We start from the raw sequence: 54,744 nt of genomic DNA, 5'->3' as shown, positions 1-54,744 counted from the left end.
ATTTGATCCGGTCTATCACCTGCATTTCAAGTGCAACCGACGGCGTTTGATCGATTACCCGAACCTCTGGGCTTACACCCGCGAACTGTACCAATGGCCCGGTGTCGCGGGGACCGTGAACCTGAACCACATCGTGCGCCACTATCATTACAGCCACGACAGCATTAATCCCAACCGGATCATCCCGACAAATCCCGTGCTGGATTATCTTGAACCGCACGGACGCGGTCAGCGACCAGCTGCATAGTGTTCAACCATCGCCGCCAGATCTTCTGGCGGCGTACCGCTTTGCACATAGGCGCAGGCATTGGGACTGTGGGCAAAGATGGATCCATCCGAGAAAAACGTGGTGTTGGTGACAAAGATCACCCGCGCCTCGGGCCTGCGATAGCTGGCAAAATCCGCAACAGCCAACGCACTGCCGGTTTCCAAGACCAGATCCAGCACAATGATGTCAAAGGCCGTGCCGTAAAGCGCAAGGATAGCAGCCTCCTGCCCGGCAACCAGAGTGACCTCGGTGCCTTGCCTTTCCAGATGCCTTCGCCATACCCGACCGAGGTCGGGATTACTCTCAACAATCAGAACTTTCATTTGCAACAACCTCGGCACTTGGTATGGTGAGTGGTGCCGATCCCCGTGCTCCGTGATCCCGTGATTTCCTTAACAAAGTGTTAACGCCCACCCCGCCGACGCCCGATCGCGCGGATTTGCTTGTGTAACCGGCATAAATCCGCTTGAACCGGGCCAAGAATGGCGAATCCGGCTGAGGGGCCAATGGCTGATCCTACCAAAAACCTGAATCCACGTGCTGCGCGTGACCACGGGGGTGGACTGGATTGCGCCGTCAGGTCTTACGGCGGGAATCGCGCTGACTGGATTGATCTTTCAACGGGCATCAATCCTCACGCCTTCAAGGTGTCGGGCCTGCAAAGTGCAGACTGGTGCGACCTGCCTGACCACGGCGCATTCGGGCGTTTGTCGGATGCGGCGCGGCGGTTCTGGAATGTGCCCGATGGGGCCGCGATCTTGCCCGCGCCCGGCGCATCGGCGGTGATCGCGCGCCTGCCCGCGCTGGCAGCGACAGGCCGGGTTCAGATCACCACGCCCACCTATAACGAACACGCCGCTGCCTTTGCCGCGCAGGGTTGGCGGGTGCAGGAAACCGGCCCGGCCGAGGCGCGGGTGATCGTGCACCCCAATAATCCCGATGGACGTCTGTGGGGCGAAGCCGATGTCGATGCCCCGCTGACCGTAATTGACGAGAGCTTTTGTGACGTGGTGCCCGAAGCCTCGCTGATCCATCTGGCCGCGCGGCCCGGTGTGATCGTGCTGAAAAGCTTTGGCAAGTTCTGGGGGCTGGCCGGTCTGCGGCTGGGTTTCGCCATCGGTGAGCCGGACCTGATTGCGCGGCTGAACGATCTGACAGGGCCCTGGGCGGTTTCCGGCCCTGCCCTTCGGATCGGCACGCAAGCGTTGCAGGATACGGATTGGGCGGTGGCAACCCGTAGCCGTCTGGCAGACGAGGCCGCGCGGCTGGACCAGCTTGTCACGGCCAAGGGCGCGCGGCTGGTCGGTGGGACCAGCCTATTCCGGCTCTATGAGGTTGATGACGCGGCTGCGTGGCAGGCCCGGCTGGGCCGCGCGCATATCTGGAGCCGTATCTTCCCCTATTCCCGAACCTATCTGCGCCTCGGGATCCCTCCGGCGGACGGTTGGGCGCGGTTGGAGGCGGCGCTGTGAGCACAGCGTTTGTTCTGGTCTGCGCGCTTTGTCTGGACGCTGCGTTGGGTGAGCCTGACTGGTTGTGGTCCCGGATACGCCACCCGGCGGTGATGATCGGCACTGTCATCGCGTGGCTCGACAAGCGCCTGAACCACGGGCAGCAGCGACGGATCAAGGGGATTGGTGTTGTACTGCTGCTGGTTCTGGCGGCTTACCTGCTGGGCCGAGGGTTATCCTTGCTGGGTCCGGTGGCCGAGATCGTGATCTGCGCGATCCTGCTGGCGCAGAGGTCACTGGTCGATCATGTGCGGGCCGTTGGCGATGGCCTGAATGCCTCGCTGAGCGAGGGGCGGGCGCAGGTTGCGATGATCGTCTCGCGCGATACGCGCGACATGACAGAGGCGCAGGTTGCACGCTCTGCCATCGAAAGCGCCGCTGAAAACCTCAGCGACGGGGTGATTGCCCCGGCCTTCTGGTTCCTGGTCGCGGGTTTGCCGGGGTTGCTGATCTACAAGGCGGTCAACACCGCCGACAGCATGATCGGCTATCGCAACGATAAATACCGTGCCTTTGGCTGGGCCGCCGCGCGGCTGGACGATGTGCTGAACCTGATCCCCGCCCGCCTGACCTTTGTGATGATCGTGGCGCTGTCCGGCCAATGGGCCCGCTGGGGTGAGATGGTGCGGGATGCAAGCCGCCATATCTCACCCAACGCGGGCTGGCCCGAAGCGGCAATGGCGCGCGCGCTGAACGTCGCCCTGGCCGGGCCGCGCAGCTATGACGGACAGATGCGGGACCTCGCCTGGGTCAACGGCGATGCGCCGCGCGACATCGGCGCGGCGGAGGTTTTCCGCGCATGCGACATGCTGTGGCGCATCTGGGGGCTTGCGCTTGGGCTGGTCTCGGTGTGGGTTGGGCTGAACTTTATCTTCTGACGGACCTGTTTCATGCGTTTCTTCTCTGCCCTTGTGGCTGCCACCCTGCTGACCTCACCCGCCTTGGCCCAATGTGGCGGCGGGTTCAACGATTTCGTCAACGGCCTGAAATCCGAAGCGGCACAGCGCGGGTTTGACAGCACAACGGTGAACGGGTTTTTCAATGGCGTGCAGCAGGACGGTGCGGTGCTGAGGGCCGACCGGGCGCAGGGCGTGTTTCAGAAACCCTTCATCGATTTCTCGCGCCGCCTGATCTCGCAAAACCGGATCGACCGGGGCAAGGCGATGTCGGTCCAGTATGACGCGGTCTTTGATCGGATCGAGCGGGAATACGGTGTTTCGCGCGGGGTGCTGCTGGCCTTCTGGGCCTTTGAGACCGATTATGGCGCGGTTCAGGGCGACTTTAACACCCGCAACGCATTGGTCACGCTGGCCCATGATTGCCGTCGGCCCGAGCTGTTCCGGCCGCAGATCTTCGCGGCAATCGAGCTGTACCGCCAGGGCAATTTCGATCCCGCCCGCACCACGGGCGCGTGGGCCGGAGAGATCGGCATGGTGCAGATGCTGCCGCAGGACATTCTGGACAACGGCGTGGACGGCGATGGCAATGGTCAGGTGTCACTGAAAACCTCTGCACCTGACGCGCTGATGTCGGGGGCCAAGATGCTGTCGCATCTGGGCTGGCAACCGGGTCAGCCGTGGCTGCAGGAGGTGACGGTACCCGCGCAGATGGACTGGTCCCTGTCCGGTCCCGGCAAACCGCGCCCTGTTTCCGACTGGCAGGCGATGGGGGTTCAGGCCCGCAGCGGGTCGCTGGCCAACCTTCCTGCCTCTCTGATCCTGCCGCAAGGGCACAAAGGGCCCGCCTTTCTGGCTTATCCGAATTTCGACGTTTATTTCGAATGGAACCAGAGCTTTGTTTATGTCCTGACCGCCGCTTATTTCGGCACCCGGCTAGAGGGTGGGCAGATTTACAACGCGGGCAATCCGGCACCGGGGCTGAACGGGGCGCAGATGAAGCAGTTGCAGACCAAACTGCAGGCGCGTGGTCATGACGTGGGCAAGATCGACGGTATTCTGGGGGCCGGAACGCGGGCGGCAGTGCAGGCCGAACAAGCGCGGCTGGGCATGCCTGCGGATGCGTGGCCGACGGTGGAGTTGTTAGGGCGGTTGTAACGCTATGTCTGGTTAGAGTCGATGTTTAATGATGGCGCTGATCTCTCGAAAGACTGCATCGACGACGCGCGAACTAGGCATAGAAATTCCATTTTTTTGAAACCGCTTGCCGTCTCCACGCTTTGCTGAGAATACGCACCCGTGCGCGCAGATCTTTCAACTAAGTCAGCTGCTCGGCAGCAAAAAGATCTTGGCGTTGATGAACAAACCTAGCGGAGCCCCACTATGACTTTCGAGTATTATCGCCATGCCCTTCCAGATTGTAGAAACGTACATGATTCGCGCCTATTGATCGCCAAGGAAGGAGCACTCGAAGTTCGCTATGCGCCTTTCGATCATGTAAACCACGATGCCAAACTCGTAATCCTCGGCATAACTCCAGGTGAACAACAGGCTGACGCTGCAATTCTCGAAGTAGGTCGTGCTTTGCGCTCGGGTGAGAGCGATGCCGTTGCACTCTCTCGCGCCAAAGCGCACGCTTCCTTTGCCGGCCCCATGCGCACTAACCTCGTGGCTATGCTAGATGCGATCGGATTGAACAAAGCGTTCGGAATTGCTTCTTGCGCATCGCTCTGGGGCGCAAACGTTGATCTTGTGCACTTCGCCTCAGCATTGCGATATCCAGTGTTCAAAGACGGAAAGAACTATACCGGCTCATCTCCAAAGATGACTACCTCTACACTCCTACGCCAACAGTTGCTAAGCTACACGACCCCAGAACTCGCATCGATTCCTAATGCTCTAATCCTGCCGCTTGGTCCGTCTGTGATAGAAGCGTGTCGTTATCTCGTACGGGAGGACCAGCTGGACCCTCTTCGCATTATCGAAGGCGTGCCGCACCCATCCGGCGCTAACGGTGAGCGCATTTCATTTTTTCTGGGGCGGAAAGAAAGAAATGCGCTCTCAAGGCAAACTGATCCAGTCAAGATCGAGGCTGGACGCGAGGCTGCACTCCAAACCGTCGCGAAGTGGCGCGCAATGGTGTAGCCTTGCGCTATTCCAAATTTGGTTTCGTGGCAGAGCCTGATTAAGAGCTAGGGTAGCGGCAAACGGAGAGTTTCCCGTCAATTAGGCCGCTTATTTTTGGTCCGCACAACCGACATTGGTCCAAAGACATCAAAGTCCGCGTTGCGGTCGTCGGAATAAGTGATTGAGGGCTTGTGTCCGCCTCACTCCGGCCGCACCGGATAGCGGTGCCCGTTTTCATCGATCAGGATCAATCGCTCGCCGCTGCGGACGTACAGGTCACATCGGCCGAAGCCGTTGCGATAGGCGATGCAGACGCTGCCGTCTTCGGCGATCGTGTAGGTGCCGAAGGCGGATTCTCCGCTGGCGTAGGTGTAGGAATAGGCACCTCCGGCTGAGTATCTGGACTGGCCATCGTCGTAGAAGGTCAGCGTTTGACCCGCCAGCGCGTCAAGTTCTTGCGGGCTGAGGGGGACGTCTCCGGGTTTTGTGGCCCAGTCGGTGGCCAAGGCGGGGGTTGCAACGAAGCTCAGGATCAGGACGGTATATCTCATCCGGGCAGTGTATCCCGGCATCGCAAAAGGTGGCATAACGATCCGGTGAGGGATCAGGCGACCATCTGCTCGGCCTTTTTGAGGTCGACCGAGACCAGTTGGCTGACGCCCTGTTCCTGCATGGTCACGCCAAACAGCCGGTCCATCCGCGCCATCGTCACCGCGTGGTGGGTGATGATCAGGAACCGCGTATCGGTCTGGCGGCACATCTCGTCCAGCAGGTCGCAGAACCGGGTGACGTTGGCGTCGTCGAGCGGCGCATCAACCTCGTCCAGCACACAGATCGGGGCCGGGTTGGCGAGGAAGACCCCAAAGATCAGCGCGGTTGCGGTCAGGGTCTGTTCGCCGCCCGACAGCAGGCTGAGGGTCGAAAGTTTCTTGCCCGGCGGTTGGCACATGATCTCAAGCCCCGCGTCCAGCGGATCGTCGCTTTCGACCATGACGAGATTAGCCTCACCGCCGCCAAACAGATGCTTGAACAACATGGCGAAGTTTGAATTCACCTGTTCAAACGCGGTCAGCAAGCGCTCGCGCCCTTCACGGTTGAGGCTGGCGATACCGCTGCGCAGGGCCTTGATCGCCTCTTCCAGATCGGACTTTTCGCTGTTCAGCGTGTCGAACTCGTCCTGAACCTCTTTGCTGTCTTCTTCGGCACGCAGGTTCACCGCACCCATGGCGTCGCGTTGGCGTTTGTGGCGGTTAACCTCAGCCTCCAGCGCGTCCGCTTGCGGCATCTGGTCGGGGTCGGTGTCCAACTGGTTCAGCAGTTGGTTCGGGGTCAGCTGCTGGTCTTCGGCAATCCGTTCGGCCGCGGCGACCACGCTTTCCTTGGCCGCGTCACAGCGCGCCTCAGCCGCTGCGCGGCTTTCGCGGGCTTCCGAGGCCAGACGTTCCGCCTCGCGTTCGGCCATCACGCATTCGCGCTGTTGCGTTTCAGCTTGCGCCAATGTGTCAGCGGCTTCGGCGCGGCGGGCTTCGGCGGTTTCGATCAGTTCGTTTAGTTCCTCGCGGGCCTCGGCGATTTCGCCGGGGGCGGCCATCGCCTCGGTCAACTCCTCCTCGGAGCTTTCCTTGCGTTCGGCCAGTTCGGAAATCCGTTTTTCCGCCGTCTCGAGCCGGTGCCGCCAGCCGCTGAGGTCTTTCGCGACCTCCTGGCCGCGGCGGGTGCGGGCCTCGCCCTCGCGGCGTAACTCGTCATGGGTCGAGCGGTGCGTCAGCATGGTGATACGGGCCGCCTCGACGGTCTGCTTGATGTCCTCGACCTGTGCGCGGGCGCTGTCGAGATCACCGAGGTCGGTCAGGGCCCCTTCGGCCTCGCGCAGTTGAGCGCGGGCGGACATCGCGTCTTCCTTGTGGCGGTCCACGGCCAGCGACAGGGTTTCCAGCTTGCCCTGTGCCAGATTGCGGTCTGCCTCGGCCCGGCTGAGCTGACGTGCGGTTTCAGCCATGCGCTGATCAGCGGCGCGACGGGCCTCACGCGCGCGGCGGTCAGCCTCGGTCACGTCAGAGAGTTGCTTCGAGAGCGTCTCATGCGCGGCACGGGCACCCTCGGCCTGCGCCTCGGTGCGGGCGAGTTCCTGCTTGAGGGCTTCCAGCTTGTTCAGTTGCTCCAACCGCAGGGCCGCAGCGCTTGGGGCATCCTCGGCCCAAGCGCGGAATCCGTCCCAGCGCCACAGATCACCCGAGCGCGACACTAGGCGCTGACCGGGTTTCAGTGCAGCCTGCAGGCGCGCACCCTGATCCGCATCCACGAGGCCGATTTGCGCGATCCGTCGGCTGAGCCGATCGGGACCGGAGACATGCAACGCCAGCGGCTCGGCACCGTCGGGCAGCGGCTGATCGCTGTCATAACCCGCGACCTGCACCCAACCGGAGGGGCCGTCGCCTTCGACCAACGGCGCACGCAGGTCATCGGCCAGCGCCGCGCCCAGCGCCTTTTCATAGCCCGAGGCAACGCGGAGCAAGTCCAGAACCTGCCCGCCCTCAGCGGTGTCGCGTTCGACCAGTTTGGCCAAAGCGGTGGTTTCTGCACGGATTGCGCCCAGTTCGCCTTCGGCCTCTGACCGCTGTGCGCGGGCTTCGGCTTCGCGCGCCTGCGTTTCGGTGCGCAGCTCATCTGCCGCGGCCAAAGCGTCCTCGGCGGCCTCGGCGGCTTCGCGGGCCTCTTCCTCGCCCACCTGCGCTGCCTCGAACGCCTCGCTTGCGCGGGTCAGTGCGGATTTGGCTTCTTCCACGGCGGCGCGGGCTTTTTCTTCTTCGCTTTCGGACCGGGCCAGCGTCTTGCGGCTGTCTTCGACCAGCCGCTGAGCGGATTGGTGACGCGCCACCAGCCGGGCCATGTCCTCGGTATCCTGCGCCAGACGATCCTCGCGCTGTTGCAGGACCGCAGCAGCCTCACGGGCGATCTCGGCGGCCTCGGCGAGCTTTTCATCATAGCCCTCGGCGGCCTTGGCAAGTTCGCGGGCTTCCCATTCCAACCGTTCGATCATCTCACCGGCATCACGGTTCAGACCGGATTCGCGTTCGATATCATTGCCAAGCTGCTGGATGCGACCGGTCAGTGTCTCGATCGTCTGCCGCGCGCGGGCTTCCTGATCGGAGAGTTGATCGCGCTGCACCAACTGGCGTTGCAGAACGGCGGCGGCGATGGCCTCTTCTTCGCGCAGCGGTGGCAGGGTCTCTTCGATCTCGGCACGCTTGGACGCGGCGTCGCGGGCCTCGGCCTCGGCGCGGGAGGCTTCGGTGATGCGAGTGCGCAGTTTTTCCTCGGCCTGCTGGCGGGCCAAATCGGCCTCTTTCCAGCGACGGTAAAGCAACATGCCCTCGGCCTGACGCAGCTGCTCGCCGATCTCGCGATAGCGTGCCGCCTGACGGGCCTGACGGGCGAGTTGCGCCAGTTGCCCACCCAGTTGCTCCAGCACGTCATCGACGCGAGTCAGGTTGGCTTCGGTGCCTTTCAGCTTCAACTCGGCCTCGTGCCGCCGTTGGTAAAGGCCGGAGATCCCGGCGGCTTCTTCCAGAATGCGGCGGCGGGCGCGGGGTTTGGCGTTAATCAGTTCGGCAATGCGGTTCTGCCCCACCAGCGCGGGCGAATGCGCCCCGGTCGAGGCATCGGCGAACAGCATCTGCACATCGCGGGCGCGGACATCCTTGCCGTTGGTCTTGTAGGCACTGCCCACATCGCGGGTGATGCGGCGGATAATCTCAAGCTGGTCGCTGTCATTGAAGCCGGACGGGGCGAGGCGTTCCGAGTTGTCCAGCGTCAGGACAACCTCGGCAAAGTTGCGGGCCGGGCGTGTGGCGGCCCCGGCAAAGATCACATCCTCCATCGCGCCGCCGCGCATCGATTTGGGACGGTTTTCGCCCATCACCCAGCGCAACGCTTCCAGCAGGTTGGACTTGCCGCAGCCATTGGGACCAACAACTCCGGTCAGCCCGTCCGCGATGATCAGATCGGTCGGGTCCACGAAGCTTTTGAAGCCGGTCAGTTTGAGTTTGCTAAAGCGCAAGGGCTGCTCTTGGTATGATTCCTATGGTTAGGAAGTCTGCGCAACGTATGGGGGAGGTGTCAACGTGCTTGCGCAGGATATGGGATATTGAGCCGAGTTATCCACAATATCTTGGCTGAATTGGGCGTGAACCTGTGACCCTCAGTAGGGCGTACACTCAAAAACCTGATAGCCGTAGCCGCCGGAATAGCCGTAGTTAACACATTCATAAGAGCGGCTGAGAAGCGCGCCGAAAATCAGTTTCTCGCCCAATTCACGGTCACAGCCCAGCACACCCACGGTAACCGCCGCGTCACCCAGCACGTCGAGGAGCGGGCACCCCGAGACCTGCTCCATCGCCAGCGCGGCCCGATCACGGATCGGCCCCAGTCGTGGGGCGTATTGCGGGTTGACCCGCACCGCTTCCGCCAGTTGGTTGCGCACCCGGACATCAAAGATGCTGCCGTTCACCGCGATACGCGTCGCAGGTTGGTCGCGGAAATAGGTCGATCCGCCCGAACAGGCAGCAAGGAACAGAAAGGCGAGCAAACGGAACATGTCGCCGTTCTTGCGGCAATATGGTTAACGAAACCTTTTCCGCTTCAGGCGCGCAACACCTCTCCCAGTCGGCGGATGCCTTCGCGGATCGTGGCCTCGTCCGAGTTGGAAAAGCTCAGCCGGATGGTATTGGCCCCGGTGTCATCCGGGTAAAACGCCTGACCGGGCACAAAGGCCAGATTGACCGCTTCCAGCGACCGCTGCAGCAAGTCAGCCCCGTTCACGTCTTTGGGCAGGGTGACCCAGACGAACATGCCGCCTTCGGGCCGGGTCCAAACAACGCCAGCGGGCATGTGCTGCGCAAGCGCGTCCAGCATCGCGTCGCGACGGGCGGCATAGGTGCGGCGCAACTTTGGGACATGGGTTTCGAACAGGTCCCGCGCCACTTGGTTTACGGCCATCTGATTGATGGTTGAGGAATGCAGGTCCGCAGCCTGTTTCATCAGCACCAGTTGCGCAATCACCGGCTTGGACGCGACAACCCAGCCAAGGCGCAATCCCGGCGACAGGGTTTTTGAAAAACTGCCGCAATAGATCGTCCGGCAATTCTCGATGGGTCCCCGGCGTGCCTGTTCCAACGCAAGGATCGGCGGGATCGGATCGCCGTCATAGCGCAGCGCCTGATAAGCCCCGTCCTCGATGATGGCGCAGTCCAGTTCGTCGGCCAGATCCAGCAGCGCCTCTCTGCCCCGCAGGTCCACGGTTTCACCCGTCGGGTTGGCAAAATCGGCCGATAGATAGGCGAACTTGATCGGGCTGCCCTCTGCCGCGGCTCGATACTCAGCCGCCCGGCGATTGCCGTTGATGCTGAGGCGGTCAAAGCGCGGCTCGTAGGCGTCGAACGCGTTGAGCGCACCCAGATAGGTCGGCCAACCGACCAGTGCCGTATCACCCGGTGACAGAAAAAGCTTGCCCAGATAGTCCAGCGCCTGCTGTGAACCCGAAGTGATCAGGATGTTGTCGACACCGCAGTCGACGCCGATCCCGCGCATGTAATCGACGAGCCATTCGCGTAGCGGCGCGTAGCCTTCGCTGTTGGAATATTGCAGCGCCTGCGCTTGTTGATCTGGGGCAAGCGCCTGCTGGAATGCCTCGGCAAACGCCTTGGCCGGGAACAGGTTGGGGTTGGGAATACCGCCCGCGAATGAGATAATGCCCGGCTGGCCAAGCAGTTTCAGCAATTCGCGGATTTCAGATGCCTTCATCCGGGATGCACGGGTGGCGTATAGCTGATCCATTGGTTTCGAGGCCTCCTCTGCCCAGCGCGCAGCCTAGTCAGAGCGCCAACTATGTCAATATATCTGACCTAATGTTTCAAAGATCGTGAGGCGGGCATTCTTGAACGTGCCGGACATACGTGGTCATATGATTTGACCAATTTATCTGGCGAAGATGCGATGCCCTTTCAAAAAGTTCAGACCGAAAAGCTGTCTCTGACGGTGGTTCGGCAGATCGAGTTGCTGATCCTGCGTGGTATTCTGCGCCCCGGCGAGCGTCTGCCTTCGGAACGGGAACTGGCCGAACGGATGGGGGTGTCGCGCCCGTCTTTGCGCGAAGCGATCTCGGACCTTCAGGAACAGGGGCTGCTGACTGCCAAGGCGGGATCGGGTATTTACGTGGCCGAGGTTCTGGGCTCGGCCTTTTCGCCCGCATTGATCCGGTTGTTCGGCAATCATGAGGAGGCGGTGTTCGACTACTTGTCGTTCCGCCGGGATATGGAGGGGCTGGCCGCGGAGCGCGCCGCCCGGACGGGTTCGGACAGCGATTTGAAAGTTGTGCAGACCATTCTGGATAAGATGGAAACCGCCCATGCACGCAACGACACCGAGGAAGAGGCGCATCTGGACGCGCAGTTCCACATGGCAATCATAGAGGCCAGCCATAACGTCGTGATGCTGCACATGATGCGGTCGATGTTCGATTTATTGCGGCAGGGCGTGTTCTATAACCGCCAGATCATGTTCGATCAGCGGACAACCCGTGATGCCATTCTGGATCAACACCGTGCCATCTACACCGCCCTGCAGGACCGCGATCCCGGCGGCGCGCGAAGGGCGATCGAAAAGCATTTGGACTTCGTCGAAATCTGTATGGCTGAAAAGCAAAAAGCCCGGCACAACGAAGAGATCGCGCAACAAAGGTTGAAGCATGAGACGGGTGAGGTCTGATGTTCATCGGTCACCTGCCCGGAGCCTATTTGATCTTCCGGGCAACGGTGCCCAATCTCGGCAAGCTTGCCTTCACCGCTGCAATGATCGGGGCCGTTGCCCCTGATATCGACATCCTGTGGTTTTACCTTGTCGATGATCGCGGGCACCATCATCATTCCTACCTCACCCACCGCCCGATCATCTGGATGGGGTTTCTGCTTACCGGTCTTGTGATCCGGCAATGGCTTCAACGCGCCGGGACGTTTCTGACCTTCTTTGGTGCGGGCGGGTTGGTTCACCTGCTGTTGGATTCGATCGCTGGCGAGGTCGCCTGGTTCTGGCCCCTGTCCGACGCGACCTATCCGTTTGTTACCGTGCAGGCGACGCATTCGCATTGGATCCTGTCATTTCTTAACCATTGGACCTTCAAGGTTGAAATCCTGATCACGATGGTTGCCCTGATCGTGCTGGTTGTGAGCTGGCGCAGATCAAAGGAAAAGGCGTAGCACAGGAACCAAAAAACCCGAGCGCCTTGCGGCCCTCGGGTTTTTCTCAATCCCATGATCCGGTCGATCAGTGCAGCTTTTCACCAACATCCGCGATGGATGCGTCGATCAGCTTGTTTGCCTGAGCGGCGGTCATCTGCTTGGCCAGCACGGCGTTTGCCGCGGAAACAGCAACGGTGATGGCCTGATCGCGCACCTCTTTCACAGCCGAGGCTTCGGCCGATGCGATCTGATCCTGCGCAGCGGCCAGACGGCGTGCGATGGATTTCTCAAGATCAGCCTTGGCCTGCTCGGCGGCCAATGCGGCGTCTTCCTTGGCAGCGGCCACGATGGCGTCTGCCTGACCCTGAACCTCGCGATGCTTGCGCTCGTACGAGGCCAGCAGGCTGCGCGCCTCTTCATGCAGGGCACGGGCTTCGTCCAGTTCGGCCTGAATGCCTTCGGCGCGGTTGTCCAGCGCACCGCCAATCATGCCGGGGACCTTGAAGTAGAACAGGACCGCGATGAACACGATGAAGCCCAGGAAGACCACAAAGTCCGTATTGGCCAGCGAGAAGAACGGGCCTTTGGCTGCCAATGCCGGGCTGGCTGCGCCGAAGGTCAGGATAAGGGCAAGAATGTTCCGCATGTCACTTATCCTTTCATTTGCGCGTCAACGGCACCGTCGATGGCTTTGGCATCCGCCTCGCCGCCCAGTGCAGTGACCAGTTCAGCCGCCGTATCCTTGGCAACCACTTGTATACTTTCCAGCGCACCGGCTCGGATGTCGGCAATCGCCTTTTCCGATTCAGCCGCTTTTGCAGCGATTTCCGCATCTGCCTTGGCAATCGCCTCATCCAGACCAGACTGGATTTCGGCGCGGGCTTCGGCAGCGATACGCTGTGCCTCAGACCGGGCATCGGCCAGCGCCTTGTTATAGGCCTCTTCAGCCTCGACCGCCTTGGCCTTCAGATCTTCGGCCGCAGCCAGGTCATTTGTAATGGTCCCCTGACGTTCAGCCAGGATCGCCGCAATGCGCGGCAGGGCCACGCGGGACAGGACCAGAAAGATGACGACAAGCGTAATGACCAGCCAGAAAATCTGGTTGGGGAACCAATCGAAGCAGAGCTGCGGCATCCCGATGGCAGAGCCACCAGCGTCGACGCATGTGCCGGCTACCTCTTCTGTAAGGGGTTCAGTCGCCATGATATCCTCCGTCGGAACGTTGTCTTTACAACAGGTGGGCCGCTATGGCTTGGACCCACCTGCGCGTAAGGATCAGGTTCCGCAGATTATACGGCGAACATCAGCAGCAACGAGACCAGGAATGCGAAGATCCCCAGGGCTTCTGCGAACGCGATACCGATGAACAGGGTTGCGGTCTGCGAAGCAGCCGCCGAAGGGTTGCGCAGGGCGCCGGCCAGGAAGTTGCCTGCAACGTTGCCCACCCCGATTGCGGCTGCGCCGGAACCGATTGCTGCCAGGCCTGCGCCGATGTGTGCGAGATCGCCTTCCATGATGTATCTCCTTACGAATTGGAAGTTTCGATGTTGGGGGTTCGGACCTTAGTGCGACGGATGCAGCGCATCCTTCAGATAAACACAGGTCAGAATGGTGAAAACGTAGGCCTGAATGAAGGACACGAGGACCTCGAGGCCATACATTGCGGTGATCGCCAGAACCGACACGGGCGAGATCGCGGCAATCGCGGCAAAGCCCGCAAACACCTTGATCACGGCGTGGCCTGCCATGACGTTACCAGCAAGACGAATGGAGTGGCTGACCGGGCGCACGAAGTACGAGATCAGCTCGATGATCGCCAGAACGGGGCGCAGGGCCATCGGCGCGCTGGAAACCCAGAACAGGCCCAGAAACGCGGTGCCGTTCTTGACAAAGCCCAGAACGGTCACGGTCAGGAACACGGCCAGCGCCAGCGGAATGGTCACGGCGAAATGCGATGTCGTGGTGAACGACATCGGGATCATGCCAAGGAAGTTTGCGCAGACGATGAACATGAACAGGGTCATGACATAGGGGAAGAACTTGACGCCTTCCTTGCCGCAGATGTCTTCCAGCATCTTGTAGATGAAGCCATAGGCCAGTTCGGCCACCGACTGCATCCGGGTCGGGACAATCGCGCGTTTCGAGGTGCTGAGCACCAGCAGGGCAAACACCGCCGCAATCGCCAGGAACAACCACAGGGTCACGTTTGTGGGCGTGTACCACGCAATCGCACCGTCACCGAACAACGGCTTTACGATGAACTGATCCATCGGATGGAAAACCAGGCTGCTGCCTTCTGCTGCGGTGGTCTCGGTCGCCACGTTCAGTCCCTTTCGTCCTTCTCGGCAGCCGTCGCCGCCGCTTGTTTCTCTTGGACCTCTTTGGCGCTGCGGAGCATAACCTTCACTCCGGCGACGAGGCCCAGCAATGTGAACAGCACCAGAAAGATCGGGATTGTCCCGAGCAGGCTGTCCAGCCCGTATCCGATGCCAAATCCGATCCCAAGACCGGATACCATTTCGATGACCATCCTCCAGGCAAGTTCGCCCCCGGACACGTCAGTATCTGCACGCGGTTTCGGCGTATTCGCCTTTTTCGCCGCCTCGATCTTGGCCTCAAGCTGCGCCATACGCTGCTTTTGGTCATCATCGGTCACGGGCGTTTTCCTCGCACAGTCTTGAGGCTAGGTGCTAAGCGGCATGGGGCACAGAGTCAACGGCGTTGAGAGCCCGAATTGACGCATCCTATAGCGTTGTTTTAAAACGATATAATTCACCGTTGCGCCCTAACCATTTGACCCTGTTTGGCCTTGGGGCGCGAATTTCGCCGGAAAACCCATATTCAACCTTTTGGTTGATCTTTGTCCCCACTGCCCTGCAGCAGGCGTCTGACAATGCGCCCGTCGATCAGCAACAGACCAACGAAGATCGCGGCCATGCCCAGCAGATGCTCGGGCAGCAGCGCTTCACCCAGAACCCAGGTGCCAAGTACCAGCGCCGAGATGGGCGCGATCAGTGTCGCGGTTGACATGTTGGTCGGTCCAGCCTTGGGCAACAGCCAGTAGAAGACGATGAATGCGGCCGAGGTCAGGACGAAACCGATCACCATCAGGGACAGCCATGTCTCGGCCCGCGTGACTACCGGCAACCCCTCGCGCCAGAGCGCGAGCGGTGCGATGGACAGCGTTGCGCCGGTCAGCGCCAGCGCGACCAAAACCACGGGCTGCATGTCCCGAAACGCGCGGGCGATGTTCAGCGAAAAGGCATAACAGACAGGCGCGCAGAGGATCAGCAGGATCGCCCAGAACTCCGAGGTCGCACCGGCTTGCAAGACCGGCAGCGACAGAATGACGATGCCCATAAAGCCGCAAATCACACCCAGCGATTTCAGCAGCGTCGCCCGTTCGCTGCCCGGCCAGAAATGCGAGACCAGTACGGCAAAGGCCGGGGTGGTTGCATTGACGATACCAGCAACGCCCGAGGCGACATGTTGCTGGCCCAACGCATAAAACGCAAACGGCCCGGCATAACTGAGCGCACCGAAACCCAGCAGGCCAATAGCGCGGGCAAAGCTCAGACGGATGGGCAAACGTGCGCCGATGACATAGACCCAGCAGCCCAATGCGCCGAAGCCGACCCGCCCCATCGAAACCGAAAGTGGCCCCAATTCGCGCAGCAGGATGACGTTGAACATGAAGGACATGCCCCAACCGATCCCGAGGATGCCGATCACCAGCCAGTATTTGAGAGCCATCGCCTGCCCCTTCGCACGGTTTGCGCGCACATTCATCTTCTGGCGGAAATTGTCAAACCGCTTCCTGCGCTTTAGGAAAGACCCATGTCACAGGATCTCGACACCGTGTTTGCAGCCCTCGCAGACCCCACCCGCCGCACCATCCTTGCGATGCTGCTGGAGGATGACATGGCGGTGACGGATGTGGCTGAACCGTTCGAGATGTCGCTGGCCGCAATCTCGAAACATCTGGCTATCCTGACCAGAGCCGGGTTGATCAGTCAGGAAAAACGCGGGCGGGTAAAATGGTGCAAGCTTGAACCTGACGCGTTACGGGCCGCGTCGGTCTGGATGCAGGGGTTCGGGCAGTTCGAGCCGGTCAATCTCGACGCGTTCGAGCGGTTTCTGCAAGTCGAACTGCCCCCGGCGGACGAGGCCTGACATTACCTGACCACAAAGACCGATACTTTGGCGTGCTTGGCCAGATAACCGGCATGGCTGGAAAAGATATAGTCGGTGATCCGGGGCGCGTGGGTCCCCACCACGATCAGATCGGCACCAATGTCTTCGGCGGCGCGGGTCAAGTCTCGGTCAACCTCGGGCGCGACATCGACCGAGTGAATGTTCAGGGTGGTGACTTCCGTCCCGCTCTGACTGGCAAGCCGGTCCACAAGAGCCTGCAACTCGGACGAAACCGCCCCACCTGATTGCGTTACGTCACCCGGTTGGCCACTGGTCACGCTGACAACTGTGATTTTCGCGTTTTGCCAACCGGCAATCTGGCCCGCAACATCCAGGGCCTTCTGGATTTCAGGCGACATATGCAGGTCGACAGGGACCATAATGTGATTGAACATGGAATATCCTCCTGCTTGGGAAGATAGCGCAATTTGTGCGATTGTTCCTTGATTTGCCTCATGACCGCCATTGATACGGCACCATCCTTGGTCCGCAGGTCATTTGGCCAGCGGCCCGGACGTGGCAGATGCGTTTTCTTCACTTTTCAAAAGCAGCACCAGAGCAACCGCCGTTAGCACCACACCGACAAAGACTATTGCGGGTGGAATTGGTCGGCCGAGTGCTATTTCCCACAGAATGACCCAGCTGGGGATCAGGTAAGTATAGGCCATGACCTTGGCCGACGGCAGGCGCAGGGCTGCGAACTGAACCAGTACGAAACTGGCGGCCGTCGCAAACACCGCCAGATACAAGAGGGTGATCCAAACGATCGGTTCCAGATTGGCCCAATCCGTCGATTGAATATCGGACCAACCGAAGCCCAACAGAATGATGCATCCAGCCACCAGAGTTCCAAAGGTAAACACAACGGCGGGCTCGCCGCGATTCAACTTGCGAACCATCGGTGTGTAGATTGCATGGGCAAGGCATCCCCAGAAAAAGATGGTCTCGCCACGACCTATTTCGAAGGCGCGGAACGCCTGCCAATCCGCCCGAAAAATCACCCACAAAGCACCTGTGGCGCCGACTGCGAGCGCCAGCGCCATCCGCGCGGTCGTGATCTGACGCAGCAAAACCCACCCGGCCAAGGCAGACATGACAGGTGTCAGGGTAAACACCGCCGACGTGCTGACCGGTTCGGCGGTTTTCAAGCCGTAGAACATCAGGACGAAATAGCTTGAGAACAAACCGCCCAGCACGGCGTATCGCCACGGGGCCTGTGCAGCGCTGCGGGGCAGACCGGTTGTCGCCAAGGCCGCGACACCGATAATGAACGCTGCAATCAAAAACCGGCCCGCCGTGATCGCCATGGGCGCGATCTGGTTCGCGACAATTGAACCCAACGAAAAGCTTCCGGCCACCAAGACCGAAAATGTGATCATCGCGAGGTGACCCCGCGCCTCGGGTGTCACGTAAGCCAGCCTTTGGATTGCTCTTTGAGGAAGGTCAAAAACGCCTGCACTTTCGTAGTCCTGTGCAAATCCACGTGGGTTACCAGCCACAGCTTGCCGGACCACTCGGGCAGAGGTTCCATGACTTCCACCAGATCCGGATCGCGGGAGGCCTCCCACCGTGCCATGAAACCGATCCCGGCACCGGCCAGAACGGCTTCTCGCATGCAGAAGTTGTTGGTGCAGCGAAACGCGATTGCCGCATCCGGCACATTTGCACGCAACCAACGCGAAAATGGTGCTCTGCTGTTTTCGTCGTCGGTACTGACAAACAGATGATCGGCAAAATCCTCTAAACGCGCCGGTTGGCCACGACGCGCGATATAGGCATTGCTCGCGAACAAACCGACTTCCTGAGGGATAAAGGGCTGAACGACGTTGTCAGGCTGGTCAGGCGCGGCACCGGCCCTTATGGCCACATGCGCTTCGCCGTATTCCAGACGGAACAACCTGTCGCCTGTCAGGTACCGCACGATCAGACCCGGATGCATCGACTGGAATTCCGACAGAGCCGGCACAACCAGCGGCGCCAAAGACGCAAGCGAGGTTACGACCAACTCGCCCGAGACATCGTCACCACGTCCTTTCATGCGGCCAACCAGCTGGTTGAACTGATCCTCGGTCGCCTGCGCAACGCGCAACAGATCTTCTCCGGCGTCCGTGGCGGTATAGCCGCGGGCGTGCCGTTGAAACAGTTTAACGCCCAAGCGCGCTTCGATCGCATCAATGTGCCGGATGACTGTCGCGTGATGCACTCCCAAAATCTCGGCCGCACCGCTGACGGTGCCCATCCGCGCCACCTGATACGCGGTTCTGACTTCGTCCCAATTTTCCATGCTTTCGCGCCCAATGTGCAAATTCTAACAATGCCTGTTGGTATATCCGAGTTTTGTTCGCCAGCGCAACGCTCATATTAGGCGGAGAAACACTTCCAGACCAAAGGAACACGGACATGACCAAGACCATCCTGCACATCGACGCATCGGCCCGCCGCACCGGTTCAGCAACCCGCGAATTGTCTGACCGCGTCGTCAAACATCTGGGCGCGTCGCGCATCATCCGCCGCGACCTCGCTTCGCCCCTGCCGCTGTTGACCGAAGATTGGATCGCCGCGAACTTCACCCCGGCTGATCAGCGCGATGCGGTTCAACGCGACCAGTTGGCCCTGTCAGATGAGCTTGTACAAGAATTGCAGCAAGCCGATACGGTCGTCATAGGACTGCCGATTTACAACTTCTCGGTACCAGCCGCTTTCAAGGCATGGATCGACCTTGTTGCCCGCGCCGGATTGACCTTTTCTTACTCCGAAAACGGGCCCAAGGGTCTGCTGGAAGGCAAGCGGGCTGTTTTGGCCATCGCGTCAGGTGGCACCGCCGTAGGGTCCGAGATCGACTTTGCCACCGATTACGCCAAGCATGTACTGGGTTTCATCGGCATTCAGGATGTGGACATCGTTGCCGCCGACCAGATGGCGCTGGATGCCGAAGGCGCTCTGAACAAAGCACAAAAAGCAGTTTTGGAATTGGCTGCCTGATTGACGCGCCCCCCTCGAACGTTCAGTCTGCCCACGAAATGGCTTGGGCGGGCTGGACGTTTTCAATGAAAAAAATTGGTATCTTGGGTGGTGTTGGCTGGGCGTCGACGGTCGATTACTATCGGGCAATCGCAGAAGGCGCAGGCCGCTATTTCGCGGCGAGGGGACATGGCTCACCCCTGCCGATTCCGCCTATGACCATTGAATCAGTCACGCAGGCCAAAACCCGCGCCCTGCGCGGCACCGCAGGGGACGAGGAAAGTTGGGCCGCGTTCGATGCCGTGTTCCGAGAGGCTTTGCTGACACTGGAACGCGCGGGCTGCGACTTTGGCATCATCGCATCAAACACGCCCCATGCCCGCCTGCATGCGATCCGCGAAGGGGTTTCCATGCCCATTCTCAGCATTTTCGACGCCACGGCAGAGGCAACCGCTTCAACCGGTGCATCAAAGGCGCTGGTGCTTGGCACCGCAGTTACAATGCAGGCCAGCAATTATGCCGACCGGCTGGCCGCCGAGGGCATCACCGCAAATACACGTCTGCCCGCGCCCGAGATTGCCGAGATGCAGGCGATGATCGACAGCGACTTTTATGGCGGCGCGTCTGAAACCGCCCACACCCGCCTGCTGGCCTTTTGCAACCGTCACGCCACGCCGGGCACCGCGATCCTGTTGGCCTGCACCGAGCTTCCGCTGGCCTTTCCCGACCATCTGGATGACCCGGTATTCGAAGCCGATGGGCATCTATTCATCAACCCCTCTGCCGCGCATGTCGCTGCGGCGCTTAACGAGGCGCTTGAGTGGTGATCAGGGCAGCCAGGTCACTTCGCACCCGATCCGATCAAGGAAGGCCAACAGATCGGCGCGTGCCACCGCCACGGTACGATCATTGACCAACGGGTGCATATAGATCACGTCTGCTTGCTGCGCGGCTGCGTCCATGACAAAGGTGACATCATTCTGCACCCCGTTGATCATCGCCAGCGGGCTCACCGCACCGGGGCGAATCCCGAGGGTCTGGAACAACCGATCCGCCGAGCCGAAGGACAGGTTGCCGATCCCGAGATCCGCGCCCAGCGCCTTGAGGTCGATCTCACGGCTTTGTTCCAACGTCACCAGAAAGTTGCGCTTTTTCTTGTTGCGCAGATAGAGGTTCTTGAGCCGCAGGGCATTCTCACCCGGGACCATGAACTGGCCTTCGACCCCTTTTGCATCCTCGACCGTGCGCAGCGGGACGTGGCTGTGCACCCGATAGGACAGCCCCCAGTCATCCAACTGCGCCAATAGCGCATCGGAGCTGAGCGGCAGCGTATCCTGAAATACCGATGATGCGTCCATGGGGGGCCCTCCTGTCTGTGGCGCTCATCGCGCAACACGCATGCAAATTCAAGCCGCGACAGTCCGCAAAACACGTGATAACGAGCAGCCATGAAAATCAAACGCAACACTCCGAACCAATTGATCCTGTCCAGCACGCCCTGGTTTATTGGCATCTCGTTGATCTTTTTCACTCTTGCCTTCGTTGCCGCAGGAATGTTCCTGATAATGCTGGGCGGATGGGCGATCCTGTTCGGGCTGATTTTCGGCCTTGGCGGCGGTGTTATGGGAGTCAGCGCATTTAACGACTTTGTCGAACGCGTGCAGGTCATACTGGACCGCAACAAGAACAGTATCCTGATCCGCAGGAAGTCGGTCTTTAGCTATGACGTCGTCGAGCATAGACTAACGAACCTGTCCCATGCGGAGGTGGAGACCACGTATTCGCGAAGCAAGAAAGGCCCATCGACCCTTTATCGCCCTGTTCTTATCCTGAAAGAGGGTATGAGCGCGGGACGACATCCGATTGTCGAGGCGTTTTCCAGCGGATCGGGCGCACATCGTCTGGTCGACGCGGTCAATGACTGGCTTCCGGCACGTAAGGTTGACTCTGCCAGCCAATCGGCCTAAAGCCCCATCCAAACATCCGGAAGCATCTGTTCTTCCGGTCCCTTGAGTCGTTCAGGGATCGCCCCCCACCAGCGAGTTTCGCCCGTGGGGGCAATGCCATTTGGCATGACCCCCACGTCCAATTCAGTGGGAGGGGGCGTTTGTGCAATGAACCGACGCTTCCTATCTAGGAGGCGCCACCAGATAACCGGCGAAGGAGGCCGAAGGCATGTTTGAAAATCTATCCGAACGCCTCTCTGGCGTCTTTGACCGGCTGACCAAACAAGGCGCGCTGTCCGAGGAAGACGTCAAGACCGCCCTGCGTGAGGTTCGGGTTGCCCTGCTCGAGGCCGACGTCTCGCTGCCGGTTGCCCGCGAGTTCGTCAAAAAGGTACAGGATCAGGCCACAGGTCAGGCCGTCACCAAGTCGGTTACGCCGGGCCAGCAGGTCGTCAAGATCGTGCATGACGCGCTGGTCGATGTACTGCGCGGCGAGGAAGACCCCGGTGCGCTCAAGATCGACAACCCACCTGCCCCGATCCTGATGGTCGGTCTGCAAGGCTCGGGTAAGACGACCACAACCGGTAAGCTGGCGAAACGCCTGAAAGAGAAAGAGGGCAAGAAGGTCCTGATGGCCTCGCTGGACGTATACCGCCCAGCGGCGATGGATCAGTTGGCCGTTCTTGGCACGCAGGTTGGTGTCGATACCTTGCCGATCGTGCCCGGCCAGAAGCCCGTCGATATCGCCAAGCGCGCAAAGCAACAGGCAACGCTGGGCGGCTACGACGTCTATATGCTCGACACCGCAGGCCGTCTGCACATCGACGAAGTCCTGATGGACGAGGTCGAGCAGGTTCGCAACGCGGTCGACCCGCGCGAAACCTTGCTGGTGGTCGACGGCCTGACCGGTCAGGTCGCCGTTGAGGTGGCCGAGGAGTTCGACGCGAAGGTCGGTATCTCGGGCGTGGTCTTGACCCGGATGGACGGTGATGGGCGCGGCGGTGCGGCGCTTTCGATGCGCGCGGTCACCGGCAAGCCGATCCGCTTTGTCGGTCTGGGCGAAAAGATGGACGCGCTCGAAACCTTCGAGCCTGACCGGATTGCGGGACGTATTCTGGGCATGGGCGACATCGTGGCCCTGGTCGAAAAGGCCCAGGAAACGATGGAGATGGAACAGACCGAGCGCATGATGAAGCGCATGGTCAAAGGTCAGTTCAACATGAACGACCTGAAACTTCAGCTGGAGCAGATGATCCAGATGGGCGGCATGCAGGGCATGATGGGCATGATGCCCGGCATGGGCAAGATGGCCAAGCAGATGGATCAGGCGGGTCTGGACGACAAGATTCTGCGCCAGCAGATTGCCCTGATCCAGTCGATGACCAAACGCGAACGCGCCAACCCTCAGTTGTTGCAGGCGAGCCGTAAGAAACGGATTGCAGCCGGTTCCGGGATGGAGGTCAGCGACCTCAATAAGCTGCTCAAGATGCACCGGCAGATGTCGGACATGATGAAAAAGATGGGCAAGATGGGCAAAGGCAAGATGCTGAAACAGGCCATGAAGGGCATGTTCGGCAAAGGCGGAGCCTCGCCCGAGGAAATGGCCGCAAGCATGGACCCCAAGGCGCTGGAACAGGCGGCGAAGGCGATGGGCGGCAAGATGCCCGGCGGCCTGTCCGGCATGGGCGGCGGCATGGCGCTGCCCCCGGGGCTGAGCGGGTTCGGGAAGAAGAAGTAACTTGGCCTTTGTCCCCTGCATATCCTTGCGCGCATGCGCCAAACCGGAGGTTTTGCAATGACCTTCCGGTTTGAAGTTGCGCCGAATACGCAAGGGGTAGAACTGGCGGCTCGGGTAGCTGGTACCATCCCAACGCTCGAAACCGAGCGTCTGGTTCTGCGAGCGCCTCAATTGTCGGATTTCGACACCTACGCCCAGATCGTGGCCAGCCCGCGTGCCCGGTATCTGTCCGTCATGTCGCGCGAAGATGCGTGGTACGATTTCGCCCAGATGGTTGCCATCTGGTCGCTGCGGGGCCACGGCCTTTGGTCGGTTGAGGCGAAGGCAGGTGGTCACCTGCTGGGCTTTGTTGTTCTGGGGTTCGAGCCGGAAGACCCTGAGCCTGAGCTTGGCTTTATCTTCACGGAAGACGGCGAAGGCCACGGCTATGCGTTCGAGGCGGCCAGCGCGGCGCGTGATTTTGCGTTCGATCAGCTTGGCTGGAAAACGCTTGCAAGTTTCGTGGTCAAAGGGAACACCCGCTCAGAACGGCTGGCGCAACGTCTTGGCGCAACTGTTGAACGTGAAATACCCGAGGATGACGGCACCACCCTGGTTTACCGCCACATGCCCGCTGGGGCGGAGGGCCGCGCATGACCCTGCACAGCATTCCTACCCTTGAAACCGAACGCCTGATACTGCGCGCGCCGTCCGAGGCTGATCTGGACGCGGATACCGCATTCTTCGCCAGCGAGGCCTCAAAATTCGTCGGCGGACCTTTGCGCCGGGATGAAGTGTGGCGCGTGATCGCGTCTATCCTGGGTCATTGGTCGATGCGCGGCTATGGGTTCTGGAGCGCTGCGGAAAAAGACACCGGAACCTATGTCGGACGGATCGGGCTGTGGTTCCCCGAGGGATGGCCCGAGCCCGAGGTCGGCTGGACGCTGATGAACGATGCCACCGGCAAAGGCTACGCGACCGAGGCCGCGCTGGCCGCGCGTGCGCATGCGTATGATGTGTTGGGGTGGGAGACCGCGATCTCTCTGATCGACGTGGACAACACCGCAAGCAAGGCCGTGGCCAAGCGTTTGGGTGCGCAGTTCGAATACCATTATGAGCACCCCAAGTTTGGTAAATCGGAAATCTGGCGGCATCCGGCACCGTCCGAGTTGGTGAATGGCGGGATGGAGGCGTACGCATGACCTCTTTCACCATCCCAACGGTCGAAACCGAGCGCCTGATCCTGCGCGCGCCGCATCTGGATGATCTGCCCGCGATGACCGCGTTCTTTGCGACCGAACGCAGCCATATGGTTGGCGGGCCAAGAGACGATTTTGAGTCTTGGAGGTCCTTGACGGGACGGATTGGTCAGTGGGCTCTTCACGGCTATGGCGTCTGGCACATTACTGAACGGTCCAACGGGCAGTTTGCCGGATGGGCAGGCATGATGAATGCGCCGGGTTGGGCAGAGCCCGAACTTGGTTGGGTTGTGATGGAAGAATTCGAAGGTAAAGGAATTGCCTTCGAAGCAACGCAGGCCGCACGCGACTTTGCCGCGCGGCATCAAGGTCTGAACGGGGTGATCTCGTACATCGCCCATGCCAATGGCCGATCGCGCGCGTTGGCTGAGCGGCTTGGTGCGACGCTGGAGATTGAAAGAGCCGAACTTCTGGGTAAGCACGCTCAGATCTGGCGTCACCCGCATATCGACATCTCTGACACCGCTTTGACCGCTGAGAGGATCGGCCAATGACCAACCCCGTGACACAGGCCGCAGCGCTGTTGAAAGATCACCGCGAAAGCATCGACCGGCTGGACGCGATCCTTGTCTATACGCTGGGCGAGCGGTTCAAACACACGCAGGCCGTTGGCAAGCTCAAGGCGCAACACGACCTTCCCCCGTCCGATCCCTCGCGCGAAGCTGCGCAGATCGCACGGTTAGAAGACCTGGCGGAAAAGGCCGATCTGGACCCCGATTTCGCCAAGGCTTTTCTGAATTTCATCATTCAGGAAGTCATCCGACACCATAAGAAACACCAATCGTAGGCCTGGCGTCAGCCCGGCATCCAAAAAAGACACGCCTTCGGCGTGATGCCATTCAAAGGAGATACCACCATGGCAATGAAAATTCGTCTCGCCCGCGGCGGCTCGAAAAAACGTCCCTTCTATCGCATCGTAGCGGCGGACAGCCGCATGCCTCGCGATGGCCGTTTCATCGAGAAACTGGGCACCTATAACCCGCTGCTGCCGAAAGACAGCGAGGAGCGCGTGAAAATGAACATGGAGCGCATCCAGTACTGGCTGGATCAGGGCGCACAGCCCACCGACCGGATCGCGCGTATGCTGGAAGCTGCCGGTGCGCGTGACAAGGCCGAGCGTAACAACCCGCAGAAGGGGACTCCGGGCAAGAAGGCTCAGGAACGCGCGGAAGAGAAGGCGTCCAAGGCTGCCGAGGCAACCGAGGCGGCTGAGGCTCCGGCTGAAGAAGAAGCTGTAGCAGCTGAAGAATAAGCAGGCCAGCGCGTGCAGGATCAGGCCTTCAGTGACGATTTTCGCACGCAGTTCGATCTGTTGATGCGGCTCCGGCGCGACGTGCGCCGGTTCCGCACCGACGCCGTGGACGAGGCAGTGCTGACGCGCTGCCTCGACGCGTTTCGGCTGGCCCCTTCGGTGGGGCTGAGCGAACCCTGGCGCGTGATCCGTGTCGAAAGCGCGGCTGCGCGCGACGCGGCGCTGAAGAATTTCCAGGCCGCCAACACCAAGGCGCTGGACGGCTATTCCGGCGAAAAAGCGCAACTTTACAGCCAATTGAAACTGTCCGGCATGCAGGAGGCCCCGGTGCAACTGGCCGTGTTCTGCGACGATGCCACCCACAAGGGCCAAGGTCTGGGCGCGGGCACCATGCCCGAGATGCGGCGGTATTCCGTTGTCTCTGCCATCACCTTGTTCTGGCTCGCGCTGCGCTCGGAAGGGTTGGGGCTGGGCTGGGTGTCGATCCTTGATCCCGACCGAATGGCGCGCGATCTGAAGGTGCCCGATAACTGGCGGCTGATCGGCTATTTCTGCGTGGGCTGGCCCGAGGCCTTGTCGGATACCCCGGAACTGGAACAGGTCGGCTGGGAAAACCGCGCCGACACTTTGCCCATCGAGATACGGTAGGACCATGTTCGGACTGTTACGGCTTCCCATCCTGCTGATGATCGCCTTTATTGTGGGCGTATTCTTCGAACGCTCGAACCAGCGCGAGGCCTGCGCAGAGATCGGGCAGTGGCGGGACGGGCTATGTGTAACGGATGGGCCAAATGAGTGATCTGATCTGCGTCGGCAGCATTGCGGGATCCTATGGCGTGCGGGGCGAGGTGCGGCTGAAAAGCTATTGCGCCGTGCCCGAAAATATCGAGGCTTATTCTCCCCTGACCGATGAGGCGGGCGCGGAGCGGTATCCGCTGGTTCTGACACGGACGATCAAGAACGGGTTTGCGGCGCGTTTGGGCGGCGTGGAAACCAAGGAAGAAGCGGACGCCTTGAAAGGCCTGCGCCTGTTTGCGCGGCGGGATCAGCTGCCGTCGCTTCCCGACGACGAATTTTACCACACCGATCTGATCGGGCTGGAGGTTTATGACACCGGCGGCACGCTTCTGGGTCAGGTCAAATCGGTGCAGAACCACGGCGCAGCGGATTTGCTGGAGTTGCACGGGCCGGGCCTGAAATCCACCGTTCTGCTGCCCTTCACGCTTGAGGTTGTGCCAACGGTTGATCTGGAAAAGGGCCGCATCATCGCCGATCCGCCCGATGGGCTGCTGTGATGCGAAAAGTGTTGCTGCATCTGGGTCTGCACAAGACCGGAACGACAGCCGCACAATCCTTTCTGTTCGAAAACCGTCGGATGATCTGGCCACATCACGCGCTGGTTCCACCGTTTCGTACCCGTAAGCTGGGCTTGTCGGACGCGGCTACGCGATACTCTGCCTACGGAACACAGAACGCCCTGACCGATTTCACCAATAGAACGCGAGATCTGTTGGCCACTCTCGATTTCGGCGAGAAACGGGGGCTTATCCTGAGCGAAGAGAATTTTTCGGGTCTGAGACCCAGTCGCAATGTCGCCATCGGCTATGAGGCCGCACCAGAACTGGCGTCCTGCCTCATCGGACTTGTACGCGACCGGTTCGCCGGTGAAGAAGTGGATATCACGCTGTATTATTCCCTCAGGCAACGCACGGAATGGTTGCGCAGCCTTTGGGCCCATGATCTTCAGCGCACCCGGCTGCTGCTGGATTTCGATGCGTTTCAAACCCGGATGGCGGCTGTCCCCTCGCCCGAAGACGCCGTCTCGGCGATCCGCGACCGGCTTCCAAACGTCAAAATTCAATCTGAATGGCTGCACGATTTGCAGCGACACCGGCTTGGTCCCGGTGCGCCATTTGCGGCTTTTCTGAACCTGCCCGAAGATCAGGCCGGCGAACTGGTCGAGCCTGCGCGCAAAAATCCGGCTTTGCCCGAAGATGTATTGGACGAAATGCTGAAGTTGAACCGGTCTGATCTGGACGAGCCTGATCTGATCCGGCAAAAGCAGGGTCTTGCCCAAAACGATCAGAAGGACGGGATCGGCATCACATGACGGACCAACCCGGAAAATCACACGGTCGAAAGGCCATTCGTCCGACGCTGAAACCGCGAGAACTCATGACCCCGACACCTGATCTGCACGGTGTCTGGAAGACCAAAGTCATCACGCTGTTTCCGTCGGCCTTTCCGGGTGTGCTGGGCGAAAGCCTGACAGGCAAAGCCCTGCAAGACGGGCTATGGCAACTGGAAACCGTTGATCTGCGGCAATTCGGTATCGGCAAGCATCGCAATGTCGACGACACGCCGGCAGGGGGCGGGGCGGGCATGGTATTGCGGGCGGACGTTCTGGGCGACGCCATTGAACACACGATGGCGGACATGCGAGGAAACTGGCCGCTGATCTACCTGAGCCCACGCGGTCGCCGCATGGATCAGCGGATGATGCAGAATCTGGCGCGGTGTGATGGCATGACCCTGCTCTGCGGCCGGTTTGAAGGCGTGGACGAGCGGGTTCTTGAACACTACGGGGTCCAAGAGGTCAGCCTTGGGGATTTCGTCATGACCGGCGGCGAGATTGCAGCCCAAGCGCTGATCGATGCGACGGTGCGGTTGCTTCCGGGCGTTCTGGGCAATCAGGCGTCAGCCGAAGAAGAGAGCTTTTCCACGGGCCTGCTGGAACATCCGCAATACACGCGACCCGCAGATTGGAACGGGCGAACAATTCCCGAAGTCCTGATGTCAGGTCATCATGGGCGCATCGCACAATGGCGGCATAAAATGTCCGAGAAAATCACGCGCGAACGCCGGCCTGACTTGTGGGAACAGTATGTAGACGCTAGCAAAAAAGCCTCCGACTAGACCGCGCAGTGTGGCGCGCAGGTCGCATGCGCTGCCTTTCGCGCCACACCGCTTGTGGCTGTTTCAGCATCAAATTACTCATCTGATGGATGTTGCCGAAAAAGCAATTTCAGATCGAAGAATAACAGGCTGCAAAATGAAAAAACTCGCACCCCTCGCCATGCTGGCCCTTTCGGCCTGCGCCGCTAAACCTCTGGAAATGTCGGTACCGACCCAAGCAGGTCACAATCTGCACTCGGCCAAGGTTGCCGTAAACTCGTGCATCACCGAAGCGGATATTGGCGGCAACAGCGCCGTGATTGGCGGTTATGCGACCAATATCCTTTTGTTCAGCCCCCTCATCGGTACGTTGGTCACGGTTCCAATTCAGGACGAGCTTCGGGCGCAGGGCGAAATTGATCAGGTTGATCGCTGCATGACCAGACTTGGATTTGAACGCCGCAATCTGTCAGATGGCGAACAGATCTGGCTGAACGACTCTCACGGCGAAGAGCGCGTCAGGCGCCTTGATCACCTTGTTGGCGGTGGCACGGTCGAAACCTACCGCGCACCAAGAACCTAAGACGCCCCTGCCTTCCACCGCGCCCAGATCTCGGGCGAGCCGTTGAAAGTGTTGATGTCCACTTTGCCTTGCACGCCCGGCACCAAACCGGTGCCGGTGTACTGCCAAAACCGCCAGATCGTTTTCGGGTACACATCGCGTGGATGGCCCGCAACGGACCTTAGCCAGAACTCTGTCTTTGGAAGCCGTCCGATTTCGGTGTCTTCAAAAAAATCTACGGTCGTGTAGACGATGGGGCGGCGGCCATAGTGTCCCTCAAGGATGCTCAGGAAACGTTGCGCTTCGGCGCGGATCGTTCGCCCGTCGGGACGCAGAGTGCAGGTTTTGGAATGGGGCGTCCACTCCATGTCCAGAACATGGGGCAGGTCAGCCCCTTTCGGAACATTCTCGATAAACCAGCGCGCCTGTTCTGCTGCGGGGCGGCAGAAATAGTAATAGTGATACGCGCCCCACGGCACGCCAGCGTCCTGCGCGCCACGGCGGTGGGTCTGAAACAACGGATCGGAAAAGTCGCCGCCCTCGGTTGCCTTGATAAACGCGAAGCTGACACCGGACGCCTTGGCCGTGCGCCAGTCAATCGGCCCTTGCCAGCGCGACACATCCAGCCCATGCACCGGATAGTGCCCGGGGTGCCGCCCTTCCCACGGGTGGGGATCGGCGTCTCCGAAGTCGGGATAGATGACGGATGGCGCTGTCGCATCGGCAAAAGCCATCGGCTCGACCGTTTGAGGTTGTGGCCCGCGACGTCCGCAGGACACCAGCGCAATAACCATTAGGGCCAGAAATACCGCTTTCCGCATTATATGTTCCTGTAACTGAAATCTGCTCTTTTAATTGACCTCAGAATGCCCGAACGACGGCGCAAGGCAAAGTGGGATTTTCAAAACGGCAAAAACCCACCGTCCTGCCCGTAGAATCTGGCGATAAAGACTTGATCCTCACCCACAAAGCCCTTAAACGACCGCAATCCGGGGCCGCTTTGCGCGACTCCGGTGGTTTGGTTTGCATTCTGACGTGACGCCCGGCTTTCTTCAGCCACGGCGCGACAGGGCAGACCTGACATAAGGAACATTCGATCTGACCTCTGGCGGGCTGTACGCAGGACCCGGTGAAGACCAAGAGCTCTCAGGCCGTGCCCAAACTTCGTGGACCAACCACGAGCAGATAGGAGTAACTGCGATGGACCTGATCGCACAGCTTGAGGCGGAACAGATTGCCGCCCTGGGGAAAGACATCCCCGATTTCAAAGCCGGTGACACCGTGCGTGTCGGCTACAAGGTGACCGAAGGGTCGCGCACCCGTGTGCAGAACTACGAAGGCGTCTGCATCGCGCGCAAGAACGGCGACGGCATCGCCGGTTCGTTCACCGTTCGCAAGATTTCGTTTGGTGAAGGCGTGGAGCGTGTGTTCCCGCTGTATTCGACCAACATCGACAGCATCACCGTTGTCCGCCGTGGCCGCGTCCGTCGCGCCAAACTGTACTATCTGCGCACCCGCCGCGGTAAATCCGCACGTATCGCAGAAGTCACCAACTACAAGCCCAAGGCTGGCGCCGAGGCGTAAGGAGCGGAAAGATGAAAAAAGACATCCATCCCGATTATCACGTCATCAACGTCAAAATGACCGATGGCACCGTGGTTCAGATGAAATCCACCTGGGGCGCCGAGGGCGACCAGCTGGCATTGGAAATCGACCCCTCCTCGCACCCTGCGTGGACCGGTGGCGGCACCCGTCTGATGGACGCCGGTGGCCGTGTGTCGAAGTTCAAGAAAAAATACGAAGGTCTGGGCTTCTAAGCACCGTCCCTGTGAATTGCGAAAGCCGCTCGTTTAGGGCGGCTTTTTGCTTTTGGACCAAAGCCTCAGGAATACATGCTGTCGCGGCTGCTATTCCAGGATCAACCATCGATTGCCCTTGAGCTTGTCCAGGTCGATGAGATGGTATCCATCCTGCACGTGGTGCGCGTCTGCAAGAGCGCCAAAGCTCGGGTCGACCGGTGTGAGCCTCAGGTCAGGCTGTGCGCGAACACGAATTTGGCCGGACACCGGCTCGATCCGGTAGTCCGTTTCCGACGGACCCAAAGGCGTTGCCCGCGCAGAGATCGAGATCAGCACACGGCCAGAACGCGCCAGCGGCTTGTCATCAAGGCTTTGGACAGCCACCGCAGCCATCGGCGTTGCGACGTCGAAGGTTACATCGGTCGTCGCGACCGGACCGTCTTGAAGATTCCCCGCAGCGATCTGGCTGGTTGCCGTGTTCACCACAAACAGCCCTCGGCCGAAATCTCGAAAGAACTCCGCTGTATCCGAAGTAACGACTTCTGCGTTCTGGGTAAGATAAGAGCGGTTCAGATCCAGCGATTCAGCCATTAACGCCGCCGGGTCCGTGGGTATGAGCCACGGCAGTTCCGGCGTCTCGGGCATGCAGGTGACCAATCGGCTTTGTTCGACGATCGTGCGAATCCCGACCGAAGTTTCTGGCGAAACTACCTGCCCGAAAAAGACGTCTGAATCCGGGCACAGGGCAAAGGTCCTTGCAGCGGGTCGAACATGTCCCCGACGGTACAACAGGGCTGCGGCAGGCATCATCCAGATCATTGCAGGGTCGCCTGCGATGCTCCAGTTTTCAGGCACCACCGGATCATTCAGTGGTTGTTGCGAATACCCGTAGACCATCAAAGCATCCCAGCCCTGATGCGCAGCGGTTGCCGCGATACGAAGCGGTGCCAGAAACCGATCTTCGGCAAGAAAAACATCCAGATTCCATTCGGTCTCGCTGAATGGCATGTCGGCAATCTGGGCAATGGCTATCCAGTCCAGAAAGCCGGGCCGCTCTCGCGGATCGAACCGGACCTCATCCTCCCAGCCATAGCTATGCGCATCGGCAATGGAACCCAGCGTTTGCGATGGCAGGCCTGCAACAGACATTCCACCCCACAGGCTGGTCGTCGAAATCAATCCCGAAAACCCTGTTGCCAGCACCGCCTCGCGCATACGCTCGTTGAAACGTTTTTCGAGCTCGGTCAGGAAAACCTTGGGCAAACCGTGTTCCCACGAGCGCCAGACGACATCCGGGTCAATCCCGTGCTCGTTCGCAAATTCGGCGGCCAAGTCCATGTATTGCGCGGAATGCGCAGGTACATCCTTGTCCGGCAACAGCCTGTTGCCGAAGTGATGCGTCAGGTCGTTTTCGTTGGTCAACTGGACCGCTATGACCGCCGGATCCTGGGCGTAGCTCAGCCCGGTCAGCGGGTTTTCATGTGCCAGATAAGCACTCTGGAACTCTCGCATAAGACGCTCGATGCTGTCCGACACGTAGTTGTATCCGCGCCCGTCGATTGACGCCGCCCCGTCCGCGATCTCATTGAAGTGGTCGACACCGTCGGCGGCGGTGAACCTTCGGCCAACGTGCAGATCCAGCCAAATATAAATACCTTCCGCCTTCAGGGCAGCGACCCATTGATCCAATTTGGACATCCAGTCGGGATTGAGTTGCGTTGTGCTATTCGACTGATCTCCGAAGACGTTTGGTTGAACCCAGTCTGAATCGTGGTGATGAATGCGCACCAGATTGAAACCCAGTTGGGCCAACCGTTTGGCGTGGGCCTGGATATTGTCACGCTCGGTAAAATAGATCGCATATGCCTGAAGGTTTGCGCCCCAGAACCGTGCAGGCGAGCCGTCCTGAAAGACAAGTTCACTGCCGCGCACTTCGACACTGCCCAAAACGCCAGCCGGTACATGGTTCAAGCCGCTCAGGTCGGGAACGACCGTGTTCAGCGTGATTTTCCCCAAAGGCCAATCTTCTGATGCCAGAGCAGGCGCAGCTGCAAAAATCCCGTTGCTGATGGAAAGGCCAAAACAGATCGGCAAGGTCAGAATAACGGCTCTTATAAACCTCACATCACACCTCCGCTCCCGTGCCAGGAAGGGTTTTCAGCCTCTCTGATGGCCTCAGTTCCGCGTGAATTTTGCCGCCTCGTGCAGTGGCGGAACTGGCCCGCGAAGCAGGAAAATCGACAGCACCATCGCCGCCAAAGCTGCCAGCGCTGCAACCAGCATTGCGCTGTCAAAGGCGTTGTCCTGCAAATCGCGCAGAGCCTGAGCCAGCGCGGCACCGGATTGCGGATCCAGTCCCGCGATCATTTGCTGGATCTGACTGGGCGTCCCATGCGTGAGCGCGTGGGCCAGATCCTCGCGTTGCGTCGACCCGGCAGGCAGGGCGGCGATCACCTCGGACAGACCGGACCGCATTGTTCTTGCCTCAGCCACACCGCCGACTACGGCACCAATGGTTGCCCCAAAATACAAGAACGCGTTGATAACGCCTGACCCTTGCCCCATGTGCTCTTCCGGCAAAAGCCGCAGCCCCAGCCGGGGCAGCAGCGAGAATCCGATGCCCAGACCGATGCCTACAATGATCAGTTTCCACCAAATCTCGGCATAGCTGGTAGTGCTAGTGGTGGTCGTCAGCAGCAGCAAGCCAACGCCCATCAGGCCCATGCCGAACAACACCGGCCACCTGAAGCTGTAGGGCGCAAGAAACCGTGGCGCCGTGACAGAGACCACAAACATGCTGACACTCAACGGCATGATCGCGGCACCGGCGACAACGGAGGAGTAACCGAATGCATCTGGCGACTGAACGAATGTGTTGAAATAGACAAAGAAGCAAAACAGCGTAAAGCCCGTAAAGAACATTCCTGCCGCGGCCATGAAATACCGCGGGTGGCGGAAATAGCGCAGTTCGATCAAGGGATCATCGCTGCGACGCGAGGTGATCACCAATGCAACGGCTGCAACCGCCGAGATACCCAGTGGTACAAGCGTCAACGCGCTGCTCCACCCGTGGCTTTCGCCGTTGCTGAGTGCAAATGACAATGGCCCGAGAAGAAGAACCAAGGCAATTGCGCCGGGAAGGTCAAATTCGGCACCACTCTGACGGGTATCCGGCACATAGCCGTGCTTGTGCACGCGCAATCCGATTGCGAACGCGGCAACAAGCAAAGCAAGGTCGGTTGCGAATACTCCGCGCCAGCTCAGGTAATGCGCGAACGAGCCGCCGACGATGGGACCGACACCGATCGCAAGCCCGACGATGGCGCCCCAAGCCCCGGTAACGCTGGCTCGCTTTTCCTCCGGCGTAGCAGCTGTCAGCAAAGACAGAGAGGTCCCAAACAGTGCCGCAGCCCCCGCACCCTGCGCGCCCCGACCGACCAAAAGCATGGTCGTGTCCTGCGAAACCAGAACCGAGGCCGAGCCGATGGCGAATACGATCATGCCTGCGAAGAATACGCCCATCTTGCCGGTGAGATCGCCAAGACGGCTGACGATCGTGACCAGTGCCGCGCTGACAACCGTATAGATTGCCATCACCCACTGCAGTCCCGATGGTGTCAGATCGAACTCGGCCTTGAGGTTTGGCAAGATCGTGGCCACGGCCGTCGTGTTAAACCCAACCACCATCATGCAGATTGCGGTCATGGCCAGCACCACTCTGGCCCCTTTCATGTCGGATGCACTCGCGGCGCTTGTTGTTGACATCACCTTATCCTTAGGACGTTTTCACGCGACTTTCGCCGAACGGAGTCGGGCATCTCTTTCCGACGCAAAATCTGTTTTGTCTGTAAACTATAGACACTAAACCAGATTCTGTCGCTGCCAACCGTTCTTGCTCGGTTAAAACAACGCGAGTGTTCCTTCATATCCAGAAGGTCAGTGCCACAGGAAGAACTGCAATCGTCGCCAATGTGGATACCAGTATGAACCCGGCAACGTCTGGTCCGTACTCGGGCACATGCTGATCAATGAACAAATATGTGGCGACGGACGATGGCATCAGACAGCACAGGATCAACGCTCCGCGTTCCGAGCCTGTAAACCCGAACAACCACACCAACGCACTGGCGATGGCGACCGCCATCAGCAGATGCAACACCGTTAGCAGTACGGCCCGACCGAGGCTGCTGATGCGCAGGGTGGCAAGGGTATGACCCAAAGTCAGCAGCATCAGCGGTATCGAGAGGCCACCAAGGATGTTGAATGACTTGGCAATCGGTTGCGGCAAGCTCTGCCCGGTTGCCATCAGGATCAGCGACAGAACGACCGCGTAAATGATTGGCGATGTTGCCAGCTTTCTGACCGAGAACTCGCCAGCGGGTATCCACATGCCCAGCGTAAAGATGCTGACGAGGACAACCACGACAAAGGCCATCGTATAAGCCATCCCGGCGTCGCCCAGCGCAAGCAATGTAATCGGCAGGCCGATATTGCCCACGTTGCCATGCATAAGCGGCGTCAGGAACGCGCGCACCGGCAGGCGCATCACCTTCAGCGCCGCGAATCCCAAAATTCCGAATCCCGCGACGGCCATCGCTGCAGCGGCCATCATGTCCAGAAATGTTCCCACTGCCAGGTTTGTAGTGGACAAATGTGAAATAATGAGCGTGGGGTACCCGACCTTTGAAACGATGCCCCCAATCACCTTGTTGTCGAAGGGTGCCTTGATCAACGCAAGGCAGTATCCGACGCCTGCGCAGATCAGAACCGGCAGTACCACGTTCAGAACATTGAGAAACAGGTGATCCAAACCGAACCCTCCGCACAACTGTGGCCACACTGGGGGCTTGGAATAGCTTTGGCAACTGCGCCGCCGCTAACGGGCCCGCAATACGGGATTGCCGGTCACATGACGGATATTGGCGCAAAGCCGGGTTCAGAGTTCTTCCCTTCCCGCGCGACACAACATATAGTAGGCGACAACAACGTGTGGGCAAACACGGCGGGACGTGGGAATACAGGCATGGCACATATCATCGTAGTGGGGAACGAAAAAGGCGGCGCAGGCAAATCGACCGTTTCGATGCATGTTGCCACCGCGCTGGCGCGCTTGGGCCATAAAGTCAGCACGCTTGATCTGGACCTGCGTCAACGCAGTCTGGGCCGATACTTCGAAAACCGTGGCAACTTCCTGAATGGGTCGGAAGTGACCCTGCCCAGTCCGCGCCACCACGACCTGCCCGAGATTGACGCCAGCAAATTGGGTCCGGGCGAGAATATCTATGATCACCGCCTGTCTGCAGCGGTCTCCGAACTGGAAAGCGACAGCGACTTTATCCTGATCGACTGCCCTGGCTCGCACACCCGGCTCAGCCAGGTTGCGCATTCGCTGGCGGATACGCTGATCACCCCGCTGAATGATAGTTTTATCGATTTCGATCTGTTGGCGCGGATCGATTCGAAGGGCGAGAAGATCCTTGGGCCGTCGGTCTATTCCGAGATGGTGTGGAACGCGCGTCAATTGCGGGCACAAGCTGGGCTGAAACCGATTGATTGGGTGGTCGTGCGCAACCGGGTCGGGACGCAGCGCATGGTCAACAAGGAAAAGATGCAGCGCGCGATTGAAATGCTGTCGCAACGCATCGGATTTCGCGTCGCATCCGGCTTTTCCGAGCGGGTGATCTTCCGCGAATTGTTCCCACGCGGTCTGACTTTGCTGGATCTAAAGGATATCGGGGTCAAGCAACTGAACATCTCGAACATCGCTGCGCGTCAGGAATTGCGCGATATGATGAAAGAGTTGAACCTGCCGGGTGTTGAGATCGACTTCTGATCCGGTCGAACGCCGGAACATCGCCGCATTTGCCTGTGATGCATCCAATCCAACCACCTTGAACCCTTGCTGTTGGCCCGTCTGCCTTCGGTTCCTGATACCTGACAATTGATCCCCCGCCTTGCATCCAACAGAATGAGCCACAGCAAACAGGTCTCAGAGGTGGAGGAAAATTGATGGACGGTATCGTTGACACCGCGACCGGGTACTACGACGAAGCTGCTTGCGATCTGGAAGAATTCCGCAGCCTGATTAGCCAGGTGATTTCACCGGCCTCGGTTCCATATGCGGCAGAGATCAAGAAAAATGTCCCGATCTACGAGACCCCGCGCGTATTACCCCTGCTGAACGATCCCGATAACCGCCCCAAGGTCTTAAGCGAATGGGCACAGGTCCTGAGATCGGGCCCCGGCGTGATCGCAATTCGCGGTGCATATTCGGATAAGGCCGTTCTTGATCAAGCAACTGCAATCTACGAGGAGATTATCGCCGCAGAAAAACAGGCCGCCAAGGCTGGTGCCGACCATTTTGCCGCATCGGGTGCCAATGATCGGATCTGGAATTCTCTGCAAAAGCTGTGCGAAGCGGACCCAGAGGTTTTTGTTCGCTACTTCGCGAATGTGCCGATCGCAGCTGCTTGCGAGGCATGGCTTGGACCGAATTACCAAATGACGGCGCAGGTGAACCTTGTTCACCCTGGCGGGGCCGCGCAACAGGCCCATCGGGACTACCATCTTGGTTTTCAGACGGCAGATATCAGTGCGCGCTACCCGGCACATGTTCACGACCTTTCACCAGCCCTGACTTTGCAAGGTGCGATTGCGCATTGCGATATGCCGGTCGACAGCGGCCCGACAAAACTGCTGCCGTTTTCTCAGGCCTACAGACCGGGATATGCGGCGTGGCGGCGTGACGATTTCCGAGAGCTGTTTGAAGAACGGTGCGTCCAGATTGCTCTTGGAAAAGGAGACGTCGTCTTTTTCAACCCGGCGCTGTTTCACGCGGCGGGTGCGAACACGACCAAAGATATCCATCGCATGGCAAACCTGTTGCAGGTATCTTCGGCCTTTGGATGCGCCATGGAGAACATCGACAGACTGGCAATGTGCAAGCTTGTCTATCCCCACATCGTCCGTGCCAAGGCCGAAAACGCACTAAGTGCCGGTGAAATTTCAGCCGCCATCGCAGCAACGGCCGAAGGCTATTCCTTCCCGACCAACCTTGATCGTGACCCCCCGACCAATGGATTGGCCCCGGAAACCCAAAACGCCTACTTGCATCGCGCACTGGCGGAAAACACCGAGGCAACCCAGGTTTTTCAGGATCTGGACGAAATGAAAGCGCGGCAATCGGCTTGAGAGGCTTCGCGCCACCTCAGCCCAGCTTTGACTGCGGGCGAACGGGTCAACCTCCGCCGGCGGGCTTGCCGTTGGCGTACAGGGTAAACAGTTCCTTTGGCTCTGCCACACCGCGCAGCATGTATCGCCCCACTGACACAAGATCGTGCGCGCAGGGCTGGGCTGCGCGGGCCACATCGTCTGACAGCAATATGCGCTGATCCAAGGAACGGTGCATCCCAGCAATCCGGGCGGCCTGATTTACGGCTGGACCAATAACCGTAAAATCCAGACGGCTTTCGGCGCCGATATTGCCATAAAGGATTTCTCCGGCATGCAGGGCGAGGGTGTAGTTCGTGACACGTTGCCCTTTCGCAGCCCGATGATCGTTCAGCGTGGCCATCTTGTTTTGCAACTCTGCTACCGCGTTCAGAGCAGCACGGGCATCCGCGTCAATCTCGCCCACGTCGAAAATCGCCATCAACCCGTCACCCATGAATTTCAGGATGCTGCCATCGAATTTGTGAACGACATCCACCGCGACCGCCAGATAGTCGTTCAACATGTCGATGATCTCATTGCCCGGCAATTCTTCGGACAGGCCGGTGAATCCTTCCAGATCAAAGTTCCAGATCACCGCGTCGATCTGCTGCAACGACCCGCGGCGGATTTCTCCGGACAAAACCCGTTGACCCGCGTCACGCCCCAGATAAACCCGCATCAGGTCCCGCGCGACGGTTGCGCTGGACGCTGATTTCAATGCAAGCCCGAGGTGCGGCAGGGCCATCTTTATCAGCGACATGTCATCTTCGCCAAAACCGTCCATGCTGTCCGTCGTCCAGGACAACAACACACCATTGATTGGTTGGTGTGCCTCGTAACGCTCCTGCCCGGCGTGCGTGTCAAAACTCACCCCGGTCGCGTAATATTCGGTCGCACCGATTTCACGCAGATCGTTGAGCAGCGGGAAGCGGCTGGCCGTATTCTGATCGACCATCCGTTCCCGGATCTCGTCAAGGCCTTCGTTCAAAATCGCGTAAAGCGGGCTTTGCCGCCATTGCTCGCTTGGGGTCTCGGTATAGTCAAAGGTTTCAAATTCACCACCGCGCCCGGTGTACCAACTGTAGCCGGTTCCGCCGTAGGCTGGATGCAAGGCAGGATGCGCAGCATGAAAGCGCATCAGCGGGACATCTAGGTCCAGCAGCTTGTGACAATAACCATCCAGCAGTTCCTGTTCGCTCGCGCCTTCCAGACCGCGCGTCACCAGCCACTCGACAAGCTCATACGATTTCGCCGCGTTGGGGTCCGTGGCCATTGCGTCAATTCCCTGTACCGTTCAACGAACCATCTGGGGCTTCTTGTGGGCAAATACCAGTGGTCAATCCATGCCCGCCAACCTTCGAAGCATCATCCGTAGCAAGGCAACCTCGCCCGACGTGAATTGAGCCGCCAGTTTCGCGTCATAGCTTTGTGCGATTTCGCGCAATTCACGATAGGAAGAGTGACCCGCCTGCGTCAGAGAAAGCCGTTCGACGCGTCGATCCTCTTCGTCGCGAATACGTTTCAGAAACCGCCGCTGCTCCAGCTTTGCGACGGCACGGCTGATTTTCGTTTTGTGAATCTTGGCACGTTGGCCAATATCCTTGGCGGTCATCTCGCCGTAATTTCCGAGATGAAACAGCACACGCCACTCGGTGCGCAGCATCCCATACCGATTCTTGTAGACCTGTTGAAACTCTAACGAACTTTCTTCGGCTGCCTGATTCAAAAGAAACGGCAGGAAATTCCGCAGATCAAATTCATCTTTTTCATCGTTTTCAGGGTTTGTCATCCTTGTTAGTTACAAAAACAACTATTATCCGACAAGTGGAAAGAAAGGACTGCGCCATGAATCGCCCGACCGATCCGCATCACTTGACCCAGGCCGCAACGCCTGTGGGAACCCATTCCGGTTACATGCCCGGCTTTGGCAACGACTTCGAAACCGAAGCCCTGCCCGATGCCCTGCCACAGGGGATGAACAGCCCCCAGAAATGCAACTATGGCCTTTACGGCGAGCAGCTGAGCGGTACGGCGTTTACCGCCAACCCGCCCGAACGGACATGGTGCTATCGCATCCGGCCTTCCGTCAAACACTCGCACCGGTACGAGAAAATCAATGTGCCGTATTGGAAATCGGCCCCGTGCGTCGATCCCGACGTCATCTCGCTGGGTCAGTATCGCTGGAGCCCGGTGCCGCATTCGGATGAGGGCCTTACATGGCTGACTGGTATGCGAACAATGACCACCGCCGGGGACGTCAACACGCAAGTCGGTATGGCCAGTCATATCTATCTGGTGACTGAGACAATGGAGAATGATTACTTCTTCTCTGCCGACTCTGAACTGCTAGTGGTGCCTCAGGAAGGTCGTCTTCGGTTTGCGACGGAACTGGGGATCATTGACCTTGAGCCCAAGGAGATCGCCATTCTGCCACGCGGTCTGCTTTATCGCGTCGAGGTTCTGGAAGGGCCGGCACGGGGCTTTGTTTGCGAAAACTATGGCCAGAAATTCGAACTGCCAGGCCGCGGTCCGATTGGCGCGAATTGCATGGCCAACCCGCGCGACTTCAAGGCACCCGTCGCGGCGTTTGAGGATCGCGAAGTATCTTCGACGGTCACAATCAAATGGTGCGGGCAGTTCCACAAGACGCAAATCGGTCAAAGCCCGCTGGATGTTGTCGCGTGGCACGGAAATTACGCGCCCTACAAATATGACCTCAGAAACTACTGCCCGGTCGGGGCTATCCTGTTCGACCATCCCGACCCGTCAATCTTCACCGTTCTGACAGCACCCTCGGGCCAGCCGGGCACGGCCAATATCGATTTTGTGCTGTTCCGCGAACGCTGGATGGTGATGGAAGACACGTTCCGCCCGCCCTGGTATCACAAGAACATCATGTCCGAGATGATGGGCAATATTTATGGTCAATATGATGCGAAACCTCAGGGCTTTGTCCCCGGCGGCATGAGCCTGCACAACATGATGATCCCGCACGGGCCCGACAAGGAAGCGTTCGAGAAAGCGTCGAATTCGAACCTTGGCCCGGACAAGTTGGACAATACCATGTCGTTCATGTTCGAAACCCGGTTCCCGCAGCACCTGACCGCGTTCGCCGCAAACGAGGCTCCGCTGCAGGACGACTACATCGACTGCTGGACGGATATCGAAAAGAAATTCGACGGGACACCGGGCAAGAAATGAGCTTTGAGACCTGGATAACCTATGTGGCGACGGTGCTTCTGCTGATGAGCACGCCCGGACCCAGCCAGTTGCTGATGTTGTCAAACTCTGCAACCAACGGGCTGCTGCGCGGGATGTTCACGGCGGCGGGTGACCTGACCGCCAATTTCCTGCAAATGCTGGCCGCCGGGCTGGGGCTTGCGGCAATCCTCGCCGCATCGGGGACCGCCCTGACCGTGATCAAGTGGCTCGGCGTTGCCTATCTGGTGTTTCTGGGTCTCAAGCAAATTCTGAAAGCGCGTGCCTCTGCCTCTGAAACAGCGCCGCGCGCCAGCCGCAAGACCCTGTGGATGCAGGGTTTCGTCACTTCCGCCGCGAATCCCAAAGCGGTGGTGTTTTTCGCGGCGCTTTTCCCGCTGTTCATCGATGGTGCGCTGCCGTTCTGGCCGCAATTCGCCGCGCTCTCTGCCACCTATCTGATCATCGACGGGCTGTTTCTGACCGCTTACGGCGGCAGCGCCAGCTGGCTGGCGCGGCGCCTGCAAGGTCCGGCAAAGCTCTGGCTCGACCGGATCGGGGGCAGCTTCATGATCTTGGCGGCGGTGCTGCTTGGGTTCAAATCCCTGCGGACCGCCTCGTAACTGAACGAATGACATAAGGACATCATATGCCTTTGATGAAATCATGGGTCGCATCGGCCAATTCCGCCGACCACCCGTTTCCGCTGAACAACCTGCCCTATGGTGTGTTCTCGACCGAGGGAACCGATCCCCGCTGCGGCGTGGCGATCGGCGACATGATCCTCGATGTCACCGCCGCCGAGGCGGACGGGTTGATCGCGCTGTCGGACGAGCCGCTGTTTGACCTGCCGTTCTGGAACCCGCTGATGGAAGAAGGCCCCGCCGTCTGGGCGGCGCTGCGCGACCGGCTGACGGCGCTTCTGGCCGAAGGGTCTGACGCGCAGCATAAGGTCGAAGGGATTCTCGTCCCGCAAGAGGCCGCAGAGATGCACATGCCGTTTGCCGTCAGCGAATACACCGATTTCTATGCGGGCAAGAACCACGCCTTCAACGTGGGCACCATGTTCCGTGGCCCGGAAAATGCGTTGCCGCCGAACTGGTTGCACATTCCCATCGGGTACAATGGCCGTGCCTCGTCCGTGGTGGTCTCGGGCACCGACATTCGCCGTCCGTGGGGTCAGTTGAAATCCCCCGATCAGGAGGTGCCAGCCTTTTTGCCCAGCCGCCGCTTTGACATCGAGCTTGAGATGGGCGCGATTGTCGGCACCGCCTCGGACGGTCCGATCTCGGTTCAGGAAGCGGATGACAACATCTTTGGCTATGTCCTGCTGAACGACTGGTCGGCGCGGGATATTCAGGCGTGGGAATACCAGCCACTTGGCCCGTTTCAGGCTAAGGCGACCGCGACATCGATCAGCCCGTGGATCGTGACCAAGGCTGCGCTGGAACCGTTCCGCTGCGACACGCCTGCACGCGAATTCGAACTGCTGGATCACCTGAAGGATTGCGGCCCGATGCTGTATGACATCGACCTGTCGGTGACGATGGCCCCCGAGGGTCAGATCCCAACGCGCATCGCCAGCACCAACTACAACCAGATGTATTATTCAGCGGCGCAGCAACTGGCGCATCACACCACGTCAGGCTGCCCGATGAATACCGGCGATCTGCTGGGGTCCGGCACGATCTCCGGCCCGACAAAACCGGAGCGTGGTTCGCTGCTTGAACTGAGCTGGGGCGGCAAGGAGCCGCTGACGCTGGACACGGGTGAAACCCGCAGCTTTATAGAGGACGGTGACACCCTGACCCTGACCGGTGCCGCCAAGGGCGATGGTTATACCATCGGCTTCGGCGATTGCACGGGCACTGTTCTTCCCGCTCTTGAAAACCCCTACGCACGATAAGGAACTCAAAGAAAATGGCTAAGGCTTTTGCGTCCCAGGGGGACATGTCAGAAAAGAAGATTTCGTTCACCGAGGTGGGCGAAGGGCTGTATGCATTCACTGCCGAAGGTGATCCGAATTCAGGCGTCATCATCGGTGATGACAGCGTGATGATTGTCGAGGCGCAGGCCACCCCGCGTCTGGCCAACAAGGTGATCGAATGCGTCCGCTCGGTGACGGACAAACCGATCACGCATGTCGCGCTGACGCACTATCACGCGGTGCGCGTGTTGGGCGCCAGCGCCTTTGGGGCACAGCAAATCCTGATGTCCGACATGGCGCGCGCCATGGTTGTCGAACGTGGGAAAGAGGACTGGGACAGCGAATTCCAACGCTTCCCCCGCCTATTCGAAGGGCATGAGAGCATCCCTGGTCTGACATGGCCCACGACGACCTTCAGCGACACGATGACCGTTTATCTCGGCAATCGCCGGGTTGACCTGATGCATCTGGGCCGCGCCCACACCGCTGGCGATATCGTGATCCATGTGCCGGATCAGAACGTGATGTTTACCGGCGATATCGTCGAGTACCACTCGGCCTGCTATTGCGGCGACGGTCATTTCAGTGACTGGGGTGATACGCTGGATCAGATCAAGTGGTTTGATGTCGACGCCATCGCGCCGGGCCGGGGTGATGCGCTGGTTGGCAAGGATATGGTCAACGCCGCGATCGAAAACACCCGCGACTTTGTGTCCAGCACCTATCGCCCGGCGGCAAAGGTCGCCGCGCGTGGCGGCAGCCTGAAAGAAGCATGGGACGCCGTGCGTGCCGAATGTGATCCGAAATTCGCAGACTATGCGATTTATGAACACTGCCTGCCCTTCAACGTGGCGCGCGCCTATGACGAAGCACGCGGTATCGACACGCCCCGAATCTGGACCGCCCAACGCGATCTGGAGATGTGGGAGGCCCTGCAGGGCTGAGACGCGCCCGCCCAAATTTGATCCAGATCGTATCGGTTCGTGACAGACAGTGAGAGAATAGCCAGGAACATCTGGCGACTGACGCCAGAGACCGTCTGCTACGCGCCTGCGCGCCAGAGAAGGGGAGAGAGCCTGTGAACAAGATCTTCGAAGTTCCGCTATACGCCTATCAATCCAACCCGGACCAATCCGCTCCGGCTCCGGTGCGTCACAAGGTTATCGTTGTTGGCGCGGGGCCGGTCGGACTGGCCGCAGCCATTGATCTCGCCCAACAAGGCGTCGAGGTTGTGGTGCTGGACGACAACGACAAGGTCAGTTTCGGCAGTCGCGCAATTTGCTTTGCCAAACGCCCGCTTGAGATTTTGGATCGTCTCGGCTGCGGACAGCCGATGGTCGACAAGGGCGTTCTTTGGAACAAGGGAAAAGTATTTTTTGATGACCGAAAGGTCTATGAATTCGACTTGCAACCCGAGGCGGGCGATCAACGCCCGGCCTTTATCAACCTGCAGCAATACTATCTGGAAGAGTACCTGGTCGACCGAATCCGCGACTTGCAGGCAGAAGGCGCGCCCATCGAAATCCGGGGGCGCAACAAGGTCGAAGCCGTCGGCACCCATCCCGATCACGTCCGGCTTGAAGTGGAAACGCCAGAGGGCTCGTACATTGTCGAGGCGGATTGGGTCATCGCGTGCGATGGCGCAAATTCCCCGATGCGAACCATGATGGGCAAGGATTTTGTCGGACGTGTGTTCGAAGACAATTTCCTGATCGCCGATGTTCGAATGGAGGCTGATTTCCCGACCGAAAGATGGTTCTGGTTCGATCCACCATTCAACAAAGGCCAGTCCGCGCTGCTGCACAAGCAGCCCGACGGCGTTTGGCGCATCGACCTGCAATTGGGTTGGGACATCGACAAGGAACGTGAAAAGCGCCCCGAAAACGTGATCCCGCGCCTCAAGGCGATGCTGGGCGACGACGTCAAGTTTGAACTGGAATGGGTCAGCATTTACACCTTCCAATGCCGCCGGATGGAGCAGTTCCGACATGGTCGCGTTATCTTTGCCGGTGACAGCGCTCATCAGGTCAGCCCCTTCGGTGCGCGCGGGGCAAATTCCGGTCTGCAGGACACGGACAACCTGTGTTGGAAACTCAAGATGGTGCTCGACGGAACCGCACCCGAGTCCTTGCTGGACAGTTATGACGTCGAGCGCATCCATGGCGCCGACGAGAATATCCTGAACTCGACACGGTCCACGGATTTCATCACACCCAAATCGGAAATGTCCTGCATTATGCGTGACGCTGTACTGGACCTGAGCGAGCACTATGATTTCGCGCGTCCAATGGTCAATTCCGGTCGCCTCAGCACACCCTGCACCTATGACGGATCACCCTTGAACTCGGCAGATGGTCTGAATGGCCCTGCCACGACCAGACCGGGCTCAGCCTGCCCCGATGCCCCGCTGGGTGATGGCTACCTGCTACCAAAACTGGCTGATCGGTTCACCCTGCTGACAATCGACACTGATGCACCAGACCAGATGGACGTGGACGGTGTTCAGGTCACGCGGCTTGCATTGTCGGTCAAGGACGACCCGTCACTGGCATTGAAACGCCGCTATCTCGGCGATGCCACCAGCGCGGTCTACCTGATCCGCCCCGATCAGCACGTCGCCGCCCGCCGCGATACCTTTGAGGAAAACGCGTTCCGGCAGGCTGTCCGTCGCGCCACAGGTAAGGAGTAAGCATAATGGCCGACCTGATCCTTTCCCCCAATTTTGACCACGCTGACGACTTTTACGCCGATCTTCTTGACGCGCATGAAGGGTTGGAGAAACAGGCCAGCGATGCGCTGAACGCACGTCTGATTCTGGTTCTGGCCAACCATATCGGCGACAACGGAGTTCTGAGACAGGCATTGCACGCCGCTGCGCTAGAGCAAGAGTGACCCTGTAATGTCCGATGTTGTCCTCTACGACTATTGGCGGTCGTCCGCCAGTTACCGCCTGCGCATCGCCCTGAATCTTGCGGGCATCGACTATCGCGCGGTTACTGTCGATCTTGTGAAAGGGGCACAGAGAGAACCCGATCATCTGGCTCGAAATCCGCAGGGGTTGGTGCCAGTCCTCGAAATCGACGGGTTGCGACTGACGCAATCCCTGGCCATTCTTGATTATCTGGACCATACGCGGAACCTGAACCTGCTGCCGCAGACGGCCGCAGAACGGGCAGCCGTGCAGGCGCTTGCACACAGCATTGCGGTGGACGTACATCCGGTCTGCAACCTGTCCGTCGCGCGCCACGCAACGGTCCTGAGCGATGGGAAAGGTGACATGCCGGGCGATTGGATGCGCCATTTCATTCGACCCGGCCTTTTGGCGTTTGAAGCGCTTCTTGGCCGGTTTGATCAAGCACCCTATTCCGTCGGGGCGTCGCCAGGATTGGCGGACATATGTCTGATCCCGCAAATGTACAATGCCCGGCGCTGGCAGGTGGATTTATCTGAAATGCCCCGAATTCTGTCGGTCGAGGCCGCGTGCGCGGATCACCCTGCGTTTGCCGCAGCGCACCCGCAGTCCCACGCCCCCGGTTAACCCCGCGCACAGTTCATGTTTGCAGACACAGAAGTGACACAGCGCCACTTGGCTTTGTAGGCTCACCCGACAAAGACAGGAGCCCGATATGCCCCAGATCACCGGTTATCACGCGCATGTTTACTTTGACGCCGACACCCAGGACACAGCGCAGAAGGTCTGCGAAGAGGCGGCGCGCTTGTTTCCCGTTCAGATGGGCCGGATGCACGCGCGCAACGTCGGTCCGCATCCGCGGTGGAGCTGTCAGCTTGGGTTTGCCCCTGAGGTCTTTGATCAGGTCATTCCGTGGTTGATGCTGAACCGCGATGGGCTGACCGTGTTTACCCACCCGGAGACAGGCGACCATCTGGCGGATCATCGGGATCACGCCCTTTGGATGGGGGAACTGCTCGCGCTTGATCTGTCGATCTTTGACAAGATGGGCGCTTAACTCAGTTCGCGCGCCCGATCCCGCAATTTGAACTTTTGGATTTTGCCGGTAGATGTTTTCGGCAGCGCCCCAAACACAACCGTTTTCGGAGCTTTGAAGTGGGCCATGTTGTCCCGGCAAAACGCGATGATCTCGGTTTCGGTGGCTTGCCCATCGGGCTTCAGTTCAACAAAAGCACATGGGGTTTCGCCCCACTTTTCATCTGGACGCGCGACAACGGCGGCTTCCATCACGGCGGGGTGTTTGTACAAGATATCTTCGACTTCAACGGACGAGATGTTTTCACCGCCCGAAATGATGATGTCCTTGGATCGATCCTTAAGTGCGATATAGCCATCGGGATGCATCACACCCAGATCGCCTGACGCAAACCAACCGCCTTTGAATGCGGTGTCGGTGGCATCGGCGTTCTTGAGGTAGCCCTTCATGACCACATTGCCCTGCATAAAGATCTCGCCCATCGTTTCGCCGTCGGCGGGAACTGGTTCCAGTGTCTCAGGGTTCGCAACCATCAGGCCCGACAGCGCAGTGTATCGCACACCCTGACGCACTTTGAGGGCGGCGCGATCCTCTGCCACCCTATCATTCCATTCGTTTTTCCACGCGCAAACCACAGATGGTCCGTATGTCTCGGTCAGGCCATAGACGTGTGTAACCTCGATGCCCATCGCCTCCATCTTTTCGATCACGGCCGCCGGTGGCGGGGCGCCAGCGGTCATGACCTTGATCTCGTGGTCGAAATCCTTGAGGTCATCCGGCGCATTGGCCAGCATGTTCAGAACAATGGGCGCACCGCAGAAATGGGTGACTTTCTCATCCCGGAAGGCGGCATAGATCGGCTCTGCCCGCACCGCACGCAGACAGACCGATACGCCGGCATTTGCGGCCATTGCCCAGGGGAAACACCAGCCGTTGCAATGGAACATCGGCAAAGTCCAAAGGTAGACCGCGTGTTTCGGCATGTTCCAATCCAGCAGATCCGACTGGGCGTTCAACGTGGCCCCCCGGTGATGATAAACGACCCCCTTGGGATTGCCGGTCGTGCCGGATGTATAGTTCAGGGTGATCGCATCCCATTCGTCCGCCGGTAACGACCACGCGAAATTGGGGTCGCCGTCCTCCAACAGCGCATCATAGGTCAGATCACCCAGTTTTTCGCCGCCTTCAAAGCTGGGGTCATCAATGTCGATGACCAACAGGTCGTGGTCCACTTGTTTCAGGGCTTCCTTGGCCACACCCGAAAACTCAGGATCGACCAACAGAACCTTGGATTCAGCATGGTTTAGAATGAACGCGATGATCGGTGCATCCAACCGCGTGTTGATCGCGTTCAGCACGGCCCCGACCATGGGTACGCCGAAATGTGCCTCGTACAGTTCGGGAATATTGGCGGCGATGATCGACACGGTATCGCCTGAACCGATGCCGTGAGAAGACAGGGCGCTGGCCAGACGTCGGCAACGTGCGTAGGTTTCCCCCCAGCAGTAACGCCGATCCCCATAGACCACCGAAGGGTAGTTGGGATACACCTGAGCCGTGCGTTCGATGAAGCTGAGCGGCGACAGCGGAGCATAGTTTGCGGCGTTTTTGTCCAAATGACGCGTATAGATACCGGATGCTGTCATTTGCGGATCCTCCCAAATCTCAATTGGCGCGACTTGACCACAAAGTTGGGCGTCTGACAAACCCGTAGAAATACGGCGCACCAGGGTTCTGGCAATAATCTATCATGCAATCTGGCCCTATTGTCGCCATGCCTTTCGCGGTGATCTGAGCTATCGCAATTTCATGCTATCGTGGGACTTATCCCATACCCGGAACATCGCATCTGACTGAAAGGACATGTCATGGACGGCACGTTCAACGAAAACGATCTTTCCCGCGTGGTCGAGGCTGACCGCGCCCATATCTGGCACCACTTGCTGCAGCATAAACCCTTTGAAACCAATGATCCGCGTATCATTGTCGAAGGCAAAGGCATGCGTGTCTGGGATCAGAATGGCAAAGAGCATCTGGATGCCGTATCCGGCGGCGTGTGGACGGTGAACGTCGGCTATGGCCGCGAATCGATCTGTAAGGCGGTCTACGACCAGCTGATGAAACTGTGCTATTTCGCCAATTCTGCCGGTTCCATCCCGGGCTCGATCTTTGCCGAGAAGCTGATCAGCAAAATGCCGGGTATGAGCCGCGTGTATTACACAAACTCGGGGTCCGAGGCGAATGAAAAGGCGTTCAAGATGGTTCGCCAGATCGCGCACAAGAAATACGGCGGCAAGAAAACCAAGATCCTGTATCGCGATCGTGATTATCATGGCTCGACCCTGGCGGCGATGTCCGCAGGTGGTCAGGACGAACGCAACGCCCAATACGGCCCCTTCGCACCAGACTTCGTACGCGTGCCGCATTGCATGGAATACCGCAAGCACGAGCTGAACGGCGCGCCAGAAGAGAATTTCGGCGAATGGGCCGCGGATCAGATCGAAGAGGTGATCCTGCGCGAAGGCCCCGACACCGTTGGTGCCCTGTGCCTTGAGCCTGTGACCGCAGGCGGTGGCGTGATTGAAGCACCCGAAGGTTACTGGCAGCGCGTGCAGGAGATTTGCACAAAGTACGATATCCTGTTGCACATCGACGAAGTTGTTTGCGGTGTGGGCCGGACAGGCACATGGTTTGGCTATCAGCAATACGGCGTGAAGCCCGATTTCGTGACCATGGCCAAGGGTGTGGCCTCGGGCTATGCGGCGATTGCCTGCATGGTAACAACCGAAGAGGTCTTTGAGATGTTCAAGGACGACGCTTCGGACCCGATGAACTATTTCCGCGATATCTCGACCTTCGGCGGTTGCACCGCCGGGCCAGCGGCGGCGATTGAGAACATGCGCATCATCGAAGATGAGAACCTATTGGGCAATTGCGTCACGATGGGCGAGCGGATGATGGGCAACCTTCAGGCATTGATGGAAAAGCACAAGGTTGTCGGTGACGTGCGCGGCAAGGGTCTTTTCCTGGGTGCTGAATTGGTCGCAGACCGCGAAACACGCGAGCCGGTGGAAGAAAAGCTGGCTCAGGCCGTGGTGGCCGACTGCATGGCGCAAGGTGTGATCATTGGTGTGACCAACCGATCAGTCCCGGGCCGCAACAACACGTTGTGCTTCTCGCCGGCACTGATTGCAGCGGCAGACGATATTGATCAGATCACTGATGCGGTTGACGGTGCGCTGGGTCGCGTCTTTGGCTAAGCCCTTCGCTTAGCCACAGTCCCAAATTAAAGAACCCCGGGCAACGCCCGGGGTTTTCTGTTTCTGCGATCAGCTGCGGCCTTTCCAGGGAACCAGGATATTCTCGGCCTTTCGCATCAGAATATCGATGCCGTAGCCGATAATTCCAATCAGCACGATCCCCATGATCACGATGTCGGTCAGCTGGAACTTGGATGCGGCGATGATCATCATACCGGCCCCCTTTTGGGCGGCGACAAGTTCTGCCGCAACAACCGTACCCCAGCAAACACCCATCGCAACCCGGGCACCCGTGAATATCTCGGGCAGCGAGTTCGGGACAATCACATGACGCATGATCTGCCACTTCGAAGCCCCCAACGAGTATGCCGCGTGAATTTTCGAAATATTCACACCTGATACGCCCGCTCGGGCCGCAATCGTCATAATCCACAGCGCCGCCAGGAACAGCAGAACGATCTTGCCAGTCTCCCAAATGCCGAACCAGATGATCACAAGCGGGATCAGCGCCAGCGGTGGAACCGGCCGCATGAATTCGACGATCGGATCAAACCAACCGCGGAACCATCCCGACAATCCCATCGCATATCCCAGCGGAATGCCGACAATCGCACCCGCGACAAACCCGGCAATGACACGCAGCAGAGACCAACCAAGGTGCTGCCAGAGCGAAAAGTTCTGATAGCCCTCGCTTGCGATTTCAAAGAACCGCGCCACAACCGTTTCCGGCGCAGGCAACCAGATGGGGTTCATTTGCAGGCCTTGCTTGGGCGTAAAGCTGATTGCGCCCTTTCCGGTCAGCGAAACCGATCCGTCGCCCGTGTCCACTGTGTCATCCGGACCGATGGCTGTGCCGTTGATCGCGATGATCTTGGCGCCATCCGACCGGGTGACCTCGTCATTTTTGTCGAACAAAATAGTAGAGGACCGACCAGCCGGCGCAGCAAAGGCGACGTCTTTGGCAAATCCCGTGCCGGGTTCAACCTCGAAACTCTCCGCTTCCTCGCCAAATGCCGGAACGCGTACAAACACAGTCGCATCGTCCGTGCTGCCATCCGGGTGTTCCAGCGTATAGGTAAACTGGGTTTCGCCCACAAATGGCCCAGGAACGTGGATTGGCATGATCTTGGACCCGGTGAACGCGCCCCAGATCAAAAAGATCACCACGACAGATATGATTGAGGCCGCCCGGTCCGCGCGCACTGCGCTTTCATCCCCGAACGTCACCGTTTTCAGACTGGTGAAATCCTGACGCGACTGCAGTCCCCGACGCATGGCGTAAACGATGAAGAAAGCACCGCCAAAAAGACCCAGATAGAAAAGAAGAACAATCATGCGACCTGCTCCGTCCGACCCATGATTTCCTCTTCCATCTCCCAGATCATCGACAGGATTTCGTCGCGTTTTTCTGCAAAGCCCTCGGACTTTTTCACGTCGCGCAAATCGGCGTTTACGCCGCGCTCGGCGAAGGGAAGATTGTATTCACGGTGGATGCGCCCCGGGCGCGGTGCCATGACGATCAGACGTTCGCCCAGCAAAAGGGCTTCTTCAACCGAGTGGGTGATCAGAATGATGGTCTTGCCCGTCTCTTTCCAAAGTTTCAGCACAAGCCCCTGCATTTTTTCCCGCGTCAGCGCATCCAAAGCACCCAAAGGTTCGTCCATAAGGATAACGTCCGGTTCGTTGGCCAGGCATCGCGCCAGCGCGACGCGCTGCTGCATACCGCCGGACAGTTCGTAAACCGCCTTTTCCTTGAAGTCCTGTAGGCCGACGACCTCCAGCAAGTGATCCGAGATCTTTTCCCGCTCTGCTTTGGGCATGCCTTTCATGCGTGGGCCGAATTCCACATTGTCCCGCACGTTCATCCATTCGAACAACGCACCTTTTTGAAACACCATGCCGCGTTCCGCATCGGGGCCTTCGACGATGTGGCCGTTCAACTCCACCTTGCCCGATGTTGGTGCCAGAAACCCTGCGAGGATATTCAGCAAGGTTGTCTTGCCGCATCCAGACGGGCCAAGAACCGACATAAGCTCGCCTTCTTTCAAACTCAGCGATACGTCCTTGAGCGCCTGCACCGAAGACCCATTGGGCAGGTCAAAGCGCATGGACAAATCAACAATGTCCAGTTCGGGCATTCTGCTTCCTTCCTGTTTTTATAAATGGGCCGGCCCGGAATCCGAGCCGGCCTACCACGTTGTCTTGCCAGTGAATTAGTTGGTTGCAGCCGACTGCGCAGCGGTCAGCGGACCTGCGTTCACCGCACCATCATACGAATCCAATGCGGATTCGATGCTGCCGGCATCCACAAACACGTTGGCGACACCCTTCATAAAGCTCTGCGCGCCGCCGCCGAGCCACTTGTCAGACAGTTGCTCGTCAACGGACGGGAAGGTGAATGTGGCGATCGTGGCCTCAGCATCAGCAGGGTCCATACCCGCGTCCTTGGCGATGACCGGCAACATTTCGTCCTTGCTGTCACCAGCATTCCACTGGGCGTTTGCATCTGCGGTCACTTTCAGGAACTTCGACAGCAGTTCGGGTTCTTCCTCGATAAAGCTGGACGGCGCACTGGTGACGTCAAACACCAGGATACCAAGCTCTTCCTTCTCGGCACCGGTCAGCAGGATGTTTCCGTGTTCGACCATGCGGCGCAGCGCGCCACCCCAACCGCAAACCATATCCAGGTTCCCTTGCGCGAAGGCAGCAGCACCATCAGCTGGTGCCATGTCAACGATTTCCATTGAACCGACATCAACGCCGAAATGCGACATCTGCGACAGGAAGCCATAATGCGCGGCAGTACCGATCGGAACGCCAACCTTCTTGCCGTTCAGTTCGCCCGCGCTGTCCTTGTCAATCTCCAACGCTTCGGCGACGACGCAGTTGTCGTTGTCAGAATAGCTGACGGCCACGTCGACAATCTGGATGTCCTGACCCGCCGATGTGGTCACCACAAACGGTGGCACACCCTGGCTTACGGCGATCTGTACGTCACCCGAGGCCATTGCTGCCGACATCGCAGTACCGGTATCGAAGGAAACCCAGTTGATCTTGACGCCAAGCTCTTCTTCATAGGTTCCATTTGCCTTGGCATATTGGAACGGCATCGGCCATTCCAGGAAATACGCGACGGTGATCTCGTCCAGCGCCGCAGCCTGCGATGCAGTCAGGGCGGCGATGCCGGCAAATGCCGATGACAACAGTTTTTTCTTGATCATTTTGATTACTCTCTCCGTGCTGGTCTGGCTTCGGTTCGATTATTGCGAGATTTCGAACTCGGCCGTAGTGACGAAATCATAATCTGCGGCAGAGTAAAGGGTGAAACAAAAAATTGATTGCGAAAAAACCGAAACTTTGCTTCGCTTTTCTAGAAAGAGCGTCTGTGCCGAGGTTCCAAATGCCCGAAAAGTCACTCAGCCTCAGATGGTTGGAAATTTTCCAGCTGATTTCCAAGCTTGGTTCGATTCAGAAGGTGTCTGCCGAAACCGGCCTATCCATCAGCACAGTGTCCAATCATTTACGCAGTTTGGAAAAAGCTCTGGGCGTTGATCTCGTCGATCATAGTCACAGACCGATGGGCCTGACGCCCGCCGGGATCGTCTATGCACGGCACGTTTACGAAGGGATGACGGCGCTAAAGCGGGGCGAGGCGGAAATCCGGTCCGGCAGTTGGCAGCATGCCACGGATCTGAGGCTGGCGCTGATCGATGATTTCGACAATCAAATTGCCCCCGAGATGTTCAGTTCGCTGTCTGCCGCACTGCCGCGATGCAATTTCCGGCACTTCGCGCGACCAAGCCACGAGATCATCGAAAAGTTGCAAGCACAAAAGCTGGACGCCGGGATTGCGACCAGACCGGCAGAAAACGTCGAAGGACTGCTTGAATACCCGCTTATGCGTGATCCCTTCATCCTTGTTCTACCGCCCAGTTACGCGGGCAACATGCAGGATCTGATCCGTTCAAAGCACAAGCTGCCCTTCCTTCGCTATTCAAGGGATCATACAATTGGCAAGCTGATTGAGATGCAACTCAACCGCAGCAAGATCAGCTTACCGAACAAGTTTGAATTAGAGTGCAATCAATCCATAATCGGCCTGGTCGCAGACGGCTGCGGCTGGACCGTTACAACGGCGGCCAGCTACTACCGCGCGCAGCGGTACCACGAGTCCACCAAGGTCCTGCCATTTCCAGGCAAGAGCTTTGCCCGCACGGTGTCGCTCTTTACCAGTAATGTACATCCCGTTGCGACATCAAAGCTGATCCACGAGACCATGCAGGAACTGATGACTCTTCATTTCGTCGAGCCGATGACGTCGAGATTCGACTGGCTCGAATCCAAATTTCGCACCGTCGCGTATCCGAACTAGAACCGAACGATTTGACGGTACTATCCGCGCTATTCTTGTGACTTTCCTGATTGCCTGGTCTTTTGGATTTTGGTTGCGGGGGGATGATTTGAACCTCTGACCTTCAGGTTATGAGCCTGCCGAGGTTTGCTCGTTAAGCAAACAGTCCGGTTGACTGTTTGTAGATTTGACGGGCTGATTTGGGTTTTTGTGATTTTGGTTGCGGG

General features: G+C 59.0%; 63 protein-coding genes (1 of these 63 only partly in view). 37 read left to right on the top strand and 26 right to left on the bottom strand.

Features of this window, described 5'->3' with window-relative positions; all coding sequences use genetic code 11:
• Positions 1 to 247: the 3' portion of a glutathione S-transferase family protein gene (locus tag RA28_RS20170; protein WP_039532735.1), read on the top strand. 743 nt of this gene lie to the left of the window's left edge; the window shows 247 of its 990 coding nt (coding positions 744-990); its start codon lies beyond the left edge, outside the window; it ends in the stop codon at positions 245 to 247.
• Here the strand turns inward: RA28_RS20170 and RA28_RS20165 are convergent.
• A complete protein-coding gene (locus tag RA28_RS20165; RefSeq protein ID WP_039532733.1) occupies positions 229 to 591 on the bottom strand; it encodes a response regulator transcription factor in 363 nt (120 codons plus the stop codon). The genes RA28_RS20170 and RA28_RS20165 overlap by 19 nt on opposite strands.
• A gap of 183 nt (positions 592 to 774) precedes the next feature.
• Here RA28_RS20165 and RA28_RS20160 point away from each other — a divergent pair, with 183 nt between their 5' ends.
• The 4 genes from RA28_RS20160 (at position 775) to RA28_RS20145 (ending at position 4,820) form a co-directional block, all read left to right on the top strand.
• Complete coding sequence (locus tag RA28_RS20160; protein WP_052261540.1) at positions 775 to 1,740, top strand: threonine-phosphate decarboxylase; 966 nt, start codon at positions 775 to 777, stop codon at positions 1,738 to 1,740.
• Positions 1,737 to 2,657, top strand: coding sequence for an adenosylcobinamide-phosphate synthase CbiB (cbiB, locus tag RA28_RS20155; protein WP_039532960.1), 921 nt, complete (start codon positions 1,737 to 1,739; stop codon positions 2,655 to 2,657). Before RA28_RS20160 ends, cbiB begins: the two co-directional genes overlap by 4 nt.
• Positions 2,658 to 2,669: 12 nt before the next feature.
• Positions 2,670 to 3,833 (top strand): lytic murein transglycosylase, encoded by a 1,164-nt coding sequence (locus RA28_RS20150; protein WP_039532729.1) that lies wholly within the window; start codon positions 2,670 to 2,672, stop codon positions 3,831 to 3,833.
• A gap of 225 nt (positions 3,834 to 4,058) precedes the next feature.
• On the top strand, positions 4,059 to 4,820 hold the full coding sequence (locus RA28_RS20145; protein ID WP_039532728.1) for a hypothetical protein: 762 nt from the start codon (positions 4,059 to 4,061) through the stop codon (positions 4,818 to 4,820).
• 182 nt (positions 4,821 to 5,002) lie between these two features.
• Here the strand turns inward: RA28_RS20145 and RA28_RS20140 are convergent, their stop codons facing one another.
• The 4 genes from RA28_RS20140 to RA28_RS20125 all read right to left on the bottom strand — a co-directional run bounded on the left by RA28_RS20140 (position 5,003) and on the right by RA28_RS20125 (position 10,637).
• A complete protein-coding gene (locus RA28_RS20140; protein WP_039532727.1) occupies positions 5,003 to 5,353 on the bottom strand; it encodes a hypothetical protein in 351 nt (116 codons plus the stop codon).
• 53 nt (positions 5,354 to 5,406) lie between these two features.
• Positions 5,407 to 8,862, bottom strand: a complete 3,456-nt coding sequence (locus RA28_RS20135; protein ID WP_039532726.1) for a chromosome segregation SMC family protein — start codon at positions 8,860 to 8,862, stop codon at positions 5,407 to 5,409.
• A 141-nt stretch (positions 8,863 to 9,003) separates the two neighbouring features.
• Complete coding sequence (locus tag RA28_RS20130; protein WP_039532725.1) at positions 9,004 to 9,399, bottom strand: hypothetical protein; 396 nt, start codon at positions 9,397 to 9,399, stop codon at positions 9,004 to 9,006.
• Between the two features lie 44 nt (positions 9,400 to 9,443).
• Positions 9,444 to 10,637 (bottom strand): aminotransferase-like domain-containing protein, encoded by a 1,194-nt coding sequence (locus RA28_RS20125; protein WP_039532724.1) that lies wholly within the window; start codon positions 10,635 to 10,637, stop codon positions 9,444 to 9,446.
• A gap of 159 nt (positions 10,638 to 10,796) precedes the next feature.
• Here RA28_RS20125 and RA28_RS20120 point away from each other — a divergent pair, with 159 nt between their 5' ends.
• Together RA28_RS20120 and RA28_RS20115 are read left to right on the top strand one after the other, a co-directional pair.
• The gene (locus tag RA28_RS20120; protein ID WP_039532721.1) at positions 10,797 to 11,567 is read left to right on the top strand and encodes a FadR/GntR family transcriptional regulator; all 771 of its coding nucleotides are present in this window, start codon (positions 10,797 to 10,799) and stop codon (positions 11,565 to 11,567) included.
• Entirely contained in the window at positions 11,567 to 12,055 is a 489-nt protein-coding gene (locus RA28_RS20115) for a metal-dependent hydrolase (protein WP_039532719.1), read from the top strand. The genes RA28_RS20120 and RA28_RS20115 overlap by 1 nt, the downstream gene beginning before the upstream one ends.
• A gap of 67 nt (positions 12,056 to 12,122) precedes the next feature.
• On the opposite strand, the gene RA28_RS20110 is transcribed toward RA28_RS20115, so the two are convergent.
• From RA28_RS20110 to RA28_RS20085, 6 genes are all read right to left on the bottom strand, one after another.
• The gene (locus tag RA28_RS20110) at positions 12,123 to 12,683 is read right to left on the bottom strand and encodes a F0F1 ATP synthase subunit B (RefSeq protein WP_039532716.1); all 561 of its coding nucleotides are present in this window, start codon (positions 12,681 to 12,683) and stop codon (positions 12,123 to 12,125) included.
• 5 nt (positions 12,684 to 12,688) lie between these two features.
• Positions 12,689 to 13,240 carry a F0F1 ATP synthase subunit B' gene (locus tag RA28_RS20105; RefSeq protein ID WP_039532714.1) on the bottom strand — a complete coding sequence of 184 codons (552 nt, stop codon included), beginning with the start codon at positions 13,238 to 13,240 and terminating at the stop codon, positions 12,689 to 12,691.
• A gap of 86 nt (positions 13,241 to 13,326) precedes the next feature.
• A complete protein-coding gene (locus RA28_RS20100) occupies positions 13,327 to 13,551 on the bottom strand; it encodes a F0F1 ATP synthase subunit C (RefSeq protein ID WP_005981269.1) in 225 nt (74 codons plus the stop codon).
• Between the two features lie 48 nt (positions 13,552 to 13,599).
• Complete coding sequence (locus RA28_RS20095; protein ID WP_039532712.1) at positions 13,600 to 14,358, bottom strand: F0F1 ATP synthase subunit A; 759 nt, start codon at positions 14,356 to 14,358, stop codon at positions 13,600 to 13,602.
• Between the two features lie 2 nt (positions 14,359 to 14,360).
• Positions 14,361 to 14,693 (bottom strand): AtpZ/AtpI family protein, encoded by a 333-nt coding sequence (locus RA28_RS20090; RefSeq protein ID WP_039532710.1) that lies wholly within the window; start codon positions 14,691 to 14,693, stop codon positions 14,361 to 14,363.
• Between the two features lie 185 nt (positions 14,694 to 14,878).
• Complete coding sequence (locus tag RA28_RS20085; protein WP_039532959.1) at positions 14,879 to 15,790, bottom strand: DMT family transporter; 912 nt, start codon at positions 15,788 to 15,790, stop codon at positions 14,879 to 14,881.
• A gap of 84 nt (positions 15,791 to 15,874) precedes the next feature.
• Between RA28_RS20085 and RA28_RS20080 the strand changes: the two genes are divergently transcribed.
• Positions 15,875 to 16,210: an ArsR/SmtB family transcription factor gene (locus RA28_RS20080; protein ID WP_039532708.1), complete on the top strand. Its 336-nt coding sequence runs from the start codon at positions 15,875 to 15,877 to the stop codon at positions 16,208 to 16,210.
• Between the two features lie 2 nt (positions 16,211 to 16,212).
• Here RA28_RS20080 and RA28_RS20075 read toward each other — a convergent pair whose 3' ends face one another.
• The 3 genes from RA28_RS20075 to RA28_RS20065 all read right to left on the bottom strand — a co-directional run bounded on the left by RA28_RS20075 (position 16,213) and on the right by RA28_RS20065 (position 18,515).
• On the bottom strand, positions 16,213 to 16,626 hold the full coding sequence (locus RA28_RS20075) for a universal stress protein (RefSeq protein ID WP_039532706.1): 414 nt from the start codon (positions 16,624 to 16,626) through the stop codon (positions 16,213 to 16,215).
• Positions 16,627 to 16,725: 99 nt separating this feature from the next.
• Positions 16,726 to 17,640, bottom strand: a complete 915-nt coding sequence (locus RA28_RS20070) for a DMT family transporter (protein WP_039532705.1) — start codon at positions 17,638 to 17,640, stop codon at positions 16,726 to 16,728.
• Positions 17,637 to 18,515: a LysR family transcriptional regulator gene (locus tag RA28_RS20065; RefSeq protein ID WP_039532702.1), complete on the bottom strand. Its 879-nt coding sequence runs from the start codon at positions 18,513 to 18,515 to the stop codon at positions 17,637 to 17,639. Before RA28_RS20065 ends, RA28_RS20070 begins: the two co-directional genes overlap by 4 nt.
• Positions 18,516 to 18,631: 116 nt before the next feature.
• Here RA28_RS20065 and RA28_RS20060 point away from each other — a divergent pair, with 116 nt between their 5' ends.
• Together RA28_RS20060 and RA28_RS20055 are read left to right on the top strand one after the other, a co-directional pair.
• On the top strand, positions 18,632 to 19,213 hold the full coding sequence (locus tag RA28_RS20060) for an FMN-dependent NADH-azoreductase (protein WP_039532698.1): 582 nt from the start codon (positions 18,632 to 18,634) through the stop codon (positions 19,211 to 19,213).
• A gap of 65 nt (positions 19,214 to 19,278) precedes the next feature.
• Positions 19,279 to 20,019, top strand: a complete 741-nt coding sequence (locus tag RA28_RS20055; protein WP_039532957.1) for an aspartate/glutamate racemase family protein — start codon at positions 19,279 to 19,281, stop codon at positions 20,017 to 20,019.
• Here RA28_RS20055 and RA28_RS20050 read toward each other — a convergent pair whose 3' ends face one another.
• Positions 20,020 to 20,550 (bottom strand): prolyl-tRNA synthetase associated domain-containing protein, encoded by a 531-nt coding sequence (locus tag RA28_RS20050; RefSeq protein ID WP_039532696.1) that lies wholly within the window; start codon positions 20,548 to 20,550, stop codon positions 20,020 to 20,022. It abuts the gene before it with no gap.
• A 90-nt stretch (positions 20,551 to 20,640) separates the two neighbouring features.
• On the opposite strand from RA28_RS20050, the gene RA28_RS20045 reads away from it, so the two are divergent.
• From RA28_RS20045 to RA28_RS19990, 13 genes are all read left to right on the top strand, one after another.
• A complete protein-coding gene (locus RA28_RS20045) occupies positions 20,641 to 21,159 on the top strand; it encodes a hypothetical protein (RefSeq protein ID WP_039532693.1) in 519 nt (172 codons plus the stop codon).
• A gap of 208 nt (positions 21,160 to 21,367) precedes the next feature.
• Positions 21,368 to 22,876, top strand: coding sequence for a signal recognition particle protein (gene ffh / locus RA28_RS20040; protein WP_039532692.1), 1,509 nt, complete (start codon positions 21,368 to 21,370; stop codon positions 22,874 to 22,876).
• Between the two features lie 57 nt (positions 22,877 to 22,933).
• On the top strand, positions 22,934 to 23,512 hold the full coding sequence (locus RA28_RS20035; RefSeq protein ID WP_039532955.1) for a GNAT family N-acetyltransferase: 579 nt from the start codon (positions 22,934 to 22,936) through the stop codon (positions 23,510 to 23,512).
• On the top strand, positions 23,509 to 24,057 hold the full coding sequence (locus RA28_RS20030) for a GNAT family N-acetyltransferase (RefSeq protein ID WP_039532691.1): 549 nt from the start codon (positions 23,509 to 23,511) through the stop codon (positions 24,055 to 24,057). The genes RA28_RS20035 and RA28_RS20030 overlap by 4 nt, the downstream gene beginning before the upstream one ends.
• A complete protein-coding gene (locus tag RA28_RS20025; protein ID WP_039532690.1) occupies positions 24,054 to 24,608 on the top strand; it encodes a GNAT family N-acetyltransferase in 555 nt (184 codons plus the stop codon). The genes RA28_RS20030 and RA28_RS20025 overlap by 4 nt, the downstream gene beginning before the upstream one ends.
• Entirely contained in the window at positions 24,605 to 24,901 is a 297-nt protein-coding gene (locus tag RA28_RS20020; protein ID WP_039532689.1) for a chorismate mutase, read from the top strand. Before RA28_RS20025 ends, RA28_RS20020 begins: the two co-directional genes overlap by 4 nt.
• 69 nt (positions 24,902 to 24,970) lie before the next feature.
• Positions 24,971 to 25,366 carry a 30S ribosomal protein S16 gene (rpsP, locus tag RA28_RS20015; protein ID WP_039532688.1) on the top strand — a complete coding sequence of 132 codons (396 nt, stop codon included), beginning with the start codon at positions 24,971 to 24,973 and terminating at the stop codon, positions 25,364 to 25,366.
• A 12-nt stretch (positions 25,367 to 25,378) separates the two neighbouring features.
• A complete protein-coding gene (bluB, locus tag RA28_RS20010) occupies positions 25,379 to 26,014 on the top strand; it encodes a 5,6-dimethylbenzimidazole synthase (protein ID WP_039532687.1) in 636 nt (211 codons plus the stop codon).
• 4 nt (positions 26,015 to 26,018) lie between these two features.
• Complete coding sequence (locus RA28_RS22905; RefSeq protein ID WP_193747438.1) at positions 26,019 to 26,165, top strand: hypothetical protein; 147 nt, start codon at positions 26,019 to 26,021, stop codon at positions 26,163 to 26,165.
• Complete coding sequence (gene rimM, locus RA28_RS20005; RefSeq protein ID WP_039532686.1) at positions 26,158 to 26,661, top strand: ribosome maturation factor RimM; 504 nt, start codon at positions 26,158 to 26,160, stop codon at positions 26,659 to 26,661. Before RA28_RS22905 ends, rimM begins: the two co-directional genes overlap by 8 nt.
• Positions 26,661 to 27,476, top strand: coding sequence for a hypothetical protein (locus RA28_RS20000; RefSeq protein ID WP_039532685.1), 816 nt, complete (start codon positions 26,661 to 26,663; stop codon positions 27,474 to 27,476). The genes rimM and RA28_RS20000 overlap by 1 nt, the downstream gene beginning before the upstream one ends.
• A complete protein-coding gene (gene trmD / locus RA28_RS19995) occupies positions 27,473 to 28,282 on the top strand; it encodes a tRNA (guanosine(37)-N1)-methyltransferase TrmD (RefSeq protein WP_039532684.1) in 810 nt (269 codons plus the stop codon). The genes RA28_RS20000 and trmD overlap by 4 nt, the downstream gene beginning before the upstream one ends.
• Before the next feature lie 136 nt (positions 28,283 to 28,418).
• Positions 28,419 to 28,844 carry a hypothetical protein gene (locus RA28_RS19990; protein WP_039532953.1) on the top strand — a complete coding sequence of 142 codons (426 nt, stop codon included), beginning with the start codon at positions 28,419 to 28,421 and terminating at the stop codon, positions 28,842 to 28,844.
• Here the strand turns inward: RA28_RS19990 and RA28_RS19985 are convergent.
• Positions 28,841 to 29,644 carry a glycoside hydrolase family 25 protein gene (locus RA28_RS19985; protein ID WP_039532683.1) on the bottom strand — a complete coding sequence of 268 codons (804 nt, stop codon included), beginning with the start codon at positions 29,642 to 29,644 and terminating at the stop codon, positions 28,841 to 28,843. The two genes, RA28_RS19990 and RA28_RS19985, sit on opposite strands and share 4 nt — an antisense overlap.
• Before the next feature lie 80 nt (positions 29,645 to 29,724).
• Entirely contained in the window at positions 29,725 to 29,916 is a 192-nt protein-coding gene (locus tag RA28_RS19980; protein ID WP_039532682.1) for a hypothetical protein, read from the bottom strand.
• A 107-nt stretch (positions 29,917 to 30,023) separates the two neighbouring features.
• On the opposite strand from RA28_RS19980, the gene rplS reads away from it, so the two are divergent.
• Positions 30,024 to 30,407, top strand: a complete 384-nt coding sequence (gene rplS / locus RA28_RS19975) for a 50S ribosomal protein L19 (protein WP_039532681.1) — start codon at positions 30,024 to 30,026, stop codon at positions 30,405 to 30,407.
• Positions 30,408 to 30,418: 11 nt separating this feature from the next.
• Positions 30,419 to 30,640, top strand: coding sequence for a 50S ribosomal protein L31 (gene rpmE / locus RA28_RS19970; RefSeq protein ID WP_008757924.1), 222 nt, complete (start codon positions 30,419 to 30,421; stop codon positions 30,638 to 30,640).
• Between the two features lie 90 nt (positions 30,641 to 30,730).
• On the opposite strand, the gene RA28_RS19965 is transcribed toward rpmE, so the two are convergent.
• The 3 genes from RA28_RS19965 to RA28_RS19955 form a co-directional block, all read right to left on the bottom strand.
• The gene (locus RA28_RS19965) at positions 30,731 to 32,746 is read right to left on the bottom strand and encodes a cellulase family glycosylhydrolase (RefSeq protein ID WP_241481178.1); all 2,016 of its coding nucleotides are present in this window, start codon (positions 32,744 to 32,746) and stop codon (positions 30,731 to 30,733) included.
• A 51-nt stretch (positions 32,747 to 32,797) separates the two neighbouring features.
• Positions 32,798 to 34,387, bottom strand: coding sequence for an MFS transporter (locus RA28_RS19960; protein ID WP_082029872.1), 1,590 nt, complete (start codon positions 34,385 to 34,387; stop codon positions 32,798 to 32,800).
• Between the two features lie 157 nt (positions 34,388 to 34,544).
• Positions 34,545 to 35,432: an AEC family transporter gene (locus RA28_RS19955; protein ID WP_039532949.1), complete on the bottom strand. Its 888-nt coding sequence runs from the start codon at positions 35,430 to 35,432 to the stop codon at positions 34,545 to 34,547.
• Between the two features lie 213 nt (positions 35,433 to 35,645).
• Between RA28_RS19955 and RA28_RS19950 the strand changes: the two genes are divergently transcribed.
• A complete protein-coding gene (locus tag RA28_RS19950; RefSeq protein WP_039532947.1) occupies positions 35,646 to 36,455 on the top strand; it encodes a division plane positioning ATPase MipZ in 810 nt (269 codons plus the stop codon).
• A gap of 176 nt (positions 36,456 to 36,631) precedes the next feature.
• Positions 36,632 to 37,813, top strand: a complete 1,182-nt coding sequence (locus RA28_RS19945; protein ID WP_039532679.1) for a phytanoyl-CoA dioxygenase family protein — start codon at positions 36,632 to 36,634, stop codon at positions 37,811 to 37,813.
• 46 nt (positions 37,814 to 37,859) lie between these two features.
• Here RA28_RS19945 and RA28_RS19940 read toward each other — a convergent pair whose 3' ends face one another.
• Together RA28_RS19940 and RA28_RS19935 are read right to left on the bottom strand one after the other, a co-directional pair.
• Positions 37,860 to 39,107 (bottom strand): adenylate/guanylate cyclase domain-containing protein, encoded by a 1,248-nt coding sequence (locus RA28_RS19940; RefSeq protein ID WP_039532678.1) that lies wholly within the window; start codon positions 39,105 to 39,107, stop codon positions 37,860 to 37,862.
• 63 nt (positions 39,108 to 39,170) lie between these two features.
• Positions 39,171 to 39,623 (bottom strand): MarR family winged helix-turn-helix transcriptional regulator, encoded by a 453-nt coding sequence (locus RA28_RS19935; RefSeq protein WP_039532675.1) that lies wholly within the window; start codon positions 39,621 to 39,623, stop codon positions 39,171 to 39,173.
• A gap of 56 nt (positions 39,624 to 39,679) precedes the next feature.
• Here RA28_RS19935 and hmgA point away from each other — a divergent pair, with 56 nt between their 5' ends.
• The 8 genes from hmgA (at position 39,680) to RA28_RS19895 (ending at position 46,927) form a co-directional block, all read left to right on the top strand.
• The gene (hmgA, locus tag RA28_RS19930) at positions 39,680 to 41,035 is read left to right on the top strand and encodes a homogentisate 1,2-dioxygenase (protein WP_039532671.1); all 1,356 of its coding nucleotides are present in this window, start codon (positions 39,680 to 39,682) and stop codon (positions 41,033 to 41,035) included.
• Entirely contained in the window at positions 41,032 to 41,655 is a 624-nt protein-coding gene (locus tag RA28_RS19925) for a LysE family translocator (protein WP_039532668.1), read from the top strand. The genes hmgA and RA28_RS19925 overlap by 4 nt, the downstream gene beginning before the upstream one ends.
• Positions 41,656 to 41,681: 26 nt before the next feature.
• Positions 41,682 to 42,938, top strand: coding sequence for a fumarylacetoacetase (gene fahA, locus RA28_RS19920; protein WP_039532667.1), 1,257 nt, complete (start codon positions 41,682 to 41,684; stop codon positions 42,936 to 42,938).
• Positions 42,939 to 42,952: 14 nt separating this feature from the next.
• Positions 42,953 to 43,903 (top strand): MBL fold metallo-hydrolase, encoded by a 951-nt coding sequence (locus RA28_RS19915; RefSeq protein ID WP_039532666.1) that lies wholly within the window; start codon positions 42,953 to 42,955, stop codon positions 43,901 to 43,903.
• 134 nt (positions 43,904 to 44,037) lie between these two features.
• Entirely contained in the window at positions 44,038 to 45,648 is a 1,611-nt protein-coding gene (locus RA28_RS19910; RefSeq protein WP_039532664.1) for an FAD-dependent oxidoreductase, read from the top strand.
• 5 nt (positions 45,649 to 45,653) lie between these two features.
• Positions 45,654 to 45,851 carry a DUF2783 domain-containing protein gene (locus RA28_RS19905; RefSeq protein ID WP_039532662.1) on the top strand — a complete coding sequence of 66 codons (198 nt, stop codon included), beginning with the start codon at positions 45,654 to 45,656 and terminating at the stop codon, positions 45,849 to 45,851.
• Positions 45,852 to 45,858: 7 nt separating this feature from the next.
• Positions 45,859 to 46,497 (top strand): maleylacetoacetate isomerase, encoded by a 639-nt coding sequence (gene maiA, locus RA28_RS19900; protein ID WP_039532661.1) that lies wholly within the window; start codon positions 45,859 to 45,861, stop codon positions 46,495 to 46,497.
• 88 nt (positions 46,498 to 46,585) lie between these two features.
• Positions 46,586 to 46,927: a DOPA 4,5-dioxygenase family protein gene (locus RA28_RS19895; RefSeq protein ID WP_039532660.1), complete on the top strand. Its 342-nt coding sequence runs from the start codon at positions 46,586 to 46,588 to the stop codon at positions 46,925 to 46,927.
• Here RA28_RS19895 and RA28_RS19890 read toward each other — a convergent pair.
• Positions 46,924 to 48,552, bottom strand: a complete 1,629-nt coding sequence (locus RA28_RS19890) for an acyl-CoA synthetase (protein ID WP_039532659.1) — start codon at positions 48,550 to 48,552, stop codon at positions 46,924 to 46,926. The two genes, RA28_RS19895 and RA28_RS19890, sit on opposite strands and share 4 nt — an antisense overlap.
• Before the next feature lie 222 nt (positions 48,553 to 48,774).
• Between RA28_RS19890 and RA28_RS19885 the strand changes: the two genes are divergently transcribed.
• A complete protein-coding gene (locus tag RA28_RS19885) occupies positions 48,775 to 50,166 on the top strand; it encodes an aminotransferase family protein (RefSeq protein ID WP_039532657.1) in 1,392 nt (463 codons plus the stop codon).
• A 69-nt stretch (positions 50,167 to 50,235) separates the two neighbouring features.
• On the opposite strand, the gene RA28_RS19880 is transcribed toward RA28_RS19885, so the two are convergent.
• From RA28_RS19880 to RA28_RS19870, 3 genes are all read right to left on the bottom strand, one after another.
• A complete protein-coding gene (locus RA28_RS19880; RefSeq protein ID WP_039532655.1) occupies positions 50,236 to 51,501 on the bottom strand; it encodes an ABC transporter permease in 1,266 nt (421 codons plus the stop codon).
• Positions 51,498 to 52,304: a taurine ABC transporter ATP-binding protein gene (locus RA28_RS19875; protein ID WP_039532653.1), complete on the bottom strand. Its 807-nt coding sequence runs from the start codon at positions 52,302 to 52,304 to the stop codon at positions 51,498 to 51,500. The genes RA28_RS19880 and RA28_RS19875 overlap by 4 nt, the downstream gene beginning before the upstream one ends.
• A 75-nt stretch (positions 52,305 to 52,379) precedes the next feature.
• Positions 52,380 to 53,387 (bottom strand): taurine ABC transporter substrate-binding protein, encoded by a 1,008-nt coding sequence (locus RA28_RS19870; protein WP_039532651.1) that lies wholly within the window; start codon positions 53,385 to 53,387, stop codon positions 52,380 to 52,382.
• A gap of 179 nt (positions 53,388 to 53,566) precedes the next feature.
• Here RA28_RS19870 and RA28_RS19865 point away from each other — a divergent pair, with 179 nt between their 5' ends.
• The gene (locus tag RA28_RS19865; protein ID WP_039532649.1) at positions 53,567 to 54,538 is read left to right on the top strand and encodes a LysR family transcriptional regulator; all 972 of its coding nucleotides are present in this window, start codon (positions 53,567 to 53,569) and stop codon (positions 54,536 to 54,538) included.
• The last annotated feature ends 206 nt before the right edge of the window (positions 54,539 to 54,744 follow it).

Source organism: Ruegeria sp. ANG-S4 (assembly GCF_000814005.1).
GTDB lineage: Bacteria > Pseudomonadota > Alphaproteobacteria > Rhodobacterales > Rhodobacteraceae > Ruegeria.
This window is presented reverse-complemented; position numbering and strand designations above follow the sequence as displayed.

Excerpts from the sequence above, each read along its gene's own strand:
- RA28_RS20165 (WP_039532733.1), bottom strand. The coding sequence starts at position 591 with ATGAAAGTTCTGATTGTTGAGAGTAATCCCGACCTCGGTCGGGTATGG.
- RA28_RS20160 (WP_052261540.1), top strand. The coding sequence starts at position 775 with ATGGCTGATCCTACCAAAAACCTGAATCCACGTGCTGCGCGTGACCAC.
- RA28_RS20150 (WP_039532729.1), top strand. The coding sequence starts at position 2,670 with ATGCGTTTCTTCTCTGCCCTTGTGGCTGCCACCCTGCTGACCTCACCC.
- RA28_RS20145 (WP_039532728.1), top strand. The coding sequence starts at position 4,059 with ATGACTTTCGAGTATTATCGCCATGCCCTTCCAGATTGTAGAAACGTA.
- RA28_RS20140 (WP_039532727.1), bottom strand. The coding sequence starts at position 5,353 with ATGAGATATACCGTCCTGATCCTGAGCTTCGTTGCAACCCCCGCCTTG.
- RA28_RS20130 (WP_039532725.1), bottom strand. The coding sequence starts at position 9,399 with ATGTTCCGTTTGCTCGCCTTTCTGTTCCTTGCTGCCTGTTCGGGCGGA.
- RA28_RS20125 (WP_039532724.1), bottom strand. The coding sequence starts at position 10,637 with ATGGATCAGCTATACGCCACCCGTGCATCCCGGATGAAGGCATCTGAA.
- RA28_RS20120 (WP_039532721.1), top strand. The coding sequence starts at position 10,797 with ATGCCCTTTCAAAAAGTTCAGACCGAAAAGCTGTCTCTGACGGTGGTT.
- RA28_RS20115 (WP_039532719.1), top strand. The coding sequence starts at position 11,567 with ATGTTCATCGGTCACCTGCCCGGAGCCTATTTGATCTTCCGGGCAACG.
- RA28_RS20110 (WP_039532716.1), bottom strand. The coding sequence starts at position 12,683 with ATGCGGAACATTCTTGCCCTTATCCTGACCTTCGGCGCAGCCAGCCCG.
- RA28_RS20105 (WP_039532714.1), bottom strand. The coding sequence starts at position 13,240 with ATGGCGACTGAACCCCTTACAGAAGAGGTAGCCGGCACATGCGTCGAC.
- RA28_RS20100 (WP_005981269.1), bottom strand. The coding sequence starts at position 13,551 with ATGGAAGGCGATCTCGCACACATCGGCGCAGGCCTGGCAGCAATCGGT.
- RA28_RS20085 (WP_039532959.1), bottom strand. The coding sequence starts at position 15,790 with ATGGCTCTCAAATACTGGCTGGTGATCGGCATCCTCGGGATCGGTTGG.
- RA28_RS20080 (WP_039532708.1), top strand. The coding sequence starts at position 15,875 with ATGTCACAGGATCTCGACACCGTGTTTGCAGCCCTCGCAGACCCCACC.
- RA28_RS20075 (WP_039532706.1), bottom strand. The coding sequence starts at position 16,626 with ATGTTCAATCACATTATGGTCCCTGTCGACCTGCATATGTCGCCTGAA.
- RA28_RS20065 (WP_039532702.1), bottom strand. The coding sequence starts at position 18,515 with ATGGAAAATTGGGACGAAGTCAGAACCGCGTATCAGGTGGCGCGGATG.
- RA28_RS20060 (WP_039532698.1), top strand. The coding sequence starts at position 18,632 with ATGACCAAGACCATCCTGCACATCGACGCATCGGCCCGCCGCACCGGT.
- RA28_RS20055 (WP_039532957.1), top strand. The coding sequence starts at position 19,279 with ATGAAAAAAATTGGTATCTTGGGTGGTGTTGGCTGGGCGTCGACGGTC.
- RA28_RS20050 (WP_039532696.1), bottom strand. The coding sequence starts at position 20,550 with ATGGACGCATCATCGGTATTTCAGGATACGCTGCCGCTCAGCTCCGAT.
- RA28_RS20045 (WP_039532693.1), top strand. The coding sequence starts at position 20,641 with ATGAAAATCAAACGCAACACTCCGAACCAATTGATCCTGTCCAGCACG.
- ffh (WP_039532692.1), top strand. The coding sequence starts at position 21,368 with ATGTTTGAAAATCTATCCGAACGCCTCTCTGGCGTCTTTGACCGGCTG.
- RA28_RS20035 (WP_039532955.1), top strand. The coding sequence starts at position 22,934 with ATGACCTTCCGGTTTGAAGTTGCGCCGAATACGCAAGGGGTAGAACTG.
- RA28_RS20030 (WP_039532691.1), top strand. The coding sequence starts at position 23,509 with ATGACCCTGCACAGCATTCCTACCCTTGAAACCGAACGCCTGATACTG.
- RA28_RS20025 (WP_039532690.1), top strand. The coding sequence starts at position 24,054 with ATGACCTCTTTCACCATCCCAACGGTCGAAACCGAGCGCCTGATCCTG.
- RA28_RS20020 (WP_039532689.1), top strand. The coding sequence starts at position 24,605 with ATGACCAACCCCGTGACACAGGCCGCAGCGCTGTTGAAAGATCACCGC.
- rpsP (WP_039532688.1), top strand. The coding sequence starts at position 24,971 with ATGGCAATGAAAATTCGTCTCGCCCGCGGCGGCTCGAAAAAACGTCCC.
- RA28_RS22905 (WP_193747438.1), top strand. The coding sequence starts at position 26,019 with ATGTTCGGACTGTTACGGCTTCCCATCCTGCTGATGATCGCCTTTATT.
- rimM (WP_039532686.1), top strand. The coding sequence starts at position 26,158 with ATGAGTGATCTGATCTGCGTCGGCAGCATTGCGGGATCCTATGGCGTG.
- RA28_RS20000 (WP_039532685.1), top strand. The coding sequence starts at position 26,661 with ATGCGAAAAGTGTTGCTGCATCTGGGTCTGCACAAGACCGGAACGACA.
- trmD (WP_039532684.1), top strand. The coding sequence starts at position 27,473 with ATGACGGACCAACCCGGAAAATCACACGGTCGAAAGGCCATTCGTCCG.
- RA28_RS19990 (WP_039532953.1), top strand. The coding sequence starts at position 28,419 with ATGAAAAAACTCGCACCCCTCGCCATGCTGGCCCTTTCGGCCTGCGCC.
- RA28_RS19985 (WP_039532683.1), bottom strand. The coding sequence starts at position 29,644 with ATGCGGAAAGCGGTATTTCTGGCCCTAATGGTTATTGCGCTGGTGTCC.
- RA28_RS19980 (WP_039532682.1), bottom strand. The coding sequence starts at position 29,916 with ATGTTCCTTATGTCAGGTCTGCCCTGTCGCGCCGTGGCTGAAGAAAGC.
- rplS (WP_039532681.1), top strand. The coding sequence starts at position 30,024 with ATGGACCTGATCGCACAGCTTGAGGCGGAACAGATTGCCGCCCTGGGG.
- rpmE (WP_008757924.1), top strand. The coding sequence starts at position 30,419 with ATGAAAAAAGACATCCATCCCGATTATCACGTCATCAACGTCAAAATG.
- RA28_RS19960 (WP_082029872.1), bottom strand. The coding sequence starts at position 34,387 with ATGTCAACAACAAGCGCCGCGAGTGCATCCGACATGAAAGGGGCCAGA.
- RA28_RS19950 (WP_039532947.1), top strand. The coding sequence starts at position 35,646 with ATGGCACATATCATCGTAGTGGGGAACGAAAAAGGCGGCGCAGGCAAA.
- RA28_RS19945 (WP_039532679.1), top strand. The coding sequence starts at position 36,632 with ATGGACGGTATCGTTGACACCGCGACCGGGTACTACGACGAAGCTGCT.
- RA28_RS19940 (WP_039532678.1), bottom strand. The coding sequence starts at position 39,107 with ATGGCCACGGACCCCAACGCGGCGAAATCGTATGAGCTTGTCGAGTGG.
- RA28_RS19935 (WP_039532675.1), bottom strand. The coding sequence starts at position 39,623 with ATGACAAACCCTGAAAACGATGAAAAAGATGAATTTGATCTGCGGAAT.
- hmgA (WP_039532671.1), top strand. The coding sequence starts at position 39,680 with ATGAATCGCCCGACCGATCCGCATCACTTGACCCAGGCCGCAACGCCT.
- RA28_RS19925 (WP_039532668.1), top strand. The coding sequence starts at position 41,032 with ATGAGCTTTGAGACCTGGATAACCTATGTGGCGACGGTGCTTCTGCTG.
- fahA (WP_039532667.1), top strand. The coding sequence starts at position 41,682 with ATGCCTTTGATGAAATCATGGGTCGCATCGGCCAATTCCGCCGACCAC.
- RA28_RS19915 (WP_039532666.1), top strand. The coding sequence starts at position 42,953 with ATGGCTAAGGCTTTTGCGTCCCAGGGGGACATGTCAGAAAAGAAGATT.
- RA28_RS19905 (WP_039532662.1), top strand. The coding sequence starts at position 45,654 with ATGGCCGACCTGATCCTTTCCCCCAATTTTGACCACGCTGACGACTTT.
- maiA (WP_039532661.1), top strand. The coding sequence starts at position 45,859 with ATGTCCGATGTTGTCCTCTACGACTATTGGCGGTCGTCCGCCAGTTAC.
- RA28_RS19895 (WP_039532660.1), top strand. The coding sequence starts at position 46,586 with ATGCCCCAGATCACCGGTTATCACGCGCATGTTTACTTTGACGCCGAC.
- RA28_RS19890 (WP_039532659.1), bottom strand. The coding sequence starts at position 48,552 with ATGACAGCATCCGGTATCTATACGCGTCATTTGGACAAAAACGCCGCA.
- RA28_RS19885 (WP_039532657.1), top strand. The coding sequence starts at position 48,775 with ATGGACGGCACGTTCAACGAAAACGATCTTTCCCGCGTGGTCGAGGCT.
- RA28_RS19880 (WP_039532655.1), bottom strand. The coding sequence starts at position 51,501 with ATGATTGTTCTTCTTTTCTATCTGGGTCTTTTTGGCGGTGCTTTCTTC.
- RA28_RS19875 (WP_039532653.1), bottom strand. The coding sequence starts at position 52,304 with ATGCCCGAACTGGACATTGTTGATTTGTCCATGCGCTTTGACCTGCCC.
- RA28_RS19870 (WP_039532651.1), bottom strand. The coding sequence starts at position 53,387 with ATGATCAAGAAAAAACTGTTGTCATCGGCATTTGCCGGCATCGCCGCC.
- RA28_RS19865 (WP_039532649.1), top strand. The coding sequence starts at position 53,567 with ATGCCCGAAAAGTCACTCAGCCTCAGATGGTTGGAAATTTTCCAGCTG.